The organism is Candidatus Nitrohelix vancouverensis (assembly GCA_015698305.1).
Taxonomy (GTDB): domain Bacteria; phylum Nitrospinota; class Nitrospinia; order Nitrospinales; family VA-1; genus Nitrohelix; species Nitrohelix vancouverensis.
Map to the genome: position 1 here is coordinate 2,080,492 of CP048620.1, position 56,949 is coordinate 2,137,440.

General features: G+C 51.1%; 55 protein-coding genes (2 of these 55 cut by a window edge). 25 read left to right on the forward strand and 30 right to left on the reverse strand.

The annotated features are described in order from the left end of the window. From G3M78_09580 to G3M78_09610, 7 genes are all read left to right on the forward strand, one after another. A protein-coding gene (locus G3M78_09580; GenBank protein QPJ66822.1) for a site-2 protease family protein crosses the window boundary here: on the forward strand, positions 1-314 show its 3' portion. Its footprint begins 322 nt before the window's first position; only the last 314 of its 636 coding nucleotides appear in the window; its start codon lies beyond the left edge, outside the window; it ends in the stop codon at positions 312-314. Between the two features lie 95 nt (positions 315-409). Then, the gene (ileS, locus tag G3M78_09585; protein ID QPJ65630.1) at positions 410-3,202 is read left to right on the forward strand and encodes an isoleucine--tRNA ligase; all 2,793 of its coding nucleotides are present in this window, start codon (positions 410-412) and stop codon (positions 3,200-3,202) included. After that, positions 3,203-3,715 (forward strand): signal peptidase II, encoded by a 513-nt coding sequence (gene lspA, locus G3M78_09590; GenBank protein ID QPJ65631.1) that lies wholly within the window; start codon positions 3,203-3,205, stop codon positions 3,713-3,715. Positions 3,716-3,751: 36 nt separating this feature from the next. Then, positions 3,752-4,534, forward strand: a complete 783-nt coding sequence (gene lgt, locus G3M78_09595) for a prolipoprotein diacylglyceryl transferase (GenBank protein ID QPJ65632.1) — start codon at positions 3,752-3,754, stop codon at positions 4,532-4,534. Positions 4,535-4,550: 16 nt separating this feature from the next. Then, entirely contained in the window at positions 4,551-4,844 is a 294-nt protein-coding gene (locus G3M78_09600; GenBank protein ID QPJ65633.1) for a hypothetical protein, read from the forward strand. A gap of 8 nt (positions 4,845-4,852) precedes the next feature. Continuing rightward, on the forward strand, positions 4,853-5,689 hold the full coding sequence (locus tag G3M78_09605) for an HDOD domain-containing protein (GenBank protein QPJ65634.1): 837 nt from the start codon (positions 4,853-4,855) through the stop codon (positions 5,687-5,689). Between the two features lie 429 nt (positions 5,690-6,118). Beyond that, positions 6,119-6,532 (forward strand): helix-turn-helix transcriptional regulator, encoded by a 414-nt coding sequence (locus G3M78_09610; protein QPJ65635.1) that lies wholly within the window; start codon positions 6,119-6,121, stop codon positions 6,530-6,532. Positions 6,533-6,564: 32 nt separating this feature from the next. Here the strand turns inward: G3M78_09610 and G3M78_09615 are convergent, their stop codons facing one another. Further along, on the reverse strand, positions 6,565-8,766 hold the full coding sequence (locus G3M78_09615) for an FdhF/YdeP family oxidoreductase (GenBank protein QPJ65636.1): 2,202 nt from the start codon (positions 8,764-8,766) through the stop codon (positions 6,565-6,567). 222 nt (positions 8,767-8,988) lie between these two features. Between G3M78_09615 and G3M78_09620 the strand changes: the two genes are divergently transcribed. Further along, complete coding sequence (locus G3M78_09620; GenBank protein ID QPJ65637.1) at positions 8,989-9,414, forward strand: response regulator; 426 nt, start codon at positions 8,989-8,991, stop codon at positions 9,412-9,414. On the opposite strand, the gene G3M78_09625 is transcribed toward G3M78_09620, so the two are convergent. The 10 genes from G3M78_09625 to G3M78_09670 form a co-directional block, all read right to left on the reverse strand. Beyond that, positions 9,411-10,175: a tetratricopeptide repeat protein gene (locus G3M78_09625; GenBank protein QPJ65638.1), complete on the reverse strand. Its 765-nt coding sequence runs from the start codon at positions 10,173-10,175 to the stop codon at positions 9,411-9,413. The genes G3M78_09620 and G3M78_09625 overlap by 4 nt on opposite strands. Next, the gene (locus tag G3M78_09630) at positions 10,172-11,986 is read right to left on the reverse strand and encodes a protein BatD (protein QPJ65639.1); all 1,815 of its coding nucleotides are present in this window, start codon (positions 11,984-11,986) and stop codon (positions 10,172-10,174) included. The genes G3M78_09625 and G3M78_09630 overlap by 4 nt, the downstream gene beginning before the upstream one ends. 4 nt (positions 11,987-11,990) lie before the next feature. Next, a complete protein-coding gene (locus G3M78_09635; GenBank protein ID QPJ65640.1) occupies positions 11,991-12,743 on the reverse strand; it encodes a tetratricopeptide repeat protein in 753 nt (250 codons plus the stop codon). Between the two features lie 89 nt (positions 12,744-12,832). Beyond that, positions 12,833-13,540 carry a Bax inhibitor-1/YccA family protein gene (locus G3M78_09640; GenBank protein QPJ66823.1) on the reverse strand — a complete coding sequence of 236 codons (708 nt, stop codon included), beginning with the start codon at positions 13,538-13,540 and terminating at the stop codon, positions 12,833-12,835. 184 nt (positions 13,541-13,724) lie between these two features. After that, positions 13,725-14,723: a VWA domain-containing protein gene (locus G3M78_09645; GenBank protein ID QPJ65641.1), complete on the reverse strand. Its 999-nt coding sequence runs from the start codon at positions 14,721-14,723 to the stop codon at positions 13,725-13,727. A 2-nt stretch (positions 14,724-14,725) separates the two neighbouring features. Next, positions 14,726-15,724 carry a VWA domain-containing protein gene (locus tag G3M78_09650; protein QPJ65642.1) on the reverse strand — a complete coding sequence of 333 codons (999 nt, stop codon included), beginning with the start codon at positions 15,722-15,724 and terminating at the stop codon, positions 14,726-14,728. Further along, complete coding sequence (locus G3M78_09655) at positions 15,721-16,770, reverse strand: hypothetical protein (GenBank protein ID QPJ65643.1); 1,050 nt, start codon at positions 16,768-16,770, stop codon at positions 15,721-15,723. The genes G3M78_09650 and G3M78_09655 overlap by 4 nt, the downstream gene beginning before the upstream one ends. Continuing rightward, entirely contained in the window at positions 16,767-17,237 is a 471-nt protein-coding gene (locus G3M78_09660) for a hypothetical protein (GenBank protein ID QPJ65644.1), read from the reverse strand. Before G3M78_09660 ends, G3M78_09655 begins: the two co-directional genes overlap by 4 nt. A 1-nt stretch (position 17,238) precedes the next feature. Then, a complete protein-coding gene (locus G3M78_09665) occupies positions 17,239-18,189 on the reverse strand; it encodes a DUF58 domain-containing protein (GenBank protein ID QPJ65645.1) in 951 nt (316 codons plus the stop codon). Between the two features lie 12 nt (positions 18,190-18,201). Beyond that, on the reverse strand, positions 18,202-19,194 hold the full coding sequence (locus G3M78_09670) for an AAA domain-containing protein (GenBank protein QPJ65646.1): 993 nt from the start codon (positions 19,192-19,194) through the stop codon (positions 18,202-18,204). 175 nt (positions 19,195-19,369) lie between these two features. Here G3M78_09670 and G3M78_09675 point away from each other — a divergent pair, with 175 nt between their 5' ends. From G3M78_09675 to G3M78_09725, 11 genes are all read left to right on the forward strand, one after another. Then, complete coding sequence (locus G3M78_09675) at positions 19,370-20,278, forward strand: hypothetical protein (GenBank protein ID QPJ65647.1); 909 nt, start codon at positions 19,370-19,372, stop codon at positions 20,276-20,278. 156 nt (positions 20,279-20,434) lie between these two features. Further along, complete coding sequence (locus G3M78_09680; GenBank protein ID QPJ65648.1) at positions 20,435-21,265, forward strand: hypothetical protein; 831 nt, start codon at positions 20,435-20,437, stop codon at positions 21,263-21,265. 36 nt (positions 21,266-21,301) lie between these two features. After that, positions 21,302-22,129 (forward strand): hypothetical protein, encoded by an 828-nt coding sequence (locus tag G3M78_09685; GenBank protein QPJ65649.1) that lies wholly within the window; start codon positions 21,302-21,304, stop codon positions 22,127-22,129. A gap of 116 nt (positions 22,130-22,245) precedes the next feature. Further along, positions 22,246-23,736, forward strand: a complete 1,491-nt coding sequence (trpE, locus tag G3M78_09690; GenBank protein ID QPJ65650.1) for an anthranilate synthase component I — start codon at positions 22,246-22,248, stop codon at positions 23,734-23,736. Then, positions 23,733-24,296 (forward strand): aminodeoxychorismate/anthranilate synthase component II, encoded by a 564-nt coding sequence (locus G3M78_09695; GenBank protein QPJ65651.1) that lies wholly within the window; start codon positions 23,733-23,735, stop codon positions 24,294-24,296. Before trpE ends, G3M78_09695 begins: the two co-directional genes overlap by 4 nt. A 13-nt stretch (positions 24,297-24,309) precedes the next feature. Beyond that, positions 24,310-25,329: an anthranilate phosphoribosyltransferase gene (trpD, locus tag G3M78_09700; protein ID QPJ66824.1), complete on the forward strand. Its 1,020-nt coding sequence runs from the start codon at positions 24,310-24,312 to the stop codon at positions 25,327-25,329. Next, entirely contained in the window at positions 25,326-26,135 is an 810-nt protein-coding gene (locus G3M78_09705; protein QPJ65652.1) for an indole-3-glycerol-phosphate synthase, read from the forward strand. Before trpD ends, G3M78_09705 begins: the two co-directional genes overlap by 4 nt. After that, positions 26,128-26,739: a phosphoribosylanthranilate isomerase gene (locus G3M78_09710; protein ID QPJ65653.1), complete on the forward strand. Its 612-nt coding sequence runs from the start codon at positions 26,128-26,130 to the stop codon at positions 26,737-26,739. Before G3M78_09705 ends, G3M78_09710 begins: the two co-directional genes overlap by 8 nt. Positions 26,740-26,759: 20 nt before the next feature. Then, the gene (gene trpB, locus G3M78_09715; GenBank protein QPJ65654.1) at positions 26,760-27,956 is read left to right on the forward strand and encodes a tryptophan synthase subunit beta; all 1,197 of its coding nucleotides are present in this window, start codon (positions 26,760-26,762) and stop codon (positions 27,954-27,956) included. Continuing rightward, on the forward strand, positions 27,953-28,759 hold the full coding sequence (locus G3M78_09720) for a tryptophan synthase subunit alpha (GenBank protein ID QPJ65655.1): 807 nt from the start codon (positions 27,953-27,955) through the stop codon (positions 28,757-28,759). The genes trpB and G3M78_09720 overlap by 4 nt, the downstream gene beginning before the upstream one ends. A 9-nt stretch (positions 28,760-28,768) precedes the next feature. Continuing rightward, positions 28,769-29,476: a glycosyltransferase family 2 protein gene (locus G3M78_09725; GenBank protein QPJ65656.1), complete on the forward strand. Its 708-nt coding sequence runs from the start codon at positions 28,769-28,771 to the stop codon at positions 29,474-29,476. A gap of 3 nt (positions 29,477-29,479) precedes the next feature. Here the strand turns inward: G3M78_09725 and G3M78_09730 are convergent, their stop codons facing one another. Then, a complete protein-coding gene (locus tag G3M78_09730) occupies positions 29,480-29,791 on the reverse strand; it encodes a hypothetical protein (GenBank protein QPJ65657.1) in 312 nt (103 codons plus the stop codon). 39 nt (positions 29,792-29,830) lie between these two features. Next, positions 29,831-30,280, reverse strand: a complete 450-nt coding sequence (locus G3M78_09735; GenBank protein ID QPJ65658.1) for a pentapeptide repeat-containing protein — start codon at positions 30,278-30,280, stop codon at positions 29,831-29,833. Positions 30,281-30,532: 252 nt separating this feature from the next. Between G3M78_09735 and G3M78_09740 the strand changes: the two genes are divergently transcribed. From G3M78_09740 to G3M78_09750, 3 genes are all read left to right on the forward strand, one after another. Further along, a complete protein-coding gene (locus G3M78_09740) occupies positions 30,533-31,288 on the forward strand; it encodes a hypothetical protein (protein ID QPJ65659.1) in 756 nt (251 codons plus the stop codon). A 110-nt stretch (positions 31,289-31,398) separates the two neighbouring features. Further along, positions 31,399-32,082 carry a hypothetical protein gene (locus tag G3M78_09745; protein ID QPJ65660.1) on the forward strand — a complete coding sequence of 228 codons (684 nt, stop codon included), beginning with the start codon at positions 31,399-31,401 and terminating at the stop codon, positions 32,080-32,082. A 31-nt stretch (positions 32,083-32,113) separates the two neighbouring features. Beyond that, a complete protein-coding gene (locus G3M78_09750) occupies positions 32,114-32,311 on the forward strand; it encodes a hypothetical protein (GenBank protein ID QPJ65661.1) in 198 nt (65 codons plus the stop codon). A gap of 51 nt (positions 32,312-32,362) precedes the next feature. Here G3M78_09750 and G3M78_09755 read toward each other — a convergent pair whose 3' ends face one another. The 12 genes from G3M78_09755 to G3M78_09810 form a co-directional block, all read right to left on the reverse strand. Continuing rightward, complete coding sequence (locus G3M78_09755) at positions 32,363-33,523, reverse strand: methionine adenosyltransferase (GenBank protein QPJ65662.1); 1,161 nt, start codon at positions 33,521-33,523, stop codon at positions 32,363-32,365. Between the two features lie 45 nt (positions 33,524-33,568). Further along, a complete protein-coding gene (ptsP, locus tag G3M78_09760) occupies positions 33,569-35,341 on the reverse strand; it encodes a phosphoenolpyruvate--protein phosphotransferase (protein QPJ65663.1) in 1,773 nt (590 codons plus the stop codon). 57 nt (positions 35,342-35,398) lie between these two features. After that, positions 35,399-35,863: a PTS sugar transporter subunit IIA gene (locus G3M78_09765; GenBank protein ID QPJ65664.1), complete on the reverse strand. Its 465-nt coding sequence runs from the start codon at positions 35,861-35,863 to the stop codon at positions 35,399-35,401. A 34-nt stretch (positions 35,864-35,897) separates the two neighbouring features. Further along, positions 35,898-36,200: a ribosome-associated translation inhibitor RaiA gene (gene raiA, locus G3M78_09770; GenBank protein QPJ65665.1), complete on the reverse strand. Its 303-nt coding sequence runs from the start codon at positions 36,198-36,200 to the stop codon at positions 35,898-35,900. 119 nt (positions 36,201-36,319) lie between these two features. Further along, on the reverse strand, positions 36,320-37,810 hold the full coding sequence (rpoN, locus tag G3M78_09775) for an RNA polymerase factor sigma-54 (GenBank protein QPJ65666.1): 1,491 nt from the start codon (positions 37,808-37,810) through the stop codon (positions 36,320-36,322). 15 nt (positions 37,811-37,825) lie between these two features. Further along, positions 37,826-38,563: an LPS export ABC transporter ATP-binding protein gene (lptB, locus tag G3M78_09780; GenBank protein QPJ66825.1), complete on the reverse strand. Its 738-nt coding sequence runs from the start codon at positions 38,561-38,563 to the stop codon at positions 37,826-37,828. Between the two features lie 15 nt (positions 38,564-38,578). Next, positions 38,579-39,163 (reverse strand): hypothetical protein, encoded by a 585-nt coding sequence (locus G3M78_09785; protein ID QPJ65667.1) that lies wholly within the window; start codon positions 39,161-39,163, stop codon positions 38,579-38,581. Continuing rightward, positions 39,160-39,600 (reverse strand): LPS export ABC transporter periplasmic protein LptC, encoded by a 441-nt coding sequence (gene lptC / locus G3M78_09790; protein ID QPJ65668.1) that lies wholly within the window; start codon positions 39,598-39,600, stop codon positions 39,160-39,162. The genes G3M78_09785 and lptC overlap by 4 nt, the downstream gene beginning before the upstream one ends. A gap of 69 nt (positions 39,601-39,669) precedes the next feature. After that, positions 39,670-40,152, reverse strand: a complete 483-nt coding sequence (gene tsaE, locus G3M78_09795; GenBank protein ID QPJ66826.1) for a tRNA (adenosine(37)-N6)-threonylcarbamoyltransferase complex ATPase subunit type 1 TsaE — start codon at positions 40,150-40,152, stop codon at positions 39,670-39,672. Positions 40,153-40,240: 88 nt separating this feature from the next. Next, positions 40,241-41,227, reverse strand: a complete 987-nt coding sequence (locus G3M78_09800) for a DUF1835 domain-containing protein (protein ID QPJ65669.1) — start codon at positions 41,225-41,227, stop codon at positions 40,241-40,243. Between the two features lie 56 nt (positions 41,228-41,283). Then, positions 41,284-42,834 carry an NAD(P)H-hydrate dehydratase gene (locus tag G3M78_09805; GenBank protein ID QPJ65670.1) on the reverse strand — a complete coding sequence of 517 codons (1,551 nt, stop codon included), beginning with the start codon at positions 42,832-42,834 and terminating at the stop codon, positions 41,284-41,286. Between the two features lie 59 nt (positions 42,835-42,893). Continuing rightward, on the reverse strand, positions 42,894-43,505 hold the full coding sequence (locus G3M78_09810) for a hypothetical protein (GenBank protein QPJ65671.1): 612 nt from the start codon (positions 43,503-43,505) through the stop codon (positions 42,894-42,896). Between the two features lie 80 nt (positions 43,506-43,585). Here G3M78_09810 and G3M78_09815 point away from each other — a divergent pair, with 80 nt between their 5' ends. After that, positions 43,586-44,155, forward strand: a complete 570-nt coding sequence (locus G3M78_09815; GenBank protein QPJ65672.1) for a glutathione peroxidase — start codon at positions 43,586-43,588, stop codon at positions 44,153-44,155. A 1-nt stretch (position 44,156) separates the two neighbouring features. Here G3M78_09815 and G3M78_09820 read toward each other — a convergent pair whose 3' ends face one another. Together G3M78_09820 and G3M78_09825 are read right to left on the reverse strand one after the other, a co-directional pair. Continuing rightward, a complete protein-coding gene (locus tag G3M78_09820) occupies positions 44,157-44,762 on the reverse strand; it encodes a hypothetical protein (protein QPJ65673.1) in 606 nt (201 codons plus the stop codon). Then, a complete protein-coding gene (locus tag G3M78_09825) occupies positions 44,749-47,274 on the reverse strand; it encodes a glycogen/starch/alpha-glucan phosphorylase (GenBank protein ID QPJ66827.1) in 2,526 nt (841 codons plus the stop codon). Before G3M78_09825 ends, G3M78_09820 begins: the two co-directional genes overlap by 14 nt. A gap of 153 nt (positions 47,275-47,427) precedes the next feature. Here G3M78_09825 and G3M78_09830 point away from each other — a divergent pair, with 153 nt between their 5' ends. Beyond that, positions 47,428-48,777: a UTP--glucose-1-phosphate uridylyltransferase gene (locus G3M78_09830; protein ID QPJ65674.1), complete on the forward strand. Its 1,350-nt coding sequence runs from the start codon at positions 47,428-47,430 to the stop codon at positions 48,775-48,777. 385 nt (positions 48,778-49,162) lie between these two features. Continuing rightward, the gene (locus tag G3M78_09835; GenBank protein QPJ65675.1) at positions 49,163-49,576 is read left to right on the forward strand and encodes a hypothetical protein; all 414 of its coding nucleotides are present in this window, start codon (positions 49,163-49,165) and stop codon (positions 49,574-49,576) included. A gap of 90 nt (positions 49,577-49,666) precedes the next feature. Here the strand turns inward: G3M78_09835 and G3M78_09840 are convergent, their stop codons facing one another. The 3 genes from G3M78_09840 to G3M78_09850 form a co-directional block, all read right to left on the reverse strand. Continuing rightward, positions 49,667-54,043 (reverse strand): hypothetical protein, encoded by a 4,377-nt coding sequence (locus G3M78_09840; GenBank protein ID QPJ65676.1) that lies wholly within the window; start codon positions 54,041-54,043, stop codon positions 49,667-49,669. An 8-nt stretch (positions 54,044-54,051) separates the two neighbouring features. Further along, complete coding sequence (locus G3M78_09845) at positions 54,052-55,941, reverse strand: outer membrane protein assembly factor (GenBank protein QPJ65677.1); 1,890 nt, start codon at positions 55,939-55,941, stop codon at positions 54,052-54,054. Positions 55,942-56,264: 323 nt separating this feature from the next. Further along, positions 56,265-56,949, reverse strand: the 3' portion of a protein-coding gene (locus tag G3M78_09850; protein QPJ65678.1) for an undecaprenyl-diphosphate phosphatase. The gene runs 122 nt beyond the window's last position; the window shows 685 of its 807 coding nt (coding positions 123-807); its start codon lies beyond the right edge, outside the window; the stop codon is at positions 56,265-56,267.

Sequence of the window (56,949 nt, forward strand, 5' to 3'; positions counted from 1 at the left end):
TTTTTACTGTATTATGTTTCGGCGTTTATATAAACGTCGCCTTGGCGATATTCAATCTGCTTCCCGTTTTTCCGCTGGACGGTTCCAGCGTCATCAAAGGTTTGGTGCCGGCGCCGGTGGCGAATCGGTTGGGGAATCTGGATCGATACGGCGCTTTTTTGCTTTTGGGAATTGTGTTGATGGATCATCTGGCGCATACGGGAATTCTCTGGTATGTGCTGGGCGTTCCCATTTTGTACGTGGTGCAATTCGTCACTCAGGATGTTTTTCCCATGTTGATCGAGGTGTTGAGGATGAGCTTCGCTCTTCTCTAGACGGAGCGTTGGTGGAAGTAGAGCGCGTTGCGCTTGGATAAAAATGCAGGTCAGAATTATTCGCTAGAAACTATTTGAAATTGAATCTGGAAAAAATGGATTACAAAGAGACTCTCAATTTACCCAAAACTGATTTCCCGATGAAGGCCAATCTCCTGAAAAAGGAGCCGGAAATGCTGGCGCGCTGGGAAGAAGAAAATTTGTACGGCGAGATTCGCCGACACTTTGCAGGAAAACCCAAATTCACCTTCCATGACGGCCCCCCCTATGCCAACGGGCATATTCACATGGGCCATGCCCTGAACAAGATCCTCAAGGATTTCATCGTGAAAATCAAAACGATGCATGGGTTCGATGCGGGCTTTATCCCCGGCTGGGATTGTCATGGTCTGCCGATCGAGCATCAGGTCACTAAAGAAGAACGTAAAAAGAAGAACACGCCGGACAAGGCGGAGATCCGCAAACTGTGCCGCGAATACGCCGCCGGGTTTGTCGATATTCAGCGCGAGGAGTTCAAGCGGCTGGCGGTTTTCGCCGATTGGGAACGGCCTTATCTGACCATGAATTTTTCCTATCAGGCGTCGATCGTTCGTGAATTGGGCAAGGTGGCGGAGCAGGATATTTTGTACAAGGGATTGAAGCCGGTGCATTGGTGCATGTCCTGTAAAACCGCGCTGGCGGAAGCCGAGGTGGAGCATGCCGATCACAAGTCGACCACGGTGTATGTGAAATTTCCCGTTGCGTCTGAATTGCCTGCGAGCCTGAACGCTTCCAGTCCCGCCTCGGTGGTGATCTGGACGACCACGCCCTGGACGCTTCCCGCCAATATGGCGATCTGCCTGCATCCTGATTTTCAATACGCCGCTGTTGAGTTGAATGGCGAATGCATCATCGTCGCGGAAGATATGGCGCCCGCTCTTGCAAAGGAATGGGGCGTTGAAGAACTCCCGGTTCTGGGCCGATGCGCGGGAAAAGAGCTGGAGCATGTGATCTGTCAGCATCCCTTTTACAACCGAGAATCTACCGTGATTCTTGGCGACCATGTAACGCTCGAACAGGGCACGGGTTGCGTACATACCGCTCCGGGACATGGTCAAGAGGACTATGTGGTGGGGATGAAGTATGGCCTGGAAACTTATAATCCGGTGGACGACGCCGGGGTGTTTGTAGAGGATTTACCGTTATTCGGCGGCATGTTTGTGATGAAAGCCAACGCTGAAATCGTCAGCAAGCTCGAAGCGGAGGGCAAACTGATTTATCAAAGCGAGATCAAACATTCCTATCCGCACTGCTGGCGTTGTCACCAGCCAATCATTTTTCGAGCGACGCGGCAATGGTTCATTTCCATGGACAAGGAGGGTCTGCGCTCCAAGGCGCTGTCTGCGATCAATGAAGCCGAGTGGATTCCGCATTGGGGGCGCGAGCGTATTTATGGAATGGTTGAAAACCGTCCCGACTGGTGCGTATCCCGGCAGAGGGCCTGGGGCGCTCCGATCGCCATCGTTTCCTGCCTGGACTGTGGTGAAATGCTCAAGACCAAAGAAATTTTCGCCCATATCGTCGCCTTGATCGAGAAGCACGGCGCCGACTACTGGTTTGAAAAGGACGTGAAGGAACTGGTCCCGGAAGGGACGGTCTGCGCCTGCGGCAGTTCCAATCTGGGCAAGGAGCAGGATATTCTCGACGTGTGGTTCGATTCAGGTACCAGCCATGCGGCGGTTCTCGAAGCGGACCCGGAGCAGTCCTGGCCCGCCGATCTGTACCTTGAAGGGAGCGATCAGCATCGCGGCTGGTTCCACAGTTCCTTGTTGGAATCCATCGCCACGCGGGGAAAAGCGCCTTACCGGGCGGTGCTGACGCACGGCTATGTGGTGGACGGCAAGGGCAAGAAAATGTCGAAGTCTGCGGGCAACGTGATCGCGCCTCAAAAGATCATCGATCAATACGGCGCGGAAGTTTTGCGCCTGTGGGTGGCGTCTGAAAATTACCGTGAAGACATTCGCATCTCTCAGGAAATTTTGAAACGACTCACCGAGGCCTATCGAAAAATCAGAAACACGTTCCGGTTCCTGCTGGGCAATTTGAGCGATTTCGATCCGAAAAAAGACGCGGTGGCGCTGGATGAGTTGATGGAGATCGATCGCTACATTCTGTTCCGCTTCAACGGATTGAAACAGAAAATTCTGGGCGCTTATGATCGCTATGAATTTCATACCTTCTATCACGCCTTCTATAATTTCTGTATCGTCGATCTCAGCGCTTTTTATCTGGATATCGTCAAGGACCGTTTGTACACCTTCGCGCCGGGTTCCAAGGGCCGCCGCAGTTGCCAGACCGCCCTGCATTATCTCCTGCAGGATATGGCGCGTTTGATGGCTCCTGTTTTGAGTTTCATGGCGGAAGAGGTTTGGGATTATCTGCCAGAGGGCAGCGCTCCTGAAAAAAGCGTGCATCTCAGTTCTTTTCCCGAGGACAGGGCGATTGAGTTCGACGACGCATTGCGGGAGAAATGGGAAAGCCTGATCGAGCTGAAAGGCGAGGTCAGCCGGGCTTTGGAAATTTGTCGGCAGGAGAAAGTCATCGGCCATTCGCTGGACGCGCATGTCAAGCTGGCATTGCCGGAAGCCCTCTTGAAACGCTTGCAGGAGGATGTTGACGAATTGAAATTTATTTTCATCGTTTCCAAAGTTGATATCGTGACCGATTTATCTCAAGAAGAGAAAGTCTATCAAAGCGAGTCGATGAAGGGCGTCGGCGTGTTTGTCCAATCTGTTGGCGGGCAAAAATGCGAACGCTGCTGGAATTATTTTGATTCCGACGGGGCCAAGGATGCGCTTCTATGCGAGCGCTGTGTTGAGAATCTTGAAATCGCTCAGGGGGCGGAGTAATTGCGTAATAAATACCTGGTTCTCTTGTTTGTTTCGAACTTGTTGATATTGCTTGACCAGTTCACAAAGTATTTTGTCGTGTCACATATTCCGCGGCATCATTCCTTTTGGGTGATTGACGAAATTTTCAGCATCACTCATATTCGCAATCCCGGCGTGGCGTTCGGCTTGTTTGCGAGTTACAATATCGAATCCAAGGCGCTGATATTCATTTGCATCTCCAGCATCGCCATCGTTGCGATTTTGATTATTTTCCACCAGACGGAGAACCATCGCCGACTGGCTCTCGCCAGTTTGATTCTTATTTTCAGCGGAGCGATCGGCAATGTGATCGACCGCGTGATTCATGGCGAAGTGATCGATTTCCTGTATTTCCATGCGGGCGATTTTCATTTCCCGGCGTTCAATGTAGCCGATTCCTGTATTTCCACCGGAGTGGCGATGATGATTCTTGATATCGTCAAGCATCCTCCTCCGCCAGCCGGAGCCAGTTCGGGTCAGAACCCGGTTTGATCCAGCGCCGCCTCAGTGATTCCATAGGACGTTGACATGCACCCAGTCTTGCTAGAGTTTGGATTCGTCAAGATATTCAGCTACGGTCTGCTTGTGGCCAGTGGATTTTTTGCCGCTATCATGTACGCCTCAAGACAGGCGAAGCGGGAAGGCATGAACCCGCAGGAAATTGTCGATTTGTGTTTCTATATCATGATCGCGTCCTTACTGGGCGCGCGATTGCTATACGTCCTGGTGGAATTCTCCTATTTTTCACAGAATCCGCTGGAAGCCTTTAAATTCTGGAAAGGCGGTCTGGTTTTCTACGGTGGACTCATTGGCGGAACGATTGTCGCCATTGTGTACATGAAGCGTTGCGGCATGGATCTTTGGAAAGTCGCCGATGTGCTGGCTCCCGCCATCGCAATTGGGCAGGGCATCGGGCGCTGGGGATGTTTTTTTGCGGGCTGTTGTTACGGTCGGCCAAGCGACGTTCCCTGGGCCATCACTTTTTCCAACGCGAAATCACTTGCTCCCTTGAATATTGCCCTGCACCCCACGCAAATCTATTTGTCCTTAAACGCGATAGCGATTTTTTTGATACTGGTCTGGTTGCAAAAAAGGAAGCATTTTGATGGGCAGATTCTGTGGACTTATGGCATTCTTTACGCAGTGGGCCGGTTTGTGATTGAATATTTTAGAAATGACGACCGCGGATATGTTATAGATGGCGTATTATCCACCTCGCAATTTGTCGGCATCATAGTTTTTATTCTTTCGATTGCGATGTGGTTCCTGTTGAAAAACAGGGGAGAGCAAAGATCGACTCGACTTTCTTAATAGCGTTGTGCGGAAAATGAATTCAGAGAACGATAAACCGGTTTCCATCCAGCCCTTGCAGACCGTTTGGGTGCGCAGGGGGGACGCGCCGACAAGACAAATTCCGGCGAAAATGCTGATCCCGAATATCAAGATTGGCAAGCTTTACGGTTCCGATGAAATTTCCGGCGATGGCTTGCGTTGGGTGCGACTGGATCGGCATTCCCAGTTGGCGCATTATTTCCTTGTAGAAGAAGATTCGTCTCCCATTGAAAAGAGCAAGGTTCAATTGGGCGAACTGGCGGACATGTTGAAAGAGATCAACGGCTGAAGGTTCTGATGAATGACAATGTTACGACGATAATTGAGGATTGGGTTTCTTCTGTCCCCACCGTGTACCTGAAGCTGAAGAAGGCTTTGGAAGATCCCGACTGTAGCTTCGACGATTTCGCTCATATTCTTTCTGCGGATGCGGCTCTTTGCGGCCGGGTTTTAAAAATTGTTAACAGCGCTTTTTTCGGCTTCAGCGCAAAAATTGAAACCGTCACCCACGCCTTGAATATTCTGGGTACGGAGCAATTGAACGAGCTGGCGCTCGCGGTCTCGGTGATGGGCAAATTCAAAGGCATCCCGGAGGATCTGGTTACCATGGACTCTTTCTGGAGGCATTCCATCGCTTGCGGAGTGATTTCTCGAAAGATCGCATCGGATTTCAAACTGGCCAATTCAGAGCGCTATTATGTCGTTGGCCTGCTTCACGATATCGGCAGTCTGATTATCTATAAAAAGACGCCGGACGCGGAACGCAAGGTTCTGCAGGAATGCGCTGAAACCAATACGAATTTATTCAAGGTTGAGACAAAAACCTTTGGCTTCGACCATGCCGATGTTGGCGGCGCATTGCTTCAGTCATGGAAGCTGTCGGACAATTTATACCGCGCCGTGCTTTGCCACCACTACCCCGAAGGCTCCCAGCTGGATATACCGCTCGCCGAGGTGATTCATATCGCCGATAGTGTGGCTTACGATATGGGACTGGGCAATAGCGGCGAGCGCTCGACCCCGGATTTAGACCTTAGCATCTGCGAGGGGCTGGGGATTGAGCCCTCCTACCTTCAAGACTTTCGCGCCGACGTTGTTCAGGAATACGAACTGGCTCTCAGCCTGTTTCTCTAGTTGTATCCGGTTTTCCGACTCATATGAATTCGGCGTTCCGCTGACCCCTGCAGGCAGAATCATTCCCGATACAACTGAATAAAGTTTTAGGACAAGGTCTCTCAGGGTGTTTTCGGCCTTGACTGGTGATAGAGGCGGCCTGTGCGCTGAAAGGGGCCGGACTGACAGAACCTGTTCTGGCGCGGGTAATGCGCTTCGTCTTTGTAGGAATTTATGAGGTGGGTGTAGGGATGTAGGTTGTTTTTCGAGATTGGAGTATTTTGTCGACTATTACAGAGTGTTACGAAACTGTAACTTGGCCTCGATAGATTCTTAACAAGGATAGATTAAATTGAAACTATGAAAGTTCGCTGACGGGAAGAATCGAGTCAGGGAAAAACCTTTCAGAAGAGTCAACTTTTAGAATCTATCATTGGGAGTAATCTGGCTATGAACGATAGCGCAAAAGAAAAAAATTTTAAAACGGTCGGGCAGAGGATGAAGGCGTGGAGGAAATCGATGTCCTTCAAGCTGAAAGATCTGTCGGATAAGATCAAGATTTCTCAAGGGTCCCTGTCGGATATCGAAAACAACAAATGTCTTCCATCGGCAAAGACCCTGACCAACCTGTGTTTGTACACCGATCTGAATATTTGCTGGTTACTCACGGGCTTTGGATCGATTGTCGGGCAGACTCCTGACAAGTCGACGTCTGCATCCTTTTACAAAGAGTACATGCAATTGATGCAGGATAAAAAGCTGAAGGAGTTGATGGATCGAATGATCCGAATTTACAACCATGAGGAAGCGTCGAAACGAGCCAACCTTGCAGGATTTCTCACCGGCGCCGATCCAGGAGTGTGAGCATGATACTTTTGGATCAGGCCGCGGCCTTGTCAGACTTTCGTCAAAGAAACCCGCACGCTTTTGAAGGCGGGCGTTCTGGAAGAAGCGTCGATTTCTCTCGAAATCAGAACATTTGTCTCGGGATAATACATCATCAAATTCCCGGTTTTTATGGGGAACGAGACAATTCTCTGGTTTTCAAGGCGCCCGGTCGCGCTTGTTACCGTAACCCGATCCCCTTCTTTCAATTGAAGGATCTCCATATCCTCAAGGCTGATCATGACAACGTCTCTTGAATTAATGCCTCGATAATTGTCATGATTTTCATAGACGACCGTGTTGAACTGTCCTTCGGAACGCACGGTCATCAAGTTAAACTCGAGGGTTGAGTTTTTCTTCTTCAGGCCGGGCAAATTGCAAACTTGAAATCTGGCTTTTCCCGATTGCGTCGGAAACTGAGGCGTGTGCAGGGAACGACCGCTGATGTGAAATTCGCTTTTGCTTTGATCGATCTCAAGCATTTTTTCAAATCCGGGAACAACGCTTCCAATCATGGATCGTATGTTTTTGACATCGCCCAGGTCCTTCCAGGAAACCGGGCCGGGCAGATTGGTCTTCTGCCCGATAGCGGAGATGATTTCAATCTCGCTTTTCGCTTGAGGATGACGGTTCAAACCGCCGTCGCTCAATCTCACAAAACTGAACATGCTCTCCTGCGTGGTGGGAGCCGGTTCCTCATCTCTTGCCCGGATCGGCAGGATCAACGTGGTTTTGCCGCGTCCTAGAAAATGTCCCTGATTCAAGGTGGTGTTCATGTACAGGCTGAAATTGATTTTGGACAGCGCCGCGCGGGCAAATTGCGAATCGGGCGCTGAGCCGTATAAATTTCCGCCCAGATTCCAGGCGAAATCGATTCCGCCCTTCGCCGCCGCTTCAATACAGGCAAGGGTGTCCATTCCCGTTTGGGCTGGGGGCGAAAAGCCATAGTTCTGCTGTAAATTGTCCATGAATGCGGATTTCAATTGCGGCACAAATCCCATCGAGCCGACGCCTTGGACGTTGGAATGACCGCGTAAGGGAAGCAGACCTGCGTGGGGTCTTCCAGTCATTTGCCGCATCAAGGCCAGGTTGACGATGGAATGGATGGTGTTGACGCCATGCAAATGATGCGTGATTCCCATCGCCCACGCAAACACCACATTTTTTCCGTCGACGTAGTGTCGAGCCGTTGCCTCCATCTGCTCGCGCGATAAACCGGAGGCCGTTTCCAGTTCTTCCCAGCTCGATCCTTCGAGATCGTTTTTAAAAGCATCATAATTTTCGGTGTGGTCGTTGATAAACGATTGTTCCATCGCAGATGCGTTTTCGGCGCCCAATTCCAGCACGGCTTTGGCGATGCCTTTGAACAGAGCCAAATCGCCGCCGATATGCGGTTGCAGATAATCCGTTGCAATATCAGACCCAAATAGAAGGCTGAGCGGATCGGAAGGCACGCTGAATTTGAGCAAGCCGGGTTCCCGGGCCGGGTTCACGACAATCACTTTTCCGCCGCGCCTGCGAATCTGCATCAAGGTCTTCATAAAGCGGGGGTGATTGGACGCGGGGTTGGCGCCGATCAGAAATATCAGGTCGGTCTTGTCGAGGTCTTCCAACTGAACGGTGGCAGTCGAGGTTCCCAGCGTCTGCGCCAGGCCGACTCCGGATGCCTGGTGGCAAAAATAGGAACAGTTGTTGACGTTGTTGGTGCCAAAAATTCTCGCAAAAATTTGCAACAGAAACGCGGCTTCGTTGGACGAGCGACCGCTGGAGTAAAAAAAGGCGCGGTCCGCCGGGCAGGCCTTCAGTTCGCTGGCGACGCGATCAAAGGCTTCTTCCCATGAAATCCTGCGGTAATGGCTGGCGCCGTCTTCGTGAATGACCGGCTCGGTCAACCGTCCGCTCAATTCCAGTTGACGCGGATCCCAGGTCTCAAGTTGTGCGACCGAATGCGCGGTAAAGAAATCCTTTGGCAAACCGCCTTGCATGTCCGAAGCCTGGGCCATGAAGGATTTGTTGCAGACGGCGGGAAACATGCGTTTTTCATCGGTCATGCCGCCTTTTTGCCCGCCCATTCCCAGAGCGCAACTTTTACAGCTGTTCTTGCTCATCAGAGCTTTCATCATTGGAAACAAGCCGCCTGCGCGGTTCGCCATTTTCAATGAAAAGCCGATGGCGCCCCAACCTCCCGGTGTTTTTGGTACGAAGTCCGTCATGATCGCAAATAAAAAAAGTTGTATAGTTTCAACCAGTAATATTAATTTAGGCCCTTTTAATTTAAAATGCCATTTCAATCGCGTTGTCAGCGCAGGACGTTCGGCTTTGTTGAAACTCAGCGGAATTCGGGAGCGTCAACGCGAAATTAGTCGTTGGTTTGTTTTTTGATTCTGGCGCTTTCGGAAAAGATCTTGTCAGCGGCGTACTGAAAAGAGGTTGCCATGTCCAATGAAGCAGAGGATGGAAATTCAGGAAAACCCGGTTCGCGGGCTGAGCCGAGCATTCTTTATATTGAAGACAATCCTGACAATCAGGCCCTGGTGAAAAGGATCCTCAACGATTTGCGCGGGATCACCATCCATTTGGCGGGACACGCCAGAGAGGGCATCGAGCTGGCCCGACAGCATCGACCGGACCTGATCCTTATGGATTTGAACCTGCCTGAAATTGATGGAACCGAAGCGTTTGAAATGCTTCAGGGCATCGAGGAAACCGCGGGCATCCCTGTGTGGGTTTTGAGCGCGAACGTGATCCCTTCAGAAAAGGCCGCCATACTGGATTTGGGTTTCCAGCGCTTTATTGATAAGCCCTTCAAGATTAATGAGTTTCTGGACTTGATCGACGCATTTGTCGAAACCGGGAGTTAAGGGAGCAATCCGAGAGATTGTTCGGGAACCCAGCCCGATTTTCCCTTTGAAATCAATATCTGATTCCATCCCTCGCGCCGTTGATGGATTTTGAAAACGGCGCCTTCATGCAATTCGACAACCGTTGTATTGTCCGGGCCGGGAGCCGACTTGACCTCGACCGTCGAGGCGAGTATCACTCCAAGCGGGGACGAATTGTATTGAAAGAATTTTAGCCCTGATCCCGCCGCCGTGAAGATAAAGAGCGTCAAGGCGAGCCACCGCATTTGACTCCATACCTTCGTGCGCTTGTAGAGCCAGACTGCCATGATTCCCCAAAAGAGTGCATAGAACGCCAGACAGATCCAAATCGTTTCTTTAAAATTCATAGAATCTATCCAGAAAAAAACAGGGTTCGATTCGTCCGTCTCCAGGGCCGATGAGCGATCCTTGGTTTTCAAAAAAGCCAAACGAAGATTGGCGGCGAGTTCGTCGTTGTCTGGAATCCATTGCCGGGCCTTCAAATAGTGCAGGATCGCGAGACCCAAAGAGTCTGACCGCAGATAGGCGTTGCCCAGGTTGTAATGCAGAAAGCCATTGTTGTATTCGGGGCTGAGAGCGGACTCGTAGGCTGTGATCGCCTTCTCATACCGTCCTTCAAGGTAAAATGCGTTGCCTTGCTGAATGGTATCGAGCCGATTTTTTTCAGATCCTTCTACGAAGGCAGGGTCGGCGCCAATTAAGATCGCAAGAATGAGAAATAGGAAAGTCGTGATTTTCATGAGACCTTTTCAAACTCCTGCAATGTTTCCAACGCGGTATTTATGAGCGCGGGGCCATTGATTTCCGCCGTCGGAGAAAATTGAAGTCTCTCAAAATTTTTCAACATGGCGCCGAGCGATCGGGCGATTTGCAATTGTTCCTCATCGCTCAAACTGAGATTTGACAGTTCCTCGGAGGTGAAAGCCGCGCTGTCTAAATCAAATTTGTTGCCAGCGTATTCGCGAAGGATTTGAGACAGGTCCCGTACGATTTCCTTGGGTTTGGCAGAGGGCTGATCCTTTAACTGTTGAATGCGCGACAAGGCAAGCGCGAGGGCCTCCTTGCTTCGGTAAAAGGCTGAGTGCGATTGTCTGTGCAAAGTTTTTTGGTAGCGGCGGGCCCGGTAAAAATAACCTGCAAGCGGAAACGTGAATCCCGCAAGGATCAAAGCCCAGTCGATGCCTGAAAATTTCTGATTACTGAAATCTCTCAGGTCGGTGTGAATCGGGAAGAGTTCGTCGCCAGATGTTCGGCTCCCTGTGTTTGTTCTGTTTTCGGCTGAGGCGTCAAATTGCGAGAGCGGTTCTTTGGCTTCAACGCCCATCACCGTCAGAGACGTGGGTTCAGCTTTAAGGTCCATATAGAGTTTCCGGGCTGGATCGAAAAACGTGAAAGTTGGGACAGGGATATCCCATCGACCTGGCTTGAGTGGGACAAGGGCGAATTTAAAACTCTTTTCTCCTCCGAGCCGGGAGTTTCGAATATCGGCTTTCAATACGGGTTGATCGGGATAAATTTTAAAATGCTCGGGCAATTCCGGCGCTCCGACAGTCGCTTCACCCACATTCCCCGTGCCGGATAAAATCACTGTGAGCGTTGTAGTTTCGCCGGTATTGAGGGTCGTCTTTCCCAGAGATACGCGCATTTTGAAGTCGCCGACCAAACCGGAAAAATTAGCAGGTTTGCCTTTTTTCGGGAGAGGGCGCACGTTCAATTGAATGGGAGACGTTCGCAGGATTTTGTGTTCGGAGCGTAATTGAGAGCGAAAAAACGGATCGTTAAAAAAAGAGTCAAACGAAGAGCGACCGGGGAATTTCCCTTGCGCACTGGAACGGAGCAAGTCGAGTTCAAGGATAGCAGGTGGGATGGAAGTCTTGCCCGCCTGCGTTGGAAAATAGGCAATGGGAAGTTCGTGAACCTTGTACTGGACTCCGTTGACGACCTGTTCGTATTTCTTGGAGTTCCCCAGACTCTCTTTTCGAAAATATAACTGGTCATAGGGAGTTTCCAGCTCCAGATTTTGAGCGTCCACTTTGCGAAACAACTTGAAGGTGTAAACGATCTGTTCGCCGACATAAGGATCGGTTTTGGACACCGACGCTTCGACAAAGGCATCGGCATTGCTTTGATTCGTTACCTTGATCTTGTCGACGACTTCAATCTGTATGGGCTTTGTTAGGTAGCGTGTTCCCGCAACGTTAAAAACAATGGGGGGAATAGTATAAGACCCTTTCTCTTTGGGAATCAGATGGTAATGATAGCTGACGCTGGAGGCGACTTTCCCGTTGATTATTTGCGTGGACGAAGCGGTTCCGCCAGGGCGAACATGAAATGCGGGCATTCGCGGCATTTCGGGGCGCGCCGCGCTTTGCACGCCCATTAAGGTTGCCTTTAATTCCAGCACGTCTTCAAGCGATATTGTGGTCTTGTCGACCGATGCGACTGCATGGATATCAGCCGCCGGACTGGTTTTGGCAGCGCTGATGCAGAGGAGCAGGGCGAACAGGACTTGGCGGGAAATGCTGATCCATGGATGTTTCTTTCCCCTCATTGATTTACCAGTCAACCTTTGGCGGATTTTTGCTAGCTTGGTTTTTAGCAATTTGTTTTTGGATCAATTCTTTTCTGTTTTCTGAGATGGCATTCAGGCGTCGGTCGGCTTCTTCTTTCGAGAGTCTGCTTCTCCCTTCGCCGGGGCGCGGGGGCTGGTTTTTAGCAGTTTGAGTCTGGCCGCCAGAGTTTGATGGCGGCGGATTTTTTTGCTGATTTCCAGAGTCTGGCCCCTGCTGTTGACTTGATTGCGATGGATCGGCGTCCTTATCTTCCTTGGGTTTTTTATTCTGGTTCTGTTGTTTGGGGTCGTCTTGTTGGCGCTTTTTTTTCTGCTCTTCCAGTTGTTTGCGGACAAATTCCAGATTGAATTTAGCGTCCATATCTTTGGGATTCAACTCCAGGGATTTTTTGAAGGCCGATTCGGCTTCTTTAAGTTTTCCCATTTTGAACAGCGCATTGCCGGAATTATAAACTGCAAATTGTTGCAACTCGGGATTCTCAGGCGCGACCCCCGATTGTTGATAGGATTCCAGCGCCTGGTCGAATTTCCCGCTCTTGTAGCGACTGTTGCCGAGGTTGTACTGAATCGCTAAATCTTCGGGGTTCTCGCGTGTTTCCGTCTCGAAATGTTGCGAGGCGCTTTCGTAGTCTCCCTGTTGATAGAGGGATTCCGCCTCATTGGCAAAAGCGGGTGAAGCCCCAAGCGTCAGCAGGTGCAGGGTCAATAGCAGGTGTATGTATCTGGAAAGAATCATAACTCAGTCAGGACAAAAAAAAAGTTTCCGCCAGAATCTGGCGGAAACTTTTCGGAGGTACTTTCGCCGGCTCCGCCGGAGTCAATCTTTTATTCGCGTTGATCGCCCATCACTCGCAGAAGCATGAGGAACAAGTTGATGAAATCCAGGTACAGCGTCAAGGCGCCAACAACCGCTTCTTTGGTGTCTTCTTCGGTGCCTTCGTTGCCCAGAACATTCATCTCCTTGATACGTTGCGTGTCATACGCGGTCAGTCCCACGAAAATCAGGATTCCGGCGTAGGTGATGACCCAGTGCATCGCGCTACTTTCCATGAAGATGTTGACCACCGACGCCAGAATGATACCGATCAGACCCATGAACAGGAAACTTCCCCAAGAGGTCAGATCCTTTTTGGTTGTGTAACCGTAAAAACTCATGGCGCCGAAGGTGCCCGCTGTCACGACGAAGGTCGATGTGATCGACGCGGCTGTGTACATCAAGAAAATAGCCGAAAAGGTCAGTCCGGTCAGCCCTGCGTACAGTAGGAAAATGCCGGTTGCCTGACTTGCGCTCATTTTGTGAACCCAGCCGGAAAGGTAAACGACCAGGCCCAATTGAGCGATGATGAGAACGATAGGTACGATGGCGTTGCCCAGGATCATGGATGACATGGTTTCGCTGTTGGACACGTAAAAAGCCATTGCGCCCGTCACGCCGATTCCCGCCGTCATCCAGTTATAAACGCGAACCATAAAGCGCTGATTCTCAGCGGCTACCGCATCTACGCTCATTGTACGATCTAAACTTTCCATTATATATCCTTAAAAATTATAGTTTGATTCAGTGGTAATTCAGGTCGGACAAACCAGACCCGGCGGTCAAATGCCCCGCAATACCCATTACATAATATCCGCTAATGTCGAAGTCAAGACAAGCGGTTGTAGTTCTCCTACATTCTATCAAAAAATTGCGGTGAATTAAGGTATTTCGACCGAAATTTTACGATTTTTCAGAGGCGGTTTTCCGGTCGAATGTCCATGGAATCAGTAGGAATATCAAAGCCAGGAGCGCTGCCCATTGAAAACGTTCCTGCCATTTTTTCTCGCGCTGGGTGTTGAGTTGTCGGGAATCCACTTTCTTCTGGAGTTGCTCGAAATAGATGTTCTCCAGATCCATATCACCGGACACGGATCGCACATAACCGCCGCCTGTAATTTCCGCGATGGATTTCAGGGCGCTCTCATCCAGTCGAGTGAGGACGACTTCTCCCGCTTCGTCTTTTTTGAATCCGCCGGGGAAGGGGATGGGCGCGCCTTCTTCTGCGCCGACGCCTATCGAGAAAATTTTAACTCCGGCTTCCAGGGCTTCCCTGGCGGCTGTTTCCGCCATACCCTCCTGATCTTCGCCGTCGGTGATCAGTATGAGGGCGCGGGATTTTTTCTCGGTGGCGCTGAAGGATTGCAGGGATAAACGGATGGCTTCTCCAAGATTGGTTCCCTGCACGGGGATCAAATCAACGTCGAGGGAATTCAGAAAGATGCGCGCCGCAGAGTAGTCCAGCGTTAAGGGACACTGAACAAAGGCGGTTCCGGCGAAGGCGATGAGGCCCACGCGGTCGCCCTGCAACAGGTTCAGAAAATCGGAAATCTCGCGTCTCGCCCGTTCCAGCCGACTGGGTTTCAGGTCCTGCGCGAGCATGCTGTTGGAGACGTCCAGCGCGATGATGATATCGACGCCCTCGCGCCGGACTTCCTGCCACTCGAAACCCCAGCGCGGTTGCGCCAGCGCCAGCAAACCAAAAAACAGAGCCAACGCTGAAAAGAGCGCCTGTTTTTTTTGCAGATTCATGAAGCGGGCGGATACCAGGCGGGCGCCTTGTTCCGCGCCAAAGAAAATCTGGATCAACTCGCGTTTTCGGCGCAAGCCCCAGATCAACAAGAGGCCGACGGGAATCAATAGCCAGAGCAGGTGCAGGTAAGACGGTTCGGCGAAACGCATGGTCAGGGAATCCTCCTGAGAAGGGTCTGGCTGAGCGTCAAGTCAAGGATCATCAACAACAAGGCTGGAATCAGAAAGTAGGGATACAGTTCTTTGTATTCAGAATGGTCGAAGGTCTTCACTTCGGATTTTTCGAGGCGGTCGATTTGCTCGTAGATCTCCGTTAACGACTGCGGGTCGGTGGCGCGAAAGTATTTGCCGCCGGTCAGGGCCGATACTTGTTTGAGGGATTCTTCGTCGATTTCAACATCCTGATACACATATTGAGGCCCCAAAAAGGTATCGACCAGAAAGGGCGCCTGCCCGCGCGTTCCCACGCCAATGGAATAGACCTTGATGTTGTGCGCCGCCGCAAGCTCCGCCGCTTGCAGGGGGGTGAAGGCCCCGGCGTTGCTGAGTCCGTCGGTCAACAGAATCACAACTTTGGATTTGGATTCGAGGTCTTTCAGACGTTTGGCGGAAATTGCGATTGCGGAACCGATCGCCGTCGCGTCTCCCGCCATGCCGATTTCGAGCTGGTCGAGAAATTGTCTCAACACCGAATGATCCAGGGTCAGCGGGCATTGCGTGTAGGCTTCGGCGCCAAAGACCACCATCCCCATGCGGTCGTAGTCGCGCTGGTCGATGAACTGGCTCACCACATCTTTAACGACATCCAGCCGCGTGATGCGTTGCTCTTCGGAACTGAAGTCCAGCGCCCGCATGCTTCCAGAGACGTCGATAGCAAGAACGATGTCGACGCCTCGTGAGAGGATCTCCGTCATTTTCTTTCCCTCCTGCGGGCGGGCGAGAACCAGAATCAAAAGGATGGCGGTCAGGATTTTCAAGCCGTCAGGAATGAACTCGATGAAAGAATGCGTTGCGCCGTCCGCCGTTTTCATTGTTTGGAGCGAGGGAAAGCTAAAGGCGATTTTTTTGCTCCTGCGGCGACTCCATATGAAAAGGGGCAAGAGGAGCAACAGAGCTAAAAAATAGGGGTCTTGAAAACGAAGAAAGGTCATGACGAATCGGCCATTGTTGCGGACGGACGCTTCTCTTGAACGGATTCCAGGGTCGGCGCGGTTCGGGTCTGAATCACGAAAGAGCGAATTGCCTCCAGATCGTCCGAGGTCAAGGGCGCCTGCGCGCGCGCGAACTTTATCAGGTCGGTTCGCTTGAGCAGGCGGCTCATCTGCGAGTGGGTCGCCGGATCAAAGCGTTGATCGCTCTCGCTCCATTTTATAATTTCTTCGCTGGTCCAGTCCAGCGCAGGAAAGTCGAAGCGTTTTTCGAGGTAACGACGGAAGATTTCAGACAAGGTGAAATAAAGCTGGCGAAGTTCAATGGCGTTGCAGGCCTTTGGTTCAGGGTGGTCCTTGCGAACTTGCTCCAGCGCTCGCAGGGCCTCCTCATCCGGTGGCAGAAAATCTTCGACCGCGCTCGCCGTTTCAGGCGGTGCGGCGCGACGTCGCTGGCGGAGCCAGTAAAAGGCCCAGCCCAGAAGAGCGAGCGCCAGCAGGGAATAGTAGGCCCATGTGTAATCGGGCGGCGCGTGCCTCAAGGGTTTGATGTCGCGAATATCATTGGCGTCGCCCTGCAGTTGCAACAAGGATTGAATGGAAACGGATGAAGCGGGCGCGCTGATTTGTCCGGGAACCATTTCGCCTGACGATGCGGGCGCTTCGAACTGGATGCTTTGTTCGGGCAGAACCAGTTCGCCGATTCGATCCGCGCGCAGTTGAATCTGGTAGCTCTCCAGAATCTGACCCCTGTCCGACGTTTTGTCCGGGAGGCGCGTTTGATTGACGATATCGAAACCGTCGACCGATTCAACGCTCGGTGGAATGATTGCGATGTCCGCATCGCGTTGGACTTTCAGGGTCCACATGAAAAGATCGCCGAGCAATCCCTCTTTGGGCGAGACGTCGACTGTGACGGAAACCGGCGACTGCGGCGCCGGGGGAGACGCTGGAGCGGAGAACGCGATTTCCGGCCCGCCCAGAGAAGCGACAATTTGGAGGAGCGCCGCAACCAAAACCGCTAAAAGAGTGCGAGGCCGCTGTTTCATTTCCTTACGTTGCGGAGCGACGCCATGCAGGCGTCGATATTTTTATTGAGCGTTGATTGCAGTTCCAGTTCCGGCTGGTTGATTTCGGAGTGAAAGAACCAGACCAGAGCTTCGGAGCAATTGCCCAGTTTCTGATAGAGCAAGCCGACGCGATGCGCGATTTCCGCTCTTTCCAGCCCCTGAACGGGCGATTTCTCAAGATAGCGAACATAATAGATCAGCGCTTCTTCCACGAGACCGTTTTCTTCCAGTTTTAGAGCCAGGTCAGGAAGTTGACCGACCCAGGGCGAAGGGCTTTCCGCCGCGATTTCTTTTGCCGGTTTTTTTCCTTTCAGCAAAGGAGAACTCATCATTTTGTTAAAGACCGCTCCCAAAGCTGCCAGCGTGAGCAGGGTTAAAATCAGAATGGGTATTTTGATGGCCATGCTGACCTTGGGCGTTTTTGTATCGAGGTTATCGTGATCCATATCAGCGGCGTTTTTCTCTCATTTTAAAGTAGCGAATGATCGGCCCGGTCAGCGGGCGTTCGGTGTCGATTTCTATGACTCCCACTCCCATCGCCCGGAATGTTTTCAAGCGAGTCTGGTAGGACTGTTCGCAGGTTTCCTGATAGCGGCGTCTCGTTTCGGCGTTTCCCGTGTCAGCCAGCATGATTTCACCCGACTCGGCGTCTTCAAGTTGAATCCAGCCCACGTCGGGCATTTCTTTTTCTCTGGGGTCGCGGATATAGATGGCGGTGAGATCGTGTTTTTGCTTCGCCATTTTGAGGGCTTTCTCGTAACCCTGCGTTTGGAAATCAGAGATCAAAAAAGTTGCGGCCTTTTTCTTTTGAACCTTGGCCAGATATTCGAGCGGCAGATTCAGGTCGGTGCCTTTGCCTTCCGGGTCAAAGTCCAGTATGGAGCGTATGATGTTCCAGACATGCGCCTTGCCTTTTTTGGGCGGAATGAAACGTTCAATCCGGTCCGTGAAAACGATCAAACCGATCTTATCATTATTTTTGATTGCGGCAAACGCGAGGATGGAAGCCGTCTCAGCGGCGATTTCGTTTTTACGTTTTTGAACGGAGCCAAAATTGCCGGATGCGCTTGCGTCCACCATCAGCATGACCGTCAGTTCCCGTTCTTCAATGAACTCCTTCACATAAGGCTGATTCATTCTTGCGGAAACATTCCAGTCGATCAGGCGCACGTCGTCTTCGGGTTGATATTCGCGCACCTCGCTGAATTCCATTCCGCGTCCCTTGAAGGCGGTGTGGTATTCGCCCGCCATCACGTCGTCGACCAGGTGATTGGTCTTGATCTGGATGGCGCGTACTCTTTTCAGCAATTCGCTGGAAGCTGTTTGCGTCGTTGGCGCTTCGTGGAGAGGCGGCGGGAGCAAAAAATCGCGGATTTTTGAAAATGCGTTCAGAGCCATGAGGATCGGGCGTTAAGGAACTTCAACCGTATCGAATATCTTCTTCAGAATTTCGTCGGCGTCGACGTTTTCCGCGTCGGCCTCATAGGACAGTATGATGCGATGCCGAAGCACGTCCATGCCGATGGATTTAACGTCGTGCGGCACCACATAGCCTCTGCCTTGCAAAAAGGCATGGGCTTTGGCGGCGCGGTGCAGGAAAATCGAGGCGCGCGGCGAGGCGCCGAACTGGATGAGAGGCTGGAGATCGGGCAGATTGCATTGCGACGGGTCGCGGGTTGCCGTCACCAGACTGACGATATAGTCTTCCAGATTCGGGTCGATATAGATTTTTTCAAACACGGTGCGGGCTTTGAGCAGATCTTCTGGCCCGATAACGGCGTTCAGAGAAGGCGACTCTTTTCGCGCCGACATGAGCTGCATGATTTTGATTTCTTCTTCTCGGCTGGGGTAGCCGACTTTCAATTTGAACATGAAGCGGTCGATCTGAGCTTCGGGAAGCGGGTAGGTGCCTTCCTGTTCGATCGGATTCTGGGTCGCGATGACCATGAAGGGGCTTTCGAGCGGGAAGGTTTCTCCGCCAATGGTGATCTGTCGTTCCTGCATGGCTTCGAGCAAGGCGCTTTGCACTTTTGCAGGACTGCGATTGATTTCGTCCGCCAGAATGATATTGGCGAACAGGGGGCCCTTCTTGATCGTGAACTCGCCCTTTTGCGGTTGATAAATCTGGGTGCCCAGAATATCTGCGGGTAGAAGGTCGGGCGTGAACTGGATTCTGCTGAAAGTTGCATGCACCGTGTTGGCAAGCGCCTTGACCGAGGTGGTCTTCGCCAGACCCGGCACGCCTTCAAGCAGGACATGCTCTTCAGTCAGTAATGAAAGGAGCAAACGCTCCAGCAGGTAGTCTTGTCCGACGATGACCCGGTTCAATTCGTTCATTACTCTGGGAACAAATTCGCCGGTTTGTTTTACGATCTGGGATATTTCTTCGATACTTTGAGGCATAAAGTGATTTTGAGAGCTTGTGAAAGAGAGCTTGTTTTATCTCCCGATGCGGCGAGACCGACTGGAAATTTCATCAGGACGAAGTTTAATTTATAATTTGTTCAAAAAAAAATTAAATTTTTTTAATTTCTTTTGTATAGTAGGAAGCTTAATTTTAGAATCAGGAGAACGAAGCATGGGCGAAAAATCCGACGAGGATATTGAGAACCTGATTAGAGAAGGTCTCAATGTGGAAAATTCGGAACTGGATCTCCGTGAAAAGGAACTGGAAGACAACGATCTCAAGCGAATCGTCAAGTCCGATTCTGTAAAGGGAGTCACAGCCGTATTTTTGGAATTCAATCAAATCGGCGACGAAGGGATCAAAGCCCTTCTGGATTCCGAGAACATGAAGTTTGTCACTGCTTTGAACCTGTTCAAGAACAAAGTGACGGACGAGGGCGTGAAAGCGATTTCAAAGTCGAAGACTTTGTTGAATTTGTCTGAGTTGATATTGAGCGACAATGAAGTGACCGCCAAGGGCGCACAGTTTCTGGCGGAGTCCAAGACTCTGGGCAGTCTGGTGAGTCTGTGGGTGGGCGACGATATCGGCGATGAAGGGGTCAAGTCGTTGGCGACTTCGGATCGTCTCACTCGACTCAATCTGCTTTCATTGTATCGCAACAATATCAGCGATGAAGGCATGCGGGCGATTGCAGGTTCTCAAACGCTGTCCACTTTGACGGAACTCAACATGAACTGGAATTATGTTGAAGGGGCCGGCATTGAAGCATTGGCCGAATCCAAAACATTGACCAAGCTGGAGCAGTTGACTCTGACCTACAATCCCATTGGGGACCGAGGCGCGATTGCGATTGCAAATTCAGAGGCTCTGAAAAATTTAAAAGTTCTGGACTTGTTTGAAACGGAAATCAGCGATGAAGGCGCGCGGGCATTGGCGGAGTCGAGTACCCTGACGGAACTGGAAACCTTGATTTTGATTCGAAACGATATCGGCGCTGAGGTTCAGGAACTGTTTAAAAAACCAAAGCATCTCAAGAAGCTCACGAATATTATGTTCCGGCAGATCAATCCGGACGCATAAGCTCTCTGTCCAGCGATCGTATAGATCATTACGATGTGATAGTGGGCGCTGTTGTTGTGTCCCCTTCCGGTGTTTTCACGATTCTTGAAAGGCGCTACACTGTTTCTCATCTCGAAACGGCGAAATGATTTTTAATTTTTTCAGGAATGAGAACCAATGTTTATAGGTGAAAAGCCCGACCTGCTGGATTTGTGCGTCTTCAGAGAAGACAGCATCTACGTTGTAGGTAAAGATGGAATCCCGCAACACTACGACGGCGAATGGACGCCGGAAACCACGGAAAATGCCAATCCTCTGATGGGGATATGGGGGCCGCACGAAAATTGTATTTACGCCGTCGGCATCGGCGGGGTGGTGCTCCATTACGACGGCAAAAAATGGAATCAGCTCGACACAGGCAATTACGACTCCCTCAACTCAGCGTTCGGTTTTAACGAGAATTGTTTTTTTATTTTCGGCGTGGGCGGGCGCATGCTGTACTGGGATGGCGAATGGAATTACCGCGAGCCTAACACGATTCATGATTTGTTCTGTATGTGGGGCGAGGATCTCGATTGTCTGCACACTGTGGGCGGCGAAGGCGTCTATCGCGTTTACAACGGCTCCACGTTTGAGCGCAAGGAGGAACTGACTGCTGAGGAGATCTCTCTCTACGGCGTGTGGGGTTCCCGAAAAGACAATGTTTTTATCGCCGGGTCGCACGGCACCATCCTCCGCTATCAGGGGGAAGAATGGGAGCCTATGGAATCGGGAACCGAAGAATATTTGTTGAGCATCTGGGGCACCGGCGATAACGATATCTTCGCGGTGGGGGATTGCGGCGTGATCCTGCATTTTGACGGAGAACGCTGGAGTCCGATGGATTCCGGCACGGAAAACTACTTAACAAAAGTCAAGGGACTGGGGCCGGATCAGGTTTATGCCGTTGGAGATAATGGCTGTGTGCTTCGCTATGACGGCAAGGTCTGGCACGACATGTCCTTATAAATTTTTAAAGGGGCCTGCGCTCCGTTTGGGAAAAATATGGCACGAGTTACGGAAAGTCACCTGTTATCGATCTGGACATTCGCGGCGGACGATGTGTTTGTCGGAGGAACCGATGGAACCTTGTTGCATTTCAACGGTTCCGATTGGCAGAAGATGGAAACAGGCGGTCGCTGGACCTTCAAAAATATTTGGGGGCCTGCGCCGGACAACGTCTACGCCGTATGCACCGATGGACGGATTTTGCACTACGACGGTTCTAAATGGGATATTGAAGAGTCGGATAAATTGCCTCCCATGACCGGTATCTGGGGCTTGGCGGAAGATGAAATCTACGCCTGTTCGCGCCTCGGCAAGATTCTGAAATACGATGGCTCGGCCTGGAAGTTCATGCAGACGGGGACGGATACGGACATCACCCGCTTGTGGGGTTGTCGCGAGGGCGGCATGTATGCGGTGGGCTACGATGGTCTTGTCCTGAAACTGGACGGCGATAAATGGGTGCGCATGACCTTCAATTCCAACGCCGAGTTTTATGGCATCTATGGTTTTGGCCCGGACGACATGTACATCGTCGGTTCGGAAGGCGCGATTGTGAAGTTCAACGGCTCTGAGATAGTTGAAATGCCCTCACGCACCATGGAATTCTTTCTCGATGTCTGGGGGCCTTCGAGCGATATGGTTTTTGCCGTCGGTGATCTGGGAATGATTATGTTTTTGAACGGCGATCAATGGACGCAGATTGAATCCAATACGGAAGAGTATTTGACCGCCATTCGCGGCGTTTCGGATGATAACATCTACGCGGTGGGCGATAATGGCCTCATTCTGAACTGGAACGGCGAGGACTGGAAAGAGACGGAGTAGCAAGAGGCCGCCCTTTGGCGAGCAGACCCAGAGCGACTCCAGGTCGCTCGTAATTATCAAGACGGTGGGAGTTCTTGACAGGCGCCGGTGACCGGCGCTTTTTTTTTAAAGAAATTATGATTGTAACGACCTTCGAACAGTTTAAAGAAAAAACGAAGCAGGGGAATCTGGTTCCCGTCTGCAAGGAAATCTTTGCGGACCTGAACACGCCGGTGTCGGCCTATTTGAAGATGGGCGGCGGCGACTATTCCTTCCTGCTGGAAAGCGTTGAAGGCGGCGAGAAGTGGGCGCGCTATTCTTTCATTGGCTTCGATCCGGCGCTGATCGTGAACACCCGTGGAAAGAAAATCACTTTTTTCACCGACGAGGGGGAGGAAAGCCGGGACATCTCGGAAAAGAATCCTCTGAAAGAGCTGAAAACGATTCTGCAAAAATACAAGCCGGTCGAAGACCCGGACTTGCCCCGTTTTTATGGCGGCGCCGTCGGTTTCATGAGTTACGACATCGTGCGTTATTTTGAAGACTTGCCGGACAACACGCTGGACGATCTGAACGTGCCGGAATCGGAATTCATGATCACCAATCATTTGCTGATCTTTGATAACATGCGTCAGACGATTAAAATCGTTGCGAATGTTTTTGTCGATACCGACGATCTTGATGGATTGTATCAGCGGACGCTGAGAAAAATAACGGATGTTGAAAAGGCTTTGCACGGCAGTTACGAAATCCCGCGCCAAGGCGACGGCGTGGGAATCGAGGGAACCGACAAGGTCGAATCAAATTTCAGCGAAGAGGGTTTCAAGAAGGCGGTTTTGACCGCCAAGGATTATATTAAGGAAGGCGACGTGATACAGGTGGTGCTGTCGCAACGGTTGAAGTTTCCTTTGACGGCGGACCCGTTCAACGTCTATCGCGCTTTGCGTACAGTCAACCCATCGCCCTACATGTATTATTTGAAATTCGGCGAGCGACAAATCGTCGGTTCGTCTCCAGAGATTCTTGTGCGGCTGGAGGATACCAAAGTAGAAGTGAGACCGATTGCGGGAACGCGCAAACGCGGCGCCAGCGTTGAGGAAGACCTGGCATTGGAAAAAGATTTATTGCAGGATGAAAAGGAGATTGCCGAGCATATCATGCTCGTGGATCTGGGACGCAACGACATTGGTCGCGTGGCGCAGATCGGCACGGTGGATGTCAATGAGAAGTTTTTGATCGAGCGTTATTCCCATGTCATGCACATCGTGTCCAACGTGCGCTCCGTATTGAAGGAGGGGCTGGACTGTTACGACGTGATCGAAGCGACCTTCCCGGCGGGAACGGTTTCCGGCGCGCCCAAAATCAGGGCGATGGAGATCATTGACGAGTTGGAGCCGACGCGGCGCGGCGTGTATGCAGGGGCGATCGGTTATATCGGATTTTCTGGCAGTATGGACACAGCCATCGCGATACGAACCCTGCTGGTTGAAAACGGCGTGGGCTATCTCGGTGTCGGCGCGGGAATCGTCAACGATTCGGTTCCTGAAAACGAATATGAAGAAACCATGAACAAGGGGAAAGCCTTATTGAAAGCGGTTGATCTGGCGGAGAAGGGGTGGATCGAATGATTCTGATGATTGATAATTATGATTCGTTCACCTACAACCTGGTTCAGTATCTTGGCGAGCTTGGCGCGAACGTGGAAGTGCGCCGCAATGATAAGATCGGACTGGAAGAAATTGAATCGCTGGCGCCAAAAAAACTGGTGATCTCTCCCGGGCCTTGCACGCCGGAAAAAGCGGGCATGTCGATCGATATCATCCGCAGGTTTTCGGGAAAGATTCCTCTGCTCGGCGTTTGTCTGGGGCACCAGTCGATTGGAGTCGCCTTTGGCGGTGAAGTCATCAAGGCCAAGCGAATCATGCACGGTAAAGTCTCGAAGGTGCGCCATGTGGAAAAATACATTTTTAAAGGACTGCCCAATCCGCTGGAGGCGACGCGGTACCATTCTCTGGCCTTGAACCGCGACAACCTGCCCTCGTGTTTTGAGATCACGGCGGAGAGCGAGGATGGCGAGATCATGGGCATACGTCATAAAGAACTGGATGTGGAAGGCGTGCAGTTTCACCCTGAATCGATTTTGACGGTGAACGGTAAAGAATTGTTGAAAAATTTTATTGATTCCTGAGCGAACCATGGAAATGACTCTGATAGATGCCTTGAAGAAAGTGATCGCCGGTCAGGACTTGACCGAGGATGAGATGATCGCCGCCATGACACAGATCATGGAAGGGGAATCGACTCCGGCGCAGTTGGGGGCTTTTCTGACGGCCTTGCGCATGAAGGGTGAGAGCGTTTCAGAAATCGTTGGCGCGGCTCGCGTGATGCGCGAGAAGGCGGTAAAAATCGCCGTCGATTCCGTTGGAGCGGTGGACACTTGCGGAACAGGCGGAGACGGCGCGGACACTTTCAACATCTCGACGGCGGCGGCGTTTGTAGCCGCAGGCGCTGGAGCGACGGTCGCCAAGCACGGCAATCGAGCCGTGTCCAGTCAGTCGGGAAGCGCCGACGTTCTCAGGCATCTTGGAGTGAATATCGAAGCCTCGCCTTCTATTGTAGAAAAATGTCTGCGCGAAGCGCGAATCGGTTTTCTCTTTGCGCCTTTGATGCATGACGCGATGAAGCATGCCGCTCCGGTTCGGAAAGAACTGGGCATTCGCACGCTCTTCAATATTCTTGGTCCCTTGACCAACCCGGCGGGCGCGCACGCTCAAGTTGTGGGCATTTATGACAAGGCGCGTTTGAAGTCAATGGCTCTGGCGCTCCGAGACCTTGGAAGCAAGGGCGCCTTCGTTGTTCATGGCGAAGACGGCCTGGACGAAATGACAATGACGGGTTCGACCTTCGTCTGTGAATTGCATAAGGGGAAGGTTAAGGAATATGAATTCGATCCGAGGCGATATGGTTTCCATTTATGCAAGAGCGAAGACCTTAAAGGGGGAACGGCTCAGGAGAACGCCGACTTGATTCGGGAGATTCTCGAAGGCGGCGGCGGTCCCTGTCAGGACGTTGTGGTACTGAATGCGGCGGCGGCTCTGCTTGCGGCGGGACTCGTGGATTCCTGGGAGATGGGCGTCACCATGGCGGATGGCGCTATAGAATCGGGCGCCGCGCTGAGGAAACTGGAGATGCTGGTTGAGGTGAGTAATTCCGAGTCATGAGTAATATTCTCGATAAAATTTTTGCCGAGCGTAAAGAGGACGTTGAATCTGATAAGAGAGAACGGCCATTAGTTTCTTTGAAGAGTCAGATCACGGAGTTGGGCGGGGTGCGGGATGTCGTTTCGGCATTGAATCAATCCGGCGGAACCCGCATTATCTCGGAAATCAAATTAAGAACTCCTTTCAAGGGAACCTTGCGCGAAGGTCTGGAGGCGAGCGCGATCGCCGAATTGTACGAAGCGAACGGCGCCGCCGCGATTTCCGTGTTGACGGAAACGCGTCATTTTGGCGGGAGCGCGGAAATTTTCGCCAGCGTCCGCGCGATTTCCGATCTGCCTTTATTGCGCAAGGATTTTATTTTTTCCGAGTATCAGGTGTACGAAGCGCGGGCCATGCAGGCGGACTGGTTTTTACTGATCGCGACCTGGCTGGACAAAAACCAGTTGCGGGATTTGTTGCAGTTGGGGCAGGGCTTGGGCATTCCCGCATTGGTGGAGACGCATAACGAGGCGGATCTGGAAAAAGCCCTGTATGCAGGCGGAGAAATTCTGGGCGTGAACAATCGCGATCTGACTTCGGGAAAAACCGATCTCGACATCGCTCGTCGACTCATTCCAATGGGCTTGCAGGAACCGGGCAAGACGCTGGTCTGCGAAAGCGGAATCCACGGTCGTATGGAAATTGAAGAGTTTGAATCGCTTGGGGCGCATGCCTTTTTGATCGGGGAGAGCTTGATGACCGCGCCGGATATTGCGGTGAAGCTGAATGAATTGCGTGAAGCTCCTTTGGATCGGCAAGATGGTTAAGGTCAAGATTTGCGGCACGACGCGCCGGGAAGATGCTGACGCGGCGGTGGCTTGCGGCGCGGACGCTCTGGGATTTATTTTTTACAAGAAAAGTCCCAGAAATATCACGCAGACCGACGCCAGGAAAATCATTTCCACCTTGCCGCCTTTCGTTAAAACAGTGGGCGTGTTCGTCAATGAAACGGCGGATGCGGTGAATCGCGCGGTGGAATTCTGCAAGCTGGACGCGGTTCAGTTGCACGGCGACGAGTCGCCGAGTTATTGCAAAAAAATACGCGCCCGGTCTGTGATCAAGGCGATTCGCGTGCGCGGGCTGGAATCCTTATCCGGTCTGGATCAATATCCGGTAGCGGCGTTTTTGCTGGACGCGTTTTCGGAATCGGCGCGCGGCGGCACGGGAAAAACATTCGACTGGCCGCTGGCCTTGAAAGCGAAGAAGGCCGGGCCGGTCATTCTGGCGGGCGGTTTGACGCCTTCCAATGTGTATCAGGCCGTGCGCCAGGTGAAACCTTATGCGGTGGACATTTGTTCGGGCGTTGAGGCGACTCCGGGCATTAAAGACAACAAGAAACTCGAAGCCTTGTTCAAAGCGCTTCGAACCTGACACGTTCTGACGAGGACCTTATGGACTATTCATATCCTGACCCAACGGGACATTTTGGAATTTTTGGCGGCAAGTATGTCATCGAGACGCTCATGCCCGCCCTGGAAGAATTGGAACGAGTGTATGAGGAAGCGCGACAGGATCCGAAGTTCAAAGAGGATTTGAATTATTATCTCGCCCAATATGTGGGGCGCCCCACGCCCTTGTATTTTGCCGAAAATCTGACGAAGCGTTTGGGCGGCGCTCGAATTTATTTGAAGCGCGAAGACCTTAACCACACTGGAGCGCATAAAATCAACAACACCATCGGTAGCGCGTTGTTGACCAAGAGAATGGGAAAGAAGCGCGTGATCGCCGAAACCGGGGCAGGTCAGCATGGCGTTGCCACGGCGACGGCGGCGGCTCTGTTCGATCTGGAGTGCGACGTCTTCATGGGCGAGGAAGACATGCGACGCCAGGCTCTGAATGTGTTTCGCATGAAATTGCTGGGCGCGCGCGTGATTCCTGTGACCGCGGGAACGCGAACCTTGAAGGACGCGACCAGCGAAGCGATTCGCGACTGGATCACCACGGTGGAGACGACGCATTATATCATCGGTTCCGTGGTCGGGCCGCATCCCTATCCGATGATCGTTCGGGATTTTCAAAAGATCATCGGCGAAGAGACGATGCGACAACTCGAAGCGGAAGAGGGGCGCATGCCCGATTTATGCATCGCCTGCGTGGGCGGCGGGAGCAACGCGATGGGTATGTTCTATCCCTTTGTCACTCACCCCGAGGTGAAATTGCTTGGAGTGGAAGCGGCGGGGCATGGCATCGAAACGGGCAAGCATGGCGCGTCGATCAGTCATGGCAAAAGCGGCGTCCTGCACGGCATGATGAGTTATCTGCTCTACGATGCGGACGGTCAGATTCAGGAAGCGCATTCGATTTCCGCCGGACTGGATTATCCCGGCGTGGGCGCGGAGCACAGCCATTTCAAGGAGAGCGGTCGGGCGGATTACGCGGCGATCACGGACAAGGAAGCTCTGGAAGGTTTCAAACTGCTTTCCACTACGGAGGGAATCATTCCGGCGCTGGAGTCGGCGCACGCCATTGCTCAGGTCGCCAAGACAGCGCCGACGATGAAAAAGGATCAGGTGATTGTGATTTGTCTCTCCGGACGGGGCGACAAGGACGTGACTCAGGTCGCGGATATTCTGGGAGATGAATTGTGAGTCGATTGCAACAGCGGTTTGAGAAAATAAAAAGCGAAGGGAGCAAGGCCCTGGCGGCCTTTATCACGGCGGGCGATCCGAGTCTGGAGGCGACCGTCGCGTTGTTCAGGGAAATTGAGAAAAACGGTGCGGACATTGTGGAACTGGGCGTTCCCTTTTCCGACCCGCTGGCGGATGGCCCGGTCATTCAGGCCTCGGCGCAACGCGCTCTCAAGGCGGGAACCACTCTGAAAAAAATCATTGCGCTGGTGTCGGAGATTCGCAAGGAGTCGGAACTGCCCATCGTGTTGATGACGAGCTTCAATCCGGTCTATGTCTACGGTCAGGAAGCCTTTGTTCAGGACGCGGCGGCTGCGGGCGTGGATGGTTTGATCATTCCGGATTTGCCGCCGGAAGAGGCGGAGACCTTTCAACCCATCGCAGAGGCGAAAGGGATCGATCTGATTTTCCTGTTGGCGCCGACCAGTTCCGACGCAAGAATTCAGATGATCGCGCGCCGAAGCCGAGGATTTCTGTATTATATTTCTTTGACGGGAACGACGGGAACGCGAACGGCCCTGGCAACCGGTTTGAAGGAGAAAATGCAAGCCATTCGCAGTCAGGCTTCGCTCCCGGCGCTGGTTGGCTTTGGAATTTCCAGCCCGGAACAGGCGGCAGAAGCGGCCCAGGTTTCCGACGGCGTTATCGTCGGTAGCGCAATCGTAAAGATCATCGAGAAGGAAGGCGCGTCGGCGAAAGGTCTCGAGCAGGTCGGACAGTTGGTGAGCGCAATCAAACAGGCCATCGCAGGGCCGTCGACCTAGTTTTTTGTGATGAGTCCCCGAATTTCAGTCATCATTCCCGCCTACAACGAAGAGTCCTCCATCGCATTGGTTCTGGACTCCCTGCCGCAAGATCGTTTGCAGGAAATCATAGTCGTCGACAACGCCTCCACGGACCGAACCGCAGAAGTTGCCGGACAACACGGCGCCCGCGTGGTCCTCGAAAAACGAAAAGGTTATGGCTCCGCCTGTCTTAAGGGCATACGATCGCTTGAGGAGACGGATATCGTTGTGTTCCTCGATGGCGATTTCAGCGATTACCCGGAAGAGATCGATTTACTGGTCGAACCGATTTTGAAAGACGAAGCGGATTTCGTTCTGGGAAGTCGGATGATTAAAGCGCAGAGCCGCGCCGCCCTGTTGCCGCAAGCCCGCTTTGGCAACCAACTGGCGGTTTTTTTGATCCGGCGCCTGTTCGGATGGCAGTTCACCGACCTGGGGCCTTTCCGGGCGCTCTCCTCCACGGCTTTGAAAGCTTTGAATATGCGCGACACCAATTTCGGCTGGACGGTTGAAATGCAGGTGAAAGCGGTTCAGCGCGGTTTGCGCATTCAGGAGATTGCGGTGAGTTATCGAGATCGGGTGGGCGTGTCCAAGATCACGGGAACCGTTTCGGGAACTTTCAAGGCGGGCTTTAAAATCATCTATACGATTTTCAAATACTGGCTGAAACGCGATAAAACGGCGCTGAAGGGCTGAACTTTATTCTTCGCCCAGTCTGGCTATGGAAGCGTTTGTCAAATAGCGCCAGATGAAAGCGGCGGTGAAGATGAGGAGAACGGCGACAGAGGGAATGCCGTGACCGGAATAGGGCGGTCGAACAAAGCTGATAACCAGAGTGAAAAAACTGCAGACGGTAAAAGTGGAAGCCCAGACCCGCCGAATATGCAGTTTTCGGGCGGCTTCCAGGGAATCTTTTTCCGAGGTCAATTGCAGGGGGTACTTGCAGGTCGGGCAATTATCCTCGCCGTCCCAGACATCGCGTTCGCAACCGGGGCATTTAATGATCGCCATGGCAGGTCTCGAATGGGTTTGGGTCGATTATCATGACCGCTATTGTTCCTTGCATTCGCATTGTTTCCCCTCGCCCCAGGTAATGCAGATGTAGGAGGGGAACTGGGTGTCGCGGTCAAACTCCGCGCATTCAATTTGGTCGCAGGTCAGATTCTTCGCGTCTTTCAAATTGGCGCCGTTCAAAAAAGCCCCCATCAATTCAGCGTCCTCAAAATTGGCTCCGGTGAAATCGGCGTCGCTTGCAACGACGCTTGAGAGGTCTGCGTTGCTCAGATTCGCGTTGCGTAAATTGGCCTTGATCAAATAGGTGGAATTCAAGTCCGCTTCAGACAAATCGGCGTCGCTCAAATCGGATTCCATCAATTTCAAAAAGCTCAAATCTGCGCCGGACAAATTCGCTTTGTTGCTTTCAATTTTTTTTCTTTCCTGTTCCCATTCGGCGACAATCTTCTGGCCTTCCTGAGATAACGAGTCTTCACTGCCAAACATGAACGCTCCTGTCAAAAATAGAAATTTATAAATCCAAAATGCTCTTTGTAAGAATATTTCAGCCCTGTACCATTGTCAATCAATTCCGGGGGATTTCAATGGCGAAAAATAAGGCGTGAAACGTTTCTTTTGATTTAGCTATGATATCCTGTGTTCTGTAAATTCATTTAGCGTCCTGTTTTTTTTAATCAATGATTTTTTTCGGTGAGACGACCCATGCGCAACCGATATTATTTTAATTTCATTATAGTTATGCTGTGGGTTCAATTCCTTGCGCCTGGATACCTTTATGCTCAGGAAGACGTTGAATCGATGGTCCGCGAGCGCTTGAGCGTCGATGGAAAAAGCCTCGATTTGAGCGGCGCTCGTCTGGGAGTCGCGGGAGCCAAGATTCTGGCGGGAATGCCGGAACTGGAGACCTTGGAGCGTCTGGTGATACAGGGCAATAGAATTCAATATGCGGGTATGAAGGCCCTGGCTAAATCGCCTTATTTGAAAAATTTAAAATATCTTGATCTGTGGGGCAATTTGTTAGGGGACATGGGACTTAAGGCGATCATCGATTCGGCTTACTTGAAAAACCTCGAAGAATTGAAAATTTGGAAGAATGAGATTGGCGAGGGCGGACTTAAATTATTAGCGCAGTCCAAAAATTTTTCTAAATTACGGATTCTGTTGCTGAACGATAATTTGATCAGCCCGGAGGGGGTTGCATATATCGCGGAATCTACAGCTTTCGAGGCTTTGGAGACCTTGAATTTGTTTCGCAATGAAATTGGAGATTACGGAGCGCTTGCCTTGTCGAAGGCGAAACATTTGAAGAGTATCAAGGAATTGTATCTCGGCCAAAACCAGATCACGGATGCGGGGGCGGTTCCTTTGATTGAGTCGGATGCCTTCCCAAATATTACGATACTGGATCTGTCGCAAAATGATTTGAAGGAGCCTTCGTTCATGGCGGCATATCAACGGATCAAGCGAAGCCCGGTACAGATCATGACCCGATGATTCTGATCGATCAAAAAAGAATTTGGAGGCTCTAAACTTTTAGCCTTTTGTGTCGATGTATCGAATAAGGCCTGACTGGCCTCTGATTCTATTTGAAGGGTAGACAGGCGATGCATTTCTTTAAATCCATTCTATTATATTTGTGTGCGCTTTGCTGTCTGATGGCGTCGGGCGTCGCTCTAGCCGGGGAACGGGAGCAGTTCGTCGATCTTGTCCAGTTTGAGGGAAATACCCTGTTCGATCACGATACTTTGGCGGCCCGCGTCGATATGGGAGATGGAATCATGGTCGACAAGAAATTGATGAGGCTCTTTGCGGAAGAAGTGCGAGCTTATTATGCGGCCAATGGTTTTTACAACGTCCTGGTGTACCCAGATTACAGAGTCGTTGACGGAATCATAACTTTCAAGATCGATGAGTCGGCGGAATTCGAGCATAATCGCTTGACGGCGGTGCGAATGGTGAAAAGGGCCTATGCGTTGAGTGGGGCGACTCCCAGTCGGGAGATGCAAAAGATGGCGACGGATCAATTGACCCTCGCGTTTGCGGATAGAAGGATGATGGAGCGCGACCGTAGAATGCGGCAACGCGAAAATATTGAACGCTACGTTTCTTTAAGAATTAAGGAAATGCGCGAGAAAACCCAGGCCTTTGCCTCGCATCGGGAGAAGATTCGGGAACACGAGCATCTATTGCTTGTTAAAATGAGAGAGAACGCGGTGAGGCGTTTGGAGCAAATGGCGGCAGTACAAGCTTTATTGGATCAGGAAGTGGAGGAGGATCTGTTGCCTTAACAGGAACACTGTCACTTAGAGGAGATACAAAATGAAGAATGCCTTGCAATGTCTGGTTGTTTTATTTATAGCGCTGGGTGTTGCTGTTGGATTGCAGGCCTGCACGACGACGCCTCATGAAACGACTGTTCAAGAAGACAAGGATCGGGCCGTAAAAGAGGAAATTCGATCTAAAGAAGCGGATACGGTGCGAGAGGATAAAACCAATCCTGAATATCTGAATCGATAAATCAAGCGTGGAAAGACACGGAGTCCCTTTCGAAAGGGACTCCGTTTTTTTTTAGAGTCCGGCGTCTTTTCTCAGCTTGGCCGCTTTGTCCGTGGCTTCCCAGGTGAAGGAACTCTCATTGCGACCGAAATGACCGTAAGCCGCGGATGGGGTGAACCTCGGTTTGAGCAGATCCAGAGATTTGACGATGCCCGCCGGTTTCAGTAAGAAGTGAGATCGGATCAAATCCTCCAGAATGTCTGGGTTGACCTTGCAGGTGCCGAAGGTTTCCACGAAGACGGAGACGGGATCGGCCACGCCAATGGCGTAGGCGAGTTGAACTTCGCATCGGTCGGCGATACCGGCGGCGACCAGATTTTTTGCAACGTAACGCGCCATATACGCCGCGGAACGATCCACTTTGGAGGAATCTTTTCCTGAAAAAGCCCCGCCGCCGTGCCGTGCAAAACCGCCATAAGTGTCGACGATGATTTTTCGACCCGTCAAACCGCAATCCCCGTGCGGACCGCCCACGACGAAACGACCGGTCGGGTTGATATACACTTTCATTTTTGGATGCTGGTAACGCGCTGGAATGACTTTATTGATGACTTGCTCGCGAATCTCCGCGCGCAATTGGTTGTTTTTGATCTCTGGCGCGTGTTGAGTGGAAATGACCACTGTTTCGATATGGACCGGTTTGTTCTTTTCATAACGAACTGAAACCTGGGACTTGCTGTCCGGGCGCAGGTAAGGGAGAATGCCTTTTTTTCGTTGCTTTGCGAGTTCTTTAACCAGTTTGTGCGCGTACATGATGGGCATGGGCATCAGTTCTTTGGTTTCCTTTGATGCATAGCCGAACATCATTCCCTGATCGCCCGCTCCCTGCTCGTGTTTGTCGTCGTCGACGCCGCGCGCGATGTCTTGAGATTGCTCGTCCAGCGAAACGAGTACGCCGCAGGTGTGAAAATCAAAGCCCTTGTCCGAGCTGTCGTAGCCGATATTTTTAATCGTGTTGCGTGCGATTTGGGGGATATCCACATAGCAATTTGCTGAGATTTCTCCGCTGATCATCGCGTAACCGGTGGTGATCATGGTTTCGCAGGCAACGCGCGCTTTGGGGTCTTGCGTCAGAATGGCGTCGAGGATGGAATCTGAAATCTGGTCCGCCATTTTGTCAGGGTGTCCTTCAGATACGGATTCTGAAGTGAATAAATAATTGTTGGGATTCATGGAATTCCTTCTTTTAAAGGGTTGCTTTGTATTGACTGTATAAGATTATTTTAAGGGTTGCTCTGTCAAGTAATCGAGGTTGTGCTCAAAATCGTCGGGGAATTTACGTTTCATTTCATCGATAATGAAATGATTGATCTCTTGCGTGGAATCCATACTCATGGCTTTCTGTGCGAGAGCCTGAGCTTCGATATGGGAAATCTTACGTAGAATTTTTTTTACTTTTGGAATGGAGTGAGGCTCCATGCTCAATTCATCCACCTTGCCAAGACCGATCAATAGCAGTGTGGCAATCGGATCGCCTCCCAACTCGCCGCAAATGGAAACTTTTTTGCCGGCGTTTTGAGCGGCGAGAATTACTTTTTTTAAAGTTCTTAAAACCGCAGGATGAAAGGGTTGATACAAGTGCGCGACGTTTTCATTGATCCGGTCGACGGCCAGCAGGTATTGAATCAGATCGTTGGTTCCGATGCTGATGAAATCGGTTTCTTCAATGATCTGGTCGATGCATACCGCTGCGGCGGGAGTTTCGATCATGACGCCGACTTCAATATCTTCGTTGAAGGGTATTTGTTTTTCCCGCAATTCATTCTTGGCGGCTTCCAGAATTTGATTCGCTTGACGGATTTCAGAAACGGACGCAATCATTGGATACAAAATTTTGATGTCGCCGTACAAACTGGCTCTCAATATGGCGCGTAGCTGGGACAGGAATAATTCCTGATTCACCAGAGACAGACGAATGCCGCGCAAGCCGAGAGCGGGATTGTTTTCTTCTGCGACGTAAATATTGTGCAGGGGTTTATCGGTTCCGAGGTCCAGCGTCCTCACTATCACCGGATAAGGTTCAACGCCGCGGGCTACTTTTTTAAAATTAAGGTAAAGCTCCTCTTCGGTTGGCAAACGCTCGACGCCCAGATATAAAAATTCAGTGCGATACAATCCCACGCCTTCGGCGCCAAATTTTTTCAGAGAATTGATCTCGTGGGCGGATTCAATGTTTGCGCGCAGATTGACCTTGTAGCCATCCTTGGTTTCTGCGGTTTCATGGATGTTTTCCAGAAGCTTGGTCTGGTATTTCTGGTAATTAACGCTTTTGGTCCGATAGACGTCGAGTATCTTTTCCGACGGGTTGATGAGAACGTGACCGTCGATCCCGTCGATAATGACAGGGTCCCCCGAGTTGATATTAACTGTGAGGTCTTTGACGCCGACAACCGCTGGAATACCCATCGCGGATGAGAAGATGGCGAGGTGGGAGGTCTTGCCGCCGACCTCCGTCGCCAGGCCCAGAATGAGCGAGCGCGGCACCAGCAAAGTGTCTGAAGCGCTCAGGGAATGCGCGATCAGAATGATAGGCTCCTGTATGTCGGCAAGGCTTTCCTGATGGTGACCGATCAGGTTGCGCATGATCCCGTGAACCACCAGATCGAGATCGTCCTGTTTGCCCTTGAGGTATTCATCGTTAATATTATTGAACAGCGTGGTGAACTTTTCATGAGTTTGAGACAACGCCCACTCAGCGTTCATGAGGTCCTCGCTGATCTTTTCAACGGTTTCATTGACCAGGATATCGTCGTCGAGAAGAAGCAGATAGGTGTCCAGAATGACGGCGTATTTGTCCGCAACCTTTCGGGCGCGTTGTTTGACCGCCTGCATCTCATGTTTGGACGCGTCAATCGCCTGGCGAAGACGCTGGATTTCCGCGTCGACCTCGTCTGCGCTGATTTTGTATTTGACGATACAAAACTTGGACTGGTTGAGCAGGTGAGCTTTACCAATCGCAATCCCTTTGGATGCGGCTATTCCTTTATACACGACAAACTTTCATGATGAGCCAATGATAAATTAGGGGCCTTGGACACTCAGCCCGGTTCAAATAAACTTTGAATCTTCGTTCACCAGAATGGAGTAAATTTCTTCCTGATCGCTTGTGTTGATAATGGCTTCGCGCAACTGAGGATTCTTCAGTAGTCGCGATATCCTGGCGAGGGCTTTCAGGTGCAATCCTGTGGAGTTGATCGGGGCAATGACCAGGCATATAAAGTGCACAGGTTTTTTATCGAGAGATTCGAAATCAAGCCCCCCTGGCGCCCGGGCAAACAAGGTGGTGATGTGTTCCACTTCTTTGGATTTTGCGTGTGGAATGGCTACATTTTCTCCAATGCCGGTACTTCCAAGGTTCTCTCTCTCCATCAACGATTGATGTAATGTTTCAGGATCTTTGATCACTCCATTGTCCGCAAGAAAGGCTGAGAGTTCTTTCAGAACATCTTCTTTACTCTTGTTGGATAAGTTTGGAATGATGAAATTCTTCTTTAGAATTTCTGTGATTTTCATTCGTCTTTATCTGCTTGTGTTGTAGGTCTGAGATTTATTGTATGGGGAGGTCTTTGATGGTGGCCCCATGTTTCGGTCGTTTTTCCTTAATTTTATCTCTGTGTTTTTTCAACTGCTTGTCCAGTTTTTCCACGGTGCTGTCGATCGCGCCGTATAAATCTTTTGTTTCGTCTTCGCTATGAAACGTTACGCCTTTACCTTTCACAGTGATTTCCGCCTTGTGGCGATATTTCTCTACGGAGAGGATGGCGTGCACGTCGATCATTCCTTCCAGATCGGTGACAATCTTTCCGAGTCTCTCTTCAAGGTGGTCTTGAATGGCGGGGGTGATATCCATGTGTCTGCCAGTTACTGTAAGCTTCATAGTGTTCTCCAATCTTTCAATACATGTAAGGCTTCTATTATTAAAGTAGCTTATCTAGCGGGGATCAATCAAGTGAAGAAAATCGATTCGACTTAGATTAGGCGCTTTCTTTTGTTGGCAGGGGGGATATTCAGCTCTTTTCTGTATTTCGTGATAGTCCGTCTGGCGATTTTCGCGTTCTTTTCCACAAGCGCCGCGACCATCTGGTCGTCTGTGAGGGGGCGGGTTGAATCTTCCTGAGCAACGATTTCCTTGATCATGTTTTTCACTCGAACAGACGACATGTTGTTGCTTCCCTCGCAGGAGCGGATGCCGCTGTGAAAAAAGAATTTCAGTTCGTAGATGCCTTGCGGTGTGTCGATGTATTTGTTGGTGGTGATGCGGCTCACGGTGGATTCGTGCATTTCTATGTCCAGAGCAACATCTTTGAGAACCATGGGGCGCAGGTAAGACAGGCCTTTATCCAAAAACTCTTTTTGTAACTTGATTATGCTTTTGCCCACCTTGTATATGGTTTGCCTTCTCTGGTCAATACTTTTGATGAGCCACAAAGCGGATTTGTATTTGTTCTCCAGATATTCGCGCGTTTGACCTTCGGAGGCGGTTTTCAGCAGGTCGTGGTAATAAGGATTGATCCTCAGTCGGGGCACCTCGTCGTCATTCAGGGCGAGGTCATAGCCTTCTTCGGTTTTGACGACGACGACATCGGGAACGACGTAATCGATTTTTTCGGAACTGAAATCCATTCCCGGCTTGGGTTGAAAACAGCGGATGATCTGGAGGGCGTTGAGAACGGTCTCTATGTCGAGCTTCAGTTCGGAAGCGATTTTGGGAATGCGCCGGTCTTCCAGTCGTTCAAGAAAATTTTCGATCAATTCTTCGACCAGCGGAATCCGTTCGGGCAGACTTCGGGCCTGAATCATCAGGCATTCTTTGAGGGAACGGGCGCCGACACCGGTGGGTTCAAAGGTCTGGATCACCGCCAGCACCCGTTGCACGTCTTCCACAGGCTCGGAGCAATCGGCGGAGATTTCCTCGACGCCACAGATCAGGTAGCCGTCGCTTTGAATATTGCCAATGATGCAGGCGCCGATGAATTTATCCTTGTCGCTGTCCACGGCAAGGTTGAGTTGCCAGTGCAGATGTTCTGAAAGGGAGGGTTCTTTCCTGTAGGTGGCTTCTATGGAAGGGCGTTCTGTGTAGCTGTCCGCCGACATGCCGCCATCGAGATTGGATTGGATGAAATTGTCCCAGTCGATTTCCTGCTCGGCCACCGTTTCCGAAGCGCTTTCGTCGTCGCCGTTTACAGGCGCGAGTGTTTCTTCCACTGAGAATTCTTCGAGGGGCGCTTCTTCCAGGTCATTATCGGGCGCTTCCAGATCTTCTTCCGTGTCCTGCGATATTTCTTCGTCGTTTTCTTCCAGCTCTTCGAGGAGCGGGTTGTCGACCATTTCCTGCTGAACCAGTTGAGCGAGTTCCAGACGGGCCAGCGGGAGCAATTTGATCGCTTGCTGGAGCATGGGAGTCATGACCAGCTTCTGGGTCATTTTCAAGCCCAGTCCCATTTTCATTTCCATGCCCATGATGAAAAATCCCCGTTAGAAAGTGAACTGCTCGCCCAGATAGATTTTTTTTACTTTCGCATCCTGCGCGACGTCAAAAGGTCGGCCGGATGCGATGATCTCGCCTGCGTTGATGATGTAGGCCCGGTCGGTGATGCTGAGAGTCTCGCGTACGTTGTGGTCGGTGATGAGGATGCCGATGCCCATGTTTTTCAAGTGGCGGATGATGGATTGAATGTCCGAAACCGCGATGGGGTCGATACCGGCAAAGGGTTCATCGAGTAAAATGAACAGCGGCGAGTTCGCCAGCGCGCGGCTGATCTCGACCCGTCTTCTTTCTCCGCCGGAGAGGGCGTAGGTTTTTGCGTTCTTGATATGCAGGATATTGAGTTCTCTCAGCAGGGAACGCGCTTTTTTCTTACGGTCGAAACTGGACATCTTGTGCGATTCCAGCACCGCCAGTATATTCTCCTCCACCGTTAGCTTTCTGAAGACCGACGCCTCCTGGGGAAGATAGCCGATGCCTTTACGCGCGCGCAGATGTATCGGGTGACGGGTGATCTCTTCGCCGTCGAGAAAGACTTTGCCTGCATCCGGTCGGGTCAGTCCCACCACCATATAAAAGGTGGTGGTTTTACCGGCGCCGTTGGGGCCCAGCAGACCAACGATTTCCCCTTTTTTCACGGAAATGCTGATGCCTTTAACAACCTGTCGGTTCTTGTAGGACTTGACTAAATTGGATGTTCGTAGCCCTTCTTCATTTTCCACGAGTATTTATTTGCGAATGGCTCAGCGCGAGCCCGTGTTTGTATTATGCGTGGACGCCACTTCAGGTGGATTTGTCATATCGGGCGCGCTGTCCTGTGCGTCGCTTTTTTTGTCGTCCTTCGATTTTGGATACAATTTCATGCGCACTCGCTGGTTAACGACAAAGCGGTCTTTTTCGAGCAGGAAGATCATCTCCCTGCCTTCGATAATATCCTTGCCCTGCCATGCGGTGGCTTTGGGTACGCCGGTCAAAATGATCTTCTGCAGGCTGTCGAGGTAAATTGCCCTATCGCCTTGCGCTTTGGTTTCTCCGCGCGTGATCTGGACGTTGCCCATTGCGACGATTTCTTCCGTCTTCGACTTGTCGTCGGTGTTATAGACTTCCAGAACATCGGATTGGATGGTGAGGTCGCCCCAAACGCCGACAACGTTGCCTGAAAAAATAATTTTTTGCCCGGCATTTTCCGAGCGCATCCGGTCTGCGTTGATTTCAATAGAACGTTCGGCTCCGGGCGTCGCCGAAGTTGCATTCTGCGCCGAAATCGTTGGAACCAGGGCTAAAGAAGTGATAAGCCCGATGGCTAAAAAACAGTTTCGGATTTTCATTGGGTCTGCGCCTCTGGATTTGGATCGGATTGGTTCGTCTTTGCCATGCGTTCTTTAATCAGGCTGGGTTCGCCAATCAGGCGAACGTTGCCTTCGAGATGGAATTCTTCGGTTTTATTGTTCAGCGTTCCCTGATCGGCGGAAATGCTGAAGGGGCGCCCGTTGTCCCTGGCCATTTTGATGTCGACCTTTTGCAAATGGGTGGTGTCTTCCTTCTGGTTGATCTGCGCCTTGTGCGCTTTCAATTCCCATTCTTTCTTGCCGTTGGATTCGTGGCTCAGCTTGAAATTTTCAATTTGCACGTCGATGCCTTCTTCAAGGTCGGTGAATTGAATGTTGCCGATGGAGCTTTCGTAGCCCGAATAAATTTTTATGCCAGAGAATACGATCAGACCTATTGCCGAGGCAAGTAGTAAGCCTCTGATTTTATTAAGCATATTAAATCTTCATTTGAAGAGGGTTGCTTAATGCAATTGCCATACCAAGCGAAATTTTGCCATATGGCGCTATTTTTGTAAAGGGAAAATTGACCAGTCGTGATCGGGCATCAGCGTGGGGGACAGATGAATCAGGCGGGATTGGGGGCCGGGCGATAAAATGCGTATTTCCAAAAACTTATCAATTCCAAAACTATCTCTCAGCGAGGCGCCTTCAGAAGGTATTAATTTTTCGGCCCACTCCACGAGGGTGACGCCGTCGCCAAACAAATAATCTTCGAGTCCCAGATTGTTCACGTCGGCGAAGGTGTCGAGACGGTAGAGATCGATATGATAGATCGGAATATTTCCTGAATATTCGTTGATCAGCGTGAAGGTGGGACTGCGCACATAGTCGGTCATTCCAAGGCCATTGCAGATTCCCTGGGTGAGCGTGGTCTTGCCTGCGCCGAGATCGCCATGAAACAGCACGATGTCCTGTCGTTTCAAACAGCGTCCGATCGATTGTCCAAGCGCCAGGGTTTCTTCAGGGCTTTCGGTCTTGAATTGCATTTCAGGGCTTGCGCTCATCGGGGTTTCCAATTTGAAGTTTCTGAATAACGGGCCTGTTGTATCGCGAATCCGGGAGCGATGCCAGATTTTATTTAGGCGCCTGGGGGCGATGATTCTCTGGGTCCCAACGCCAGCAATCTGTTGTGGTCAGGTGGACGCCGCCCACCCAGCGGTCGATTCCCAGCGTGTCAATCAAATCCTCGGCTCCGTTGAGAATGCTTTCACCCAAAGCGCTGAGGCTGAGTTTGGATTGCAGATAGATCGAGGCTTGTTCCCGGCTCTTGCGAAAGGGATAGCCGCCCGGAGGCAAGCCGTCGATCAGGGCATGCGAAGGCATCGTCATTCCGTCGAGCCAACGCCAGAAGGACCAATCGCCCATGAAGGCCGGAGTTTCCGCTTCGTTGTATTTCCCGAAAAGTTCCCTTGCGGTTATTTCCGGATTTTGACCGACGATTTGCAGTATGTGTTGTTGCGTCAGGTTCAGTCCATTGCTTGTGGATGGAAGTTCCTTCAGCAGGCGCGTCAGCGAATTTTTTAAAAAGGGAAGTTCAGCAAGATCGTTGCCAGCGAGGTTTGCGAGCGCTTCGGGCGAAGGGGCGCGTAGAGCCTGCCATGCGCTTTGGGCCAGCGCTATTTGCTCGCCGGTTACGGGGCGTTCAAGTTTTCGGAATTCGGCGATGCTTTCGGGAGTCTGGGTTCCTAGAAAATCCGTGGCCTGAACCAGAAACAATTTGTCGAGGGGCAAAGCCTTGCATCGGTCCAACACCTGTAGGAGTTGCAACTGATCGTAGAGATCGTGTTCGAACCAGAGGGAAATCCGGTTGTAGGCCGAGCCGCGGGCCAACAGCTCGTCGCGTTCGCGAAACTGTTTGAGGGTGGGGCCGTATTCTCCCCAGCGTTGCGAAACGATAAAGCGGGCGCGGGTTTCCGCCAGTTGCAGGTCGTCCTGATCTTGCGGTATAGGGCCTTCGTGCAGAACGTCGCGCCAGGGCAGAATCTTGCTTCCGATCCCGGCTTGCTGAAGCAGGTGGGCGGCGGAATCGCCGTTGGTTATGAGCAGTTCAACATTATGCATGCAGTGTGTTCGTCTTGGATTGTCGGGGCGCGCCGATGCGCCGAAGGACTCGCAAGCTATTTATAAATCGATCGAATGCATTCCGGCAAGGCATTGATGATATCGCTGGCGATCAGGCTCACGCTTCCGTTTCGCGATGCGTATAAATCGCCCGCATACCCGTGCAGATAGGCGCCGGACAGGGCGGCCTTGTCGGCGTCGATTCCCTGCGCCAACAGACCCGCAATGATTCCCGTCAAGACGTCGCCGGAACCCGCCGTCGCCATGCCTTCGTTGCCTGTGGGGTTGATATAGGAGCGTCCGTCGGTATGGGCGATGACCGAATAGGCGCCTTTCAAAATCAGGCTGACCTGATGCTCCTGTGCGAAACGGGAGGCGACGGCAATGCGATCCGCCTGAATTTCGGCGACGCTCAGACCAGTCAGGCGCGCCATTTCCTTGGGATGCGGCGTCAGGATTTTTGGCGCGTCTCCTTTCAAGGCATCGGCGACTTGTCCCTCTAGATTGTTGAGCGCATCGGCGTCGATCACCATGGGAATTGAGAGCGCAGGGAGCAGGTCGCGCATGAGACGGATCGTGTCGTCGTTAACCGAAAGTCCGGGGCCGATGGCGAGCGCCGATTTCTCCTTGCACAATTTTAAAATCGTATCCAAAGCCTGACTCGACAGAGCGCCTGATTTGCTCTGCGGCAGGGCGACGGTCATGACTTCCAGCGGCAGTTGCTCGGCAAAGCCCATGCAATCTTCGGGGATTGCGAGAGTGACCAGCCCGCAACCGGAACGCAGGGCGGCCAGAGCGGTCAAACCCGCCGCGCCGGTTTTGCCTTTGGAACCGGCGACGACCAGAGCGTGACCGTAGACGCCTTTATGCGAATCACTGGGGCGGTGTGGAGCCCATTGCGCGATGTCGTCCGATTCGACCATTGAAACTTGAATCTGTTCCTCATCGACGGCGCTTTGCGGAATGCCAATATCGACGATTTCGACTTCCCCCATTTCTCCAGCGGAGGGGTAGAGCAGGTGACTGCGTTTGTACAAGGCTAATCCGACGGTGAGGTCGGCTTTGATATGCGGGCCGCTGATCTGGCCTGTGTCCGAATCCAGCCCCGACGGGATGTCGACGGAGACCATGAATTTGTTTTGCTGGTTCAGGCTTTCCACCACCGTCTGATAAAAATCGCGCAGGGGAGGTTTCAAGCCGACGCCAAACAAGGCGTCGATGATCGCGTCGCAATGCCGGATATGATGACGCTGGGAGGCCCAGTTGTCAGGGCCTGCTTCGATGATGGGAATTTCCATCTTTTGCGCGATGTTGGCGTTGATCGCAGAGCTTTTGGTGATCTCAGTCAGCTTGCCCGCGAGCAGGATGCGAACCGTTGCGCCAGAATTTTTGAGGTGTCTGGCGATGACGAAGCCGTCGCCGCCGTTATTGCCTTTACCGGCGACGATGATGAATTTTTTGTCGGCAATATCGTCCCACCGGCGCTCCAGCAGGCGCACAATTTCGCGACCGGCGTTTTCCATGAGGACGATGCCGGGAATGCCGTAGGCTTCGATGGAACGGGCGTCCACCGATTGCATTTCTTTGGCCAGGGCTACAGGGCGCATGAAGAAAGCCTGAAAATTAGAAGTTGCAACGCGAAAGGAATTCGGTTGGATTCATGAACTCAGACGTAAATAGAGTAGGGGTAATCGTTGGATTGGCGGAGTTGCATTTCTTCGCGGGTGGGCATCAAACCGTTGATGACGCCAAATTGATGCGGACAGTCGAAGCCCTTTTTCAGTTTCTCTTCACCCGACATGGCATTGTATTGATCCGGGGTGAGCAAGAACACTGTGTCCTTGAAATACTGTTTTATGAAAGTCTTGATATTCAAGGGACCGCCTTTGAGTTGCGGCAAGACCGCCTTGCGCTCTTCCCGATTGTCGTGGTTGTAATTGAAGCTGAAGCGGATCAAAACATTGTAAAGAAAACAGTAATGATAGGTGTTCATATGATGCCAGCAGGATTTGGATTCCAATCCTTCAAGCAGATTTTCGAGAAGGGTTCGCATGATTTCCGGTCCGCCGACCCGGTATAGATGAGGGTAGAATTTTTTGCCGTCTTCATGCCAGTAATCTCGGGGTTGCCGTTCGAGAAAGTCGATAGTTTCCCTTTCATCCTTCAAGGCAATCTGTAATAATTCGACAGGATCGATTGCGGGAGCGCCCAAAGCGTCGAGCGTGTCCAACGATCCGGTAGTTTGAGACGAGTAGATATTTTTTTTGAATGCCAGCATGAAATTAGAGTGAGACTGAGGTTTTTAAGCAAAACTATTATACTGAAATCAGGTTTATTTACCACCTTCAAACATTATATATGGATACTGTACACGAATTCAAGGCGCGTCGAATCAATGGCGATGAAATTGACTTGTCCTCTTACAAGGACGAGGTTTTGCTGATTGTAAACGGCGCGTCAAAATGCGGTTACACGCCGCAATATAAAGATTTACAGGCTTTATATCAGAAGTATCGCGAGCGCGGTTTGCGCATCCTGTTATTTCCCTGCAATGATTTTCTGCATCAGGAAGAAGACGATGAACAAACGATTCAACAATTTTGTAGCGTCAAGTTTGGCGTCGAGTTCGATTTATTTGAAAAGGTGAAAATACTGGGTTCGGAACCACACCCCTTGTACCAGTTTCTGCAGGCTTGCGGGAAACCCGCAGTTTCGCCGGGCGGACTGAAACCGACCTTGTTTTCATTTTTCAAGAAACTGGCTTATTTCTTAATGGGTAAAAAACCGCAACTTCCGGCCGGAGTGCAATGGAATTTTCACAAATTCCTGATTTCGAGAAAAGGCGAGGTGGTTTCGCATTTTCTCAGCGAAGTGGAGCCGTTTGATCCCGAGTTGATTCGTCAGATTGAGAGCGAACTGGACGCCTAGCCTAACTTGCCGGCGAAGGATCGTAAGGATTGGAGTCGAGTTGGGTGAGGTTGATTTCGTCCGCTGTGGGAACCAGTTTGTTGATGACCCCGAACAGGCAGGGAATCTGAAAGATATCGCCTTCTTTATTTTCTGCTGGCATGGAGTTGAAAGTTTCCTCTGAAATCAAAAAAGCCGTCGAAATAAAATAGTCTTCCAGAAACTGGTCGAAATTGATGTTTTCCCCATCCATTTCGGGAAACATTTCCATCCGTTGATTCATGTCCCCGTAGCTGTATTCCTCCATGATTCCGTAGAGCGCATCGTACAAATAACACAGGTGGTAGGCGTTCATTGCGAACCAGGCGTCGCGATTGACCAGTCCCTGAAGCAGGTTTTTGGACGTCGCGTTCAGTATCTTCAAGTCGCCATAGCGTGATGCGTGGGGATACAGGCGCTCGATCTGTTCCTGGCTTTGGTGTTTGTCGATATGTTGCAGACTGATGAAGATATTGCGATCCGAGACCAAGGCATTCAATAAAAAATTATAGGGGTCCATGGACTCGGGGATATTTTCGGGATGCGTATCGCCGGCATCGGCGTAGATATTTTTTTTAAAGACAAGCATAGGGAGCCCGTTCGATGTGTTTGTCAAATGTGTCTGGAAAGGAACCGTTCTTTGGATGCACTCCCCAGACGCGTGTCGAATATTCGACGATGGAACGATCGCTGGAGAATCGCCCCATATGGATCGAGTTCAGGATCGATTTGCGCGTCCAGAGCGCCGAATCCATAAAATCATTTTCCGCTTCGAGTTGAACTCGCGAATAATCGGCGAAATCTGCGAGGATGCAATAAGCGTCGTCGGGACTGAACAAAGCGTCCAGAATCGGGTGAAAGAGATTTGGATCGCCTTTTGAGAAATAGCCCTCGCGGATCATATCCAACGCAACTTTCAGTTCGGGGTCGACGGCTTGCGCCGGTTGATGACGCCTCGTTTTGAATTGTTTGACCTCGTCTGCGGTCATGCCAAAAATATAGATGTTCTCCGCGCCGACTTCCTCCAGTATTTCGATGTTCGCTCCATCCAGCGTTCCCAGCGTCACCGCGCCATTGAGGGCGAGTTTCATGTTGCCGGTACCAGAAGCTTCCATTCCGGCAGTTGAAATTTGCTGGGACAGGTCCGCCGCAGGGATGATCTTTTCTGCCAGCGAAACGGAATAATTGGGAAGGAACACAACTTTCAATGCATCTCCGATTTGCGCATCGTTATTGATTTTCTCGGCGACGCTTGTGATCAGTTTGATGATGCGTTTCGCCATAAAATATCCCGGCGCCGCTTTCCCTGCAAAGATAACGCTTCGCGGCGTGCGCTTCCCGTCAGGATTTTTTTTGATGCGCGTGTAAAGAACGATGGCATGGAGAATATTCAGCAACTGCCGTTTGTATTCGTGAATGCGCTTGATATGCACGTCAAAAATTGAGTCGGGGTTGAGCTGAACGCCAAGCGTTTTCTGAACCTGTTCGATCAGTCTCAATTTGTTGTCGCGCTTGACGCTTCGCCATCGTTGACAGAACGCTTCGTCGTCGATGTGGTCGATGAGCGATTCGAGCGAATCGAGATTGCCCCCCCATGCCTTGCCGGTGTATTGCGAGACCAGCGCTTCGAGACCGGGGTTGCATTGTTTCAGCCAGATGCGGGGCGAAATTCCGTTAGTGATATTGATGAAGCGTTCGGGAAAGAGCTTGTAGAAATTATTGAATATTTGTTCCCGGAGTATCTTGCTGTGCAGTTGGGCCACGCCATTGATGGTATGACTGCCGACAATCGCCACATGCGCCATGCGCACTTGTGGAACATCTCCTTCTTCGATCAGGGAGAGGGCGCGGGTCTGTGCGTCGTCTACATTCTGCTCTACGCGAATTTTTTGTAAAAAACGGTGGTTGATCTCATAGATGATTTGTAAATGCCGCGGCAGAATTTTCTCCATGAGAGACACCGGCCATTTTTCCAACGCTTCCGGCAGAACCGTGTGATTGGTGTATCCCATCGTGCTGACGGTGATCTCCCAGGCTTTGTCCCAGGGCAGACCTTCCTCATCCATCAGCAGGCGCATCAATTCGGGAACGGCGAGAGAGGGGTGCGTGTCGTTCAACTGCACGGCCATGAAGTCGCTGAACTCGTCAAAACTGCGATTGAAGTGTTTGTAGCGTTTCAACAGGTCTTGAAGCGACGCGGACACGAAAAAATATTCCTGCTTCAATCTCAACTCACGACCTTGCGCAATATTGTCGTTTGGATAAAGCACCTTGGAAATGGTTTCGCTTTCCTGCTTGCTGGTCATGGCGCGGATGTAGTCGCCGGAATTGAAGAAATCAAAATCGAAATCGCAGGTGGAACGCGCGCTCCAGAGGCGAAGGTTGTTGACGGTATGCGTTTGATATCCCGGAACGGGCGTGTCGTAGGCCATTGCGAGGACATCGTCGTGGGTGTCGACCCAGTTGAAAGCGATCCTTCCATCGGGTTCCGTGTGCGATTCGACGCGACCATAAAATTTGATGGGGTAGGTGATTTCCGGTCGCGGGATTTCCCAGGGGTTGCCGAGTCGCAACCAGTTGTCGGCATGTTCGACCTGGAAACCGTTCTCTATATTCTGCTGGAAAATTCCGTACTCGTAACGAATGCCGTAGCCAAAGCCAGGGATGTCGAGAGAGGCCATGGATTCCATGAAGCAAGCCGCCAAACGTCCCAGACCGCCATTGCCCAGTCCCGCTTCCAGCTCGACTTCCTCGATCGCTCCGAGGTCTTCGCCCAGTTCTTCCATTGCCAATTTGAGCTCTTCGGTCAATCCGAGGTTGATGACGTTTTGATAGAGCAGGCGACCGATCAAATATTCCATCGAAAGATAATTGACTTGTTTGGTTCCATTCTCATAATAGGTCTTTTGAGTGTGGGTCCATTTTTCCAACAGGAAATTTCGGATCGCGTAGGCCAGGCTGGTGAATCGTTCCAGCGGCGTTGCGTTTTCCTGAGTGGTGGCCAGACTGTATTTGAGATGCGAACAGAAGGCCTCTTTGATGGCTTCCTTTTCGGAGATTTTTTCAACGGAGGATTTTCCGTTAGCCGTTTTGTTGTTCATGGATGAGTTTGCTAAGATTAGTTTGAGGTCGATGGGCGAGGTGTGAATGGATTCCCCTTGCAAGCCCCGGGTATGCCCTGCCGCTCCAGTTTGCATCGAGCCGCTATTATGAAATGATAGTAACATACAGCTTTTGAAGCGGAAAAAGAATTGATGAATAAAAAGAGCTTTCCGAATTCTGATACGGACCTACCTCTGGACGATCCGGAAAAAACGGAGTTTATGCGTTTGTTTTCGCGTTGTTTCTCGCAGGAAGCACAGAGACTGGACTGGCATGCCCTTGAATCCCCGAGCGCTTCGGAAATGATCCCTTATGAATCTTTGCCGGACGCCTCCAGCAGGGATTTGTCTTTGCTGGATCGCGTCGCCGTCTGCAAATTGAATGGCGGACTGGGCACCAGCATGGGATGCACGCAGACCAAATCGACGATACAAGTTGCGGGAAAGCATTCCTTTCTGGAATTGATCCTGCAACAAATTCGTTGCTTGAATGAACAGGCCGGCAGCGACATTCCCCTGATTTTGATGAACAGTTTTTACACGGATGAAGAGACGCGGCAGGTCATCGCAAACGGTTCCTCCGGCGTGCGCGTGGAAATGGTTTTGCAAAATAAATTCCCTAGAATTCACTCTGAAACAAAACAGGCGCTGGACGAGGGGGAGTTTGGTAAAGAGGCCTGGTACCCGCCGGGGCACGGCGATTTGTTCAATTGTTTTTATCGCCAGGGCATGATCGATGCGCTGTTGCAAGAAGGCAGGGATATCCTGTTTGTTTCCAACTCCGACAATCTGGGCGCGGAGATGGACCCAAAAATCCTGGCTTGCATGCTCCGGGAAGACATTCCTTTTTTAATGGAGATGACTCCAAAAACCAAAGCGGATGTTAAAGGCGGAACCCTGTATGTTCAGGATGGGCGTTTGAAATTGCTCGAAATTGCTCGCGTGCCTTCGGAGCATATCGAAGAGTTTCAAGGCCAATCAAAATTCAAGGTTTTCAATACCAACAATATATGGATTAACCTGCGGCATTTAAAAAGTCGAATGGAAGAAGGCTCATTCGATCTGGAGGTAGTTAAGAATTATAAGGAAGTCGGCGGCGTCGCTGTCATTCAATTGGAGACGGCGCTAGGCTCCGCGTTGGATTGCTTCCCCAATGCCAGAGGACTTGTCGTGTCCCGCGAGCGTTTCCTGCCTGTCAAAACGACCTCAGATTTATTATTACTTCACTCCGACCTTTTTGAATTTCAGCGTGGAGCGCCCCGCTCTGCGAATCAAGATCTCCCGCAGATACGATTGAGTGAGAGTTTCACGCATCTGGAAGACTTCCATGAGCGATTTCCTGAGCCGGTTTGCATGAAGGAACTGGTTTCTTTGGAGATCGTTGGCGATGTTCGTTTTGAAGGGCGATGCACTTTTAAGGGGAATGTTCGTCTGGAATCAACAAACCTGCCCTTGGTGATTCAGGAGAACGCCATTTTAGAAAATTGCAGTTTAATTCAGTGATCCGTTTTTTCTGGCGGCATTTTAACACCTCTTATATTCCTACCTATTAGAATCTTTTTTCCTATAGCAGTTTCTTGACTCTTGCCAGACCCCTATAATAGATGCGCTTGTTTGGACTATTCTGTAACTAATCTTATTTAATAGGTTTATTTTAAGGTTGACATAGAGTTTCTGTATTTAATTTGCTCATGAACTTTATTGATAAAAATTGTTGACAGAAGAGTCTTATAGGTTTAAATTGGATTTTAGATAGGAAAAACGATTACACGGTGGTTATGTTTTCCTACGGCAAACCGATTTTGGGAAGTTTTCCAGATTTGGGTTTGGAGACGAAAAACTAAACTTTTTAAGTGTAATATCAACTAACGGGTAAGGGAGAAAAAAAATGATGAAACGCTCACTTGTTTTGCTGGTAGTACTGGTTTCTGTATGTTTTGCAGGTTCTGCGTTTGCGGGGAGCCTGAATCCAGGAGACTCCACCTCCTGTAACGATGCAAACAGCATCACGCTCGAAAATACCGGGTCTGGATCAGCCGCTGATCACCATATGGCGAACGCGGTAATTTGGAAATCATCTAATTTCACGACGATTCCTCTGACCTTGGGCACGGGTGCTGATGACCATGGTTTGGAAGGTGAGCGAGGCGTTGGTATGGCGAATAAACAGAGCAAAGGACGAAGCAAAGTCACTTTCACTCGCCAGGAAAACTTCAGCCGCGGCGATTCGCTGGGCGACATCAGCGGTGAAGTAAGAATCACGAATACGGGTACGGCCGCGATTTCTGTAAACTGTGGTTGATTCCCTTTGATTAAAGACCGGTCCGGGTTTTCCCGGGCCGGTTTTTTTTTGTCTGTTTTTGATCGCGTTCTGCCGAGGCTTTTTAAATTCTCAGTAATCCCATTCCATGTTCACACCCACCCTCGAATTTTCCCCGCCAATATCACTTTCCACATTAATGTTTGGAGTCACTTCTACCTGAACGGTTGCGGAACTGGTTTCCGTGCCCATGGTTTCTTTGACGCCAACGTATACCTTTTCTGATATATATCGACCTCCTTCGATTTGGGTGGCTCCGGAAGGATTGTTGCTGTTGACGCTGAGTTTGTCGAGTCCGAGGGAGTTGCGCACATCGTCCATGAGTTGACTGCTTCCGGTATTCATTCCCGCTAATTGCGCCGTTGCATCGACCAGTTGCACCGCTTCCAGTGGGGACAAGGTTGATGAGCTTTTACCAAATAGCAATTGAGAGAGCGCCTCGTCTTTGGGAATCTCGGGGGTGGAATCGATTTTTATTTGTGGCTGGGAAACTGTGCCGGTGACCAGTGCATGCAAGGTGACATTTTTACCCGCAATATCCGCTTTAAAGTCCAGCGTCGGCGGTTTCTTTGGAGCGCCGTCCAGGCCAATCACGCCGCGACTGAAGGTCATACGTTTGCCCAGAAAATCAAGGGTTCCCTGTTTGAGGGACAGTTTCCCGGAGACGTTCGGTTCCGCAAGCGTTCCGGTAATCAGACAGTCGGCGTTCAGCTCGGCGTTTAAGCCAGACCCGCGTACATACACTTGGTTGTTGGCTGTTACTTTCAGGTCGAACACCGGATTGAACAGTTTGATCTGCTTGTCTTCAGAATTCTGCGGCGTTGTACTTTCGGAGCCGACCTCCACATACTCCAGAATGACAACCTGTGCGGGCAGTCGATCCGGAATGCGAATATCGGCTTGATCGATGATGATTTCCCCTTTTACGGTCATCAACTCCTGATTGCCCTTAACGTTGATTGTCCCAGAAGTTTTAGCGGTCAGCGAGTCGAGACCAACGAATTGAGCTTTATCAATTTTCAGGTTCAATTCCGCGTCGAATCTTTCCAGAGAGGTCAGGTGAATGACGCCGTTCCCGGAAAGATTGCCGTCGCCCGGGGTTGTGGCGCTGAAACTTTCCATACGCATCGATTCGGCGTCTCCGACGATCCGCATTGTGATTGCATGGAGCGCGGTTCCATACAGCATGTTTTCGTATTTCCCATCGTCCAGGGACACCTTGCCGCTGAATTGTGGTTGCAACCAGGTTCCAGCCAGATCGGTTTTGAAATCGAGTTTTCCTGCGACCGATTCGCCTTCAGCCGAAAAATAATCATTCCAGACTTTCAGATCCATGCGTCCCTCGGCGTTTCCTTTTAAGGGCTGGTCTTGAGGGATGTGCGCCGTTTTGTCGGCAGGGTTCCAAACGAGAGGGGCGAGCCCTGTGAGATTCACCGTTCCGAGAACAGGCTGAGACAGTTTGGATTCCAGACGCAATTTTTGTTTCTGCCAGTCGGCTTTGACTTCGTAGACGCCCTGATCCAGGTTCAGGCCCGATTCGATCTCGAATCCCGTATCAGTGGCGAGCAGATGAATTCTGCCAATCGGTTCTTTCAAGGTCCCCGTGAGTATGACTTCTCCGTCCAGTTTTCCGGAGACTTTGAGGTCGGGTAAAATCATTCCCGCAAGGTCGAGCGGGAATTGTCGGATTAAAAACTGAGCCTTGTTTTTTTCAGCCTGCAGGCTCAGATCGCCAAGCAATTCGCCGCTTGCGACCTGCAGTTTCATTCCCTGCATTGAGATTAGTTGTGAATTTTTAGACGCAGTGAGCGGTTGCGTCAGTTTGAATGGAATCGCGCCATAGCTCCCGTTCATCTTTGAAACCAGAAGATTCATTTGAGCGTCTTTTTGATCGAAGGACCCGGCGCTTGCGATTTCAAAATTCACATTGCTGGCGCCTTTTGCCGTTCCGCTCCAGTCGATAAGATTCAAGTCGCCTTTGATCTCTGCTTTGGATTCGCTCACCTGCATTTTATTATTTTGTAAAACAATATTGTTAGCCTGCATTTGCGCGTCGATGCTGGGAGAGCGCAAAACGTCCTTCAGCTTTGCAGATAGAGAGGCCGATTCAATGCTCCAGTTTTCAGGTTCCTGGTTTTTGATGCCGCTTCCATTAGCTGTCAAGGATACGGATTGACCCTCTTGATCTGCGAGATCGACCTTGAATTCCCAGCGACCTGAGACAGCCTGACCGGTCCACTGTTCGAAGGCGAGACTGTCGCTTAGGACTCCCCTGAGAGAACCCTTGGCGATGCCTTCTGCGATACTGTATTCGAGATCGCCTTCTATTGTGGATTGCAATCCAGAAAATTTTAATTGTTCGAGTCGTATCAGTTCGCCCGGTTTGACCGCGTAATGCGAACTCCATTGCAGGGGCCGGTCCTGCCAGGAGACGGTTCCCTGAAAACTCCCTGCAGGTTCAGCGAAAGGATGTCTTACAGTGGTCGTCAGTCGCAAGTTCTGAACGCTCGTTTCTTCAATCGACAATTGCTCTGAGCTCAATTCGATATTCAATTCAGGATTCGCTATCGAACCTTTGGCTAAAATGCTGATGCTGGCGGAACCTTGCACAGGTCGGTCGAGCGGTAGCTCATCAAGTCGTGCCAGATGGAAATGCGTCTCTGCGGTCAGCGTTTGGTCGGCGTTCAAGGTTCCATGGCCTTGAGCTTCAACAGAGGCGCCTGTAATTTTCCAGCGATCTGAATGGATCGCTCCCGATGCGTCTTTCGCAATGTTCGCGGAGAAGGCGAGTCGTTTTCCCGCCATACGGTCGAGAGCAAGTTGATCGGTTTTGATATTTTCAATCGTCCCTGTGATTTGAGACGAGACGTTTTGACCGTGATCGCGGATATCGCTGTTGAGAGAGGCGACGAGCGATCCTTCGACCGGAGTCGGTAACAAGGAGGCGAAGGCTTTCAGATCCGGCGCTGAAATTTTCTGCGCCAGTTGCAGGCGGCGTCCCCAGTCTGTGACCGTCCCTGACAGTTCCATGGCGCCAGAGGGAATATCAAGTTTTGCCGTTTGTATGGAAAGATTGCCTTTTTCAGGGTCGAGTTCCCCCTGCAATTTCATTTCGATTTGCTCTGCCAGTGCGTCGAGTTTTGGGTCTGAAGTTTTCATCCCCTTAAGCGATGCCTTGCTGGCGATGGCCCAGAGCGTCTTGCCCGTCGCCGAAGCCGGAGCGAGTTTGATTTCGGAAGAGAGGGTATCCAGCGCATAGTTTTCATAAGTCGTTTTTTGCGCAGTTATTTGGGCGATCAATTCGGGCCGATCGGTCGTTCCCCTCGCTGTTCCCTTGATGCTCATAGAACTCCATGCAAGGCCTTGAGTGAAATCGGAGTAGACGCTGGATGCTTGAGGCTCAATGGCGTAAGACAGTTTTAGGTGTTGATCGTCCAGTTTCACGGCTCCCGCCAGTTTCAATTTGCCTGCGGCGGCGCTGATGTCCAAAGATTCGATCTGCAAGCTTTGTGGGGATTCCAAAGCGAGACGAAGCCGCGTATTGCTTTTAGCCAGCAGAGGCTGAAGCTCGGGCGCCAACATCAGAGCGACATTCGAGTCAAGATTCAGGGTCAACTCTGGGCGTTTCATATCCTTAGCGTTGAGTCCCAAGCCGCCTTCGACGGTCAGATCCTTGCCTGCAGAAACTTTTAAATCTCCCTGCCAATCGCTCAGCCCGCCTTGCCCGATGATTGTTGCGTCAAATTTTGGCAAGCCGGGAATGTTGAGCAAGCGCACCAGAATACCGGACTCCGGCTCATGCGCTGACATTGCCAGGTGAATCGTTTCCTGAGCGGGCTTGAACAGAATCTGAGCTTTTACAATTCCATCCGTGTCGTCAATACGCTGGAGATCAAACTCAAGAGAAAGCCCGCGTTCGATATCTTGAAATTCTATTTTGGATTTGAATGAGGCGTCTACTGGATGACCCAGAATCTCTGGAGCGATATGAATATGCTCAATCGAAAAGTTTTCCAGCAACAAAGACCAGGTGGCAGGAATTTTTGACAAGGGGGTTGCGGCGCCGGGCTGGGACGCAGAGTCCGGGGGATTCGAAGAGCCGGTTTTGTAAAGATTCACCCGTCCCATTGAGATATCGCTCACCGAGACCACTTTAGACAGAAGCATTGCAGGCGTCCATCGAACATGCAGGCGATCCACGGACGCGATTGTTCCTGCATTGTCGGATAGCTGAATGTCAGAGAGCCTCCATTCTATAGGCAGGCTTCCATCCAGTTTCCCGATGGTCACGCGATGTTCCGCATCGCTCAGCGCACTCTCAATCAGACTGGCAAGGCTGGATTTTCCTTGCGGGGTCTGAATCCAGCCCCATGCGGCGAGCAGCAGCAGGAGTATTGCGGTCAGACCAATCCCTGCGCCAATTCCAATTTTTCTGAATGTGGGTTTCATTGACATAACTAGAAGGTTTGACCGATGCTGATATAAAAAGCGATGCTATCATCAACCTCTGGGCGACGATTCACGGGGAAGGCGACGTCCAGACGCACCGGTCCGACCGGAGTGTAATAACGCAAGCCCAGTCCCGCTCCCCATTGCAGGTCTTCATCAAGATCGGGCCAATCCGACGTGAACACGTTACCGCCGTCGATGAACGGTACGATCCCAAAATCTTTGTAGCGCATGCGCAGTTCCAGCCCTACTTCGAGAAGACTCCGCCCGCCCTCGGGGTCTCCGTTGGATTCCAGAGGGCCAACCGATTGGAATTCATAACCGCGGATAGACCCGCCTCCTCCTGCAAAGAAGCGTTTGTCGGATGGAATTTCTGTCAGGGTGTTGCCGCTGATGCCTCCGATAACAGCGCGTCCGGCGAGAACAAAATGGCCCTTGTCGTCGAGAGAGTGATAGGCCTTGCCAGAGATGCGGGTTTTCGTGAAGCCGACACCGGAACCGACCAGGGTGAGGTAGGGCGCTACGGAAAGCTGGTTCGACACGCCGCTTCGCGGATCGAGAAGGTCGTCCCGGGTATCGTATTTCAAGTCGACTGGAAATCCCATGAGGACAAAATCTTCCTGACCGTCCTGATTCTCGACGTTGGAGACTTCTCCCTGCAAGCCGCCTTTCAGCGATAAGGCCTGAGTGAATTTTCTCTCTAATCCGGCAAAACCGGTGAATGCTTTCCTGTCAAAGGCGTCAAAATGCTCATTCTCCAGACTGCTGTTCATGATCAGATTCTGATGCCGATCCAGCCAGTCGGGAACAAACAAATTTGATTCCAGATAGTTATTGATCTGATCAAAATCATTTTTCCCGATTCTGCTGACGCGGCCTGTGATGCGGAATTTCTCTCCGCCTCCCAGGAAATTCCGGTGCCCCCAAAAGGCCCGAACACTGCTTCCCTCGGTGGTCGTTGCATCCGCTCCAAAGCCAAAAAATCTTGCAGGCTTTTCTTCCAGGCCAAGAGTGATAGGGGACTGATATTGATCGCTCGCTTTATCAGTTGCCGGGATTTCTTCAAGATCCAGTCGTGCCGAGGAAAAGATATCGAGCCCCAGTAAATCGGAGCGGAATTTCTGCAGTTTCTCGGGATTGTACAGATCTCCGGTTTCCCAGGTTTTACGCTCCGTTATGAATTCAGTTCTTGTGTTTTGATTGCCCTTCACGATCAGATCGCCCATTTGAACTCTGGGGCCGGTATCGACTGTGAATGAGGGTTCCAATGTTTGTTTCTGGTGGTTGATGCGAAGTTCCCTGTTGGATATTCTGGCTTTTGGATATCCCAGATTATTGAGTTCTCTGACGATTTGATTTTCACCGTCAACCACATGAGACGCCAAGGCGGGTTCACCGGAACGCAAGGGCGCGGCGATTTCCAGATTCTCGATTCCTTGAATCTGGATTTCTCCAAAACTATAGAGTGGGCCTGTTGCAATTTTCAGTTCAACGACAAAAGGCGCCTGCTCGTTCATACGAGTCGTGTCAATCGAGTCCAGATTGTTGCCGTTTATGGTGACCGCGACATCGCCCGCTAAAAAACCAAAAGCCTTGAGAACTTTGCGCAGGCGGATTCGATCCGAAGAGGCCCGACGAACGAGCGCGGTGAGCGTTGAGGGGGGCGCTTTTTGAAGCTGGAACAGATTTGACGACAGCTCCAGGGTTTCTTTTAACTTTCCATCTTCAATCGCCTGCAAAGAGACCTGATAGTCAGCGGCGTGTGAAATGAGCGGAGTGAGGCACAGCCCAAGCCATACCAGAGCTAATAAAAGCAGGTATCGGATGGAGGTAAACTGAAAACTTCCATAGGTCTTTGAACGTTCAAAAGACTTTATGGAGTCGCGGAGATTTGACAAGACTGGAAACAATTAATGCGACCTGCGTTATTTACATCAATGAGCGGCTGTATGGCGCCGTTTCAGTTTAGAAACATCTCATGTTGTATGAAAAATGGTTGATCCTACTAATATACGTTCTTATCGTCATAATGATCCAAAATCTTGTCATTTAATTGCGAGAATCCCGGCAAATTTGCAGACTCGCCACCAGCGGAATTTTGTTTCGGTTCAGCCTTATTTGTCGCGGTATTTGGAGGGAAAACCCACCCCGTCAGCGAGAAGGACTTTTAAACCCGCAAGGCAGTTAATTGGAACTGTGGTAGAGGCGCTCTGCCAGTCTGTTATACAAACCAGATGAGCAATAGTAGGGCGAGAGCCAGGCGATAAACGATGAAAGGCAGGAGGCCAAATTTGGCAACCACTTCAAACAGCAGTTTAATAGCGCACACGCCGACAAGGAAGGAAACTCCCAGTCCCAGAAGGAGTTGCTCCGGTTGAGCCCAGAGGGTTTCCGATTGGGGCGAGACTTGAAGCAATTTGTGCAAGCCGGCGGCAAGGATGATGGGACTGCCAAGCAGAAATGAAAACCGCGCCGCCGCTTGGGGGGTCATGGCGCAAAACAATCCGGCGCAGATGGTGATCCCGGAACGAGAGGTGCCGGGTAGCAGGGCAATCGCTTGCGCCAGGCCTATGATGAGAACGACGCTAAGGGTCAGGTTGAAGGGATCGTCCTGCGCTCCCTGCGCATTTTTTGATCGTTTGTCCGCCCATAGAAATATCCCGGACCAGAAGATCATATTCAGGGCGACGAATTGGGTCGAGCGCAGATTCGCCTCGATCCAGTCTTCCCCTGCAAGGCCGACCAGCCCGGCGGGAAAGGTGGCGATGAGGATATTTATCGCAAGTTTTCTGGAACGCGGATCGTTGCCTCGGCCCAGCAGAGAGAGGGCCAGCTCGATAATATCCTTGCGAAAATAGACGAAAATCGCGGCCAGCGTTCCGAGGTGCAGAATGGCGTCCATCGCC

What these genes read in the sequence shown, in the direction of transcription:
- G3M78_09675 (QPJ65647.1), top strand. Translation starts at nt 19,370, where the DNA reads ATGGGCGAAAAATCCGACGAGGATATTGAGAACCTGATTAGAGAAGGT.
- G3M78_09755 (QPJ65662.1), bottom strand. Translation starts at nt 33,523, where the DNA reads ATGAATCCCAACAATTATTTATTCACTTCAGAATCCGTATCTGAAGGA.
- G3M78_09820 (QPJ65673.1), bottom strand. Translation starts at nt 44,762, where the DNA reads ATGCTTGTCTTTAAAAAAAATATCTACGCCGATGCCGGCGATACGCAT.
- rpoN (QPJ65666.1), bottom strand. Translation starts at nt 37,810, where the DNA reads ATGGGCATGGAAATGAAAATGGGACTGGGCTTGAAAATGACCCAGAAG.
- G3M78_09800 (QPJ65669.1), bottom strand. Translation starts at nt 41,227, where the DNA reads ATGCATAATGTTGAACTGCTCATAACCAACGGCGATTCCGCCGCCCAC.
- G3M78_09665 (QPJ65645.1), bottom strand. Translation starts at nt 18,189, where the DNA reads ATGGCTCTGAACGCATTTTCAAAAATCCGCGATTTTTTGCTCCCGCCG.
- G3M78_09600 (QPJ65633.1), top strand. Translation starts at nt 4,551, where the DNA reads ATGAATTCAGAGAACGATAAACCGGTTTCCATCCAGCCCTTGCAGACC.
- raiA (QPJ65665.1), bottom strand. Translation starts at nt 36,200, where the DNA reads ATGGATATCACCCCCGCCATTCAAGACCACCTTGAAGAGAGACTCGGA.
- G3M78_09765 (QPJ65664.1), bottom strand. Translation starts at nt 35,863, where the DNA reads ATGAAAATCACAGAAATTCTAAAGAAGAATTTCATCATTCCAAACTTA.
- G3M78_09705 (QPJ65652.1), top strand. Translation starts at nt 25,326, where the DNA reads ATGAGTAATATTCTCGATAAAATTTTTGCCGAGCGTAAAGAGGACGTT.
- G3M78_09645 (QPJ65641.1), bottom strand. Translation starts at nt 14,723, where the DNA reads ATGCGTTTCGCCGAACCGTCTTACCTGCACCTGCTCTGGCTATTGATT.
- G3M78_09685 (QPJ65649.1), top strand. Translation starts at nt 21,302, where the DNA reads ATGGCACGAGTTACGGAAAGTCACCTGTTATCGATCTGGACATTCGCG.
- G3M78_09610 (QPJ65635.1), top strand. Translation starts at nt 6,119, where the DNA reads ATGAACGATAGCGCAAAAGAAAAAAATTTTAAAACGGTCGGGCAGAGG.
- lgt (QPJ65632.1), top strand. Translation starts at nt 3,752, where the DNA reads ATGCACCCAGTCTTGCTAGAGTTTGGATTCGTCAAGATATTCAGCTAC.
- G3M78_09750 (QPJ65661.1), top strand. Translation starts at nt 32,114, where the DNA reads ATGAAGAATGCCTTGCAATGTCTGGTTGTTTTATTTATAGCGCTGGGT.
- G3M78_09725 (QPJ65656.1), top strand. Translation starts at nt 28,769, where the DNA reads ATGAGTCCCCGAATTTCAGTCATCATTCCCGCCTACAACGAAGAGTCC.
- G3M78_09740 (QPJ65659.1), top strand. Translation starts at nt 30,533, where the DNA reads ATGCTGTGGGTTCAATTCCTTGCGCCTGGATACCTTTATGCTCAGGAA.
- G3M78_09835 (QPJ65675.1), top strand. Translation starts at nt 49,163, where the DNA reads ATGATGAAACGCTCACTTGTTTTGCTGGTAGTACTGGTTTCTGTATGT.
- tsaE (QPJ66826.1), bottom strand. Translation starts at nt 40,152, where the DNA reads ATGCAATTCAAGACCGAAAGCCCTGAAGAAACCCTGGCGCTTGGACAA.
- G3M78_09635 (QPJ65640.1), bottom strand. Translation starts at nt 12,743, where the DNA reads ATGATTCTTTCCAGATACATACACCTGCTATTGACCCTGCACCTGCTG.
- G3M78_09695 (QPJ65651.1), top strand. Translation starts at nt 23,733, where the DNA reads ATGATTCTGATGATTGATAATTATGATTCGTTCACCTACAACCTGGTT.
- trpE (QPJ65650.1), top strand. Translation starts at nt 22,246, where the DNA reads ATGATTGTAACGACCTTCGAACAGTTTAAAGAAAAAACGAAGCAGGGG.
- ileS (QPJ65630.1), top strand. Translation starts at nt 410, where the DNA reads ATGGATTACAAAGAGACTCTCAATTTACCCAAAACTGATTTCCCGATG.
- G3M78_09805 (QPJ65670.1), bottom strand. Translation starts at nt 42,834, where the DNA reads ATGCGCCCTGTAGCCCTGGCCAAAGAAATGCAATCGGTGGACGCCCGT.
- G3M78_09825 (QPJ66827.1), bottom strand. Translation starts at nt 47,274, where the DNA reads ATGAACAACAAAACGGCTAACGGAAAATCCTCCGTTGAAAAAATCTCC.
- G3M78_09830 (QPJ65674.1), top strand. Translation starts at nt 47,428, where the DNA reads ATGAATAAAAAGAGCTTTCCGAATTCTGATACGGACCTACCTCTGGAC.
- trpB (QPJ65654.1), top strand. Translation starts at nt 26,760, where the DNA reads ATGGACTATTCATATCCTGACCCAACGGGACATTTTGGAATTTTTGGC.
- G3M78_09650 (QPJ65642.1), bottom strand. Translation starts at nt 15,724, where the DNA reads ATGACCTTTCTTCGTTTTCAAGACCCCTATTTTTTAGCTCTGTTGCTC.
- G3M78_09840 (QPJ65676.1), bottom strand. Translation starts at nt 54,043, where the DNA reads ATGAAACCCACATTCAGAAAAATTGGAATTGGCGCAGGGATTGGTCTG.
- G3M78_09605 (QPJ65634.1), top strand. Translation starts at nt 4,853, where the DNA reads ATGAATGACAATGTTACGACGATAATTGAGGATTGGGTTTCTTCTGTC.
- trpD (QPJ66824.1), top strand. Translation starts at nt 24,310, where the DNA reads ATGACTCTGATAGATGCCTTGAAGAAAGTGATCGCCGGTCAGGACTTG.
- G3M78_09660 (QPJ65644.1), bottom strand. Translation starts at nt 17,237, where the DNA reads ATGGATCACGATAACCTCGATACAAAAACGCCCAAGGTCAGCATGGCC.
- G3M78_09745 (QPJ65660.1), top strand. Translation starts at nt 31,399, where the DNA reads ATGCATTTCTTTAAATCCATTCTATTATATTTGTGTGCGCTTTGCTGT.
- G3M78_09615 (QPJ65636.1), bottom strand. Translation starts at nt 8,766, where the DNA reads ATGACGGACTTCGTACCAAAAACACCGGGAGGTTGGGGCGCCATCGGC.
- G3M78_09670 (QPJ65646.1), bottom strand. Translation starts at nt 19,194, where the DNA reads ATGCCTCAAAGTATCGAAGAAATATCCCAGATCGTAAAACAAACCGGC.
- G3M78_09815 (QPJ65672.1), top strand. Translation starts at nt 43,586, where the DNA reads ATGGATACTGTACACGAATTCAAGGCGCGTCGAATCAATGGCGATGAA.
- lptC (QPJ65668.1), bottom strand. Translation starts at nt 39,600, where the DNA reads ATGCTTAATAAAATCAGAGGCTTACTACTTGCCTCGGCAATAGGTCTG.
- G3M78_09630 (QPJ65639.1), bottom strand. Translation starts at nt 11,986, where the DNA reads ATGAGGGGAAAGAAACATCCATGGATCAGCATTTCCCGCCAAGTCCTG.
- G3M78_09655 (QPJ65643.1), bottom strand. Translation starts at nt 16,770, where the DNA reads ATGAAACAGCGGCCTCGCACTCTTTTAGCGGTTTTGGTTGCGGCGCTC.
- G3M78_09710 (QPJ65653.1), top strand. Translation starts at nt 26,128, where the DNA reads ATGGTTAAGGTCAAGATTTGCGGCACGACGCGCCGGGAAGATGCTGAC.
- G3M78_09680 (QPJ65648.1), top strand. Translation starts at nt 20,435, where the DNA reads ATGTTTATAGGTGAAAAGCCCGACCTGCTGGATTTGTGCGTCTTCAGA.
- G3M78_09620 (QPJ65637.1), top strand. Translation starts at nt 8,989, where the DNA reads ATGTCCAATGAAGCAGAGGATGGAAATTCAGGAAAACCCGGTTCGCGG.
- G3M78_09730 (QPJ65657.1), bottom strand. Translation starts at nt 29,791, where the DNA reads ATGGCGATCATTAAATGCCCCGGTTGCGAACGCGATGTCTGGGACGGC.
- G3M78_09785 (QPJ65667.1), bottom strand. Translation starts at nt 39,163, where the DNA reads ATGAAAATCCGAAACTGTTTTTTAGCCATCGGGCTTATCACTTCTTTA.
- G3M78_09625 (QPJ65638.1), bottom strand. Translation starts at nt 10,175, where the DNA reads ATGAAAATCACGACTTTCCTATTTCTCATTCTTGCGATCTTAATTGGC.
- G3M78_09735 (QPJ65658.1), bottom strand. Translation starts at nt 30,280, where the DNA reads ATGTTTGGCAGTGAAGACTCGTTATCTCAGGAAGGCCAGAAGATTGTC.
- G3M78_09810 (QPJ65671.1), bottom strand. Translation starts at nt 43,505, where the DNA reads ATGCTGGCATTCAAAAAAAATATCTACTCGTCTCAAACTACCGGATCG.